Annotated in this window: 52 protein-coding genes and 5 tRNA genes (2 of these 57 cut by a window edge); 24 read left to right on the top strand and 33 right to left on the bottom strand. The window is 71.2% G+C overall.

All coding sequences use genetic code 11. From position 1 onward, the window contains the following. Positions 1-535 carry the end of a CAP domain-containing protein gene (locus ACIHCM_RS21475; protein ID WP_399898132.1) on the top strand. Its footprint begins 638 nt before the window's first position, so 535 of the gene's 1,173 nt are visible here — the last part of the coding sequence; the start codon falls outside the window, past its left edge; it ends in the stop codon at positions 533-535. A 70-nt stretch (positions 536-605) separates the two neighbouring features. Then, positions 606-1,001 (top strand): winged helix-turn-helix transcriptional regulator, encoded by a 396-nt coding sequence (locus ACIHCM_RS21470; protein ID WP_399898130.1) that lies wholly within the window; start codon positions 606-608, stop codon positions 999-1,001. On the opposite strand, the gene mutM is transcribed toward ACIHCM_RS21470, so the two are convergent. The 8 genes from mutM to recG all read right to left on the bottom strand — a co-directional run bounded on the left by mutM (position 974) and on the right by recG (position 8,449). Next, positions 974-1,834 (bottom strand): bifunctional DNA-formamidopyrimidine glycosylase/DNA-(apurinic or apyrimidinic site) lyase, encoded by an 861-nt coding sequence (mutM, locus tag ACIHCM_RS21465; protein ID WP_399898128.1) that lies wholly within the window; start codon positions 1,832-1,834, stop codon positions 974-976. The two genes, ACIHCM_RS21470 and mutM, sit on opposite strands and share 28 nt — an antisense overlap. A 112-nt stretch (positions 1,835-1,946) precedes the next feature. Next, entirely contained in the window at positions 1,947-2,873 is a 927-nt protein-coding gene (gene rnc, locus ACIHCM_RS21460) for a ribonuclease III (protein WP_399898126.1), read from the bottom strand. A gap of 19 nt (positions 2,874-2,892) precedes the next feature. Beyond that, positions 2,893-3,066, bottom strand: coding sequence for a 50S ribosomal protein L32 (gene rpmF / locus ACIHCM_RS21455; RefSeq protein ID WP_003951102.1), 174 nt, complete (start codon positions 3,064-3,066; stop codon positions 2,893-2,895). Between the two features lie 2 nt (positions 3,067-3,068). Beyond that, complete coding sequence (locus tag ACIHCM_RS21450; protein WP_399898124.1) at positions 3,069-3,713, bottom strand: YceD family protein; 645 nt, start codon at positions 3,711-3,713, stop codon at positions 3,069-3,071. 127 nt (positions 3,714-3,840) lie between these two features. Then, positions 3,841-4,887: a cell division initiation protein gene (locus tag ACIHCM_RS21445; protein WP_399898122.1), complete on the bottom strand. Its 1,047-nt coding sequence runs from the start codon at positions 4,885-4,887 to the stop codon at positions 3,841-3,843. A gap of 111 nt (positions 4,888-4,998) precedes the next feature. Then, positions 4,999-5,478 carry a pantetheine-phosphate adenylyltransferase gene (gene coaD, locus ACIHCM_RS21440; RefSeq protein ID WP_393105953.1) on the bottom strand — a complete coding sequence of 160 codons (480 nt, stop codon included), beginning with the start codon at positions 5,476-5,478 and terminating at the stop codon, positions 4,999-5,001. Between the two features lie 26 nt (positions 5,479-5,504). Continuing rightward, positions 5,505-6,092: a 16S rRNA (guanine(966)-N(2))-methyltransferase RsmD gene (gene rsmD, locus ACIHCM_RS21435; protein ID WP_399898120.1), complete on the bottom strand. Its 588-nt coding sequence runs from the start codon at positions 6,090-6,092 to the stop codon at positions 5,505-5,507. A 152-nt stretch (positions 6,093-6,244) separates the two neighbouring features. Then, positions 6,245-8,449, bottom strand: a complete 2,205-nt coding sequence (gene recG, locus ACIHCM_RS21430) for an ATP-dependent DNA helicase RecG (RefSeq protein ID WP_399898118.1) — start codon at positions 8,447-8,449, stop codon at positions 6,245-6,247. Between the two features lie 189 nt (positions 8,450-8,638). Between recG and ACIHCM_RS21425 the strand changes: the two genes are divergently transcribed. Both ACIHCM_RS21425 and ACIHCM_RS21420 read left to right on the top strand, forming a co-directional pair. After that, a complete protein-coding gene (locus ACIHCM_RS21425) occupies positions 8,639-10,486 on the top strand; it encodes an HSP90 family protein (RefSeq protein WP_399898115.1) in 1,848 nt (615 codons plus the stop codon). Then, positions 10,479-13,451 (top strand): tetratricopeptide repeat protein, encoded by a 2,973-nt coding sequence (locus tag ACIHCM_RS21420; protein ID WP_399898114.1) that lies wholly within the window; start codon positions 10,479-10,481, stop codon positions 13,449-13,451. Before ACIHCM_RS21425 ends, ACIHCM_RS21420 begins: the two co-directional genes overlap by 8 nt. Before the next feature lie 13 nt (positions 13,452-13,464). Here ACIHCM_RS21420 and ACIHCM_RS21415 read toward each other — a convergent pair whose 3' ends face one another. Next, positions 13,465-15,144, bottom strand: coding sequence for a DAK2 domain-containing protein (locus ACIHCM_RS21415; RefSeq protein WP_399898112.1), 1,680 nt, complete (start codon positions 15,142-15,144; stop codon positions 13,465-13,467). Between the two features lie 305 nt (positions 15,145-15,449). Here ACIHCM_RS21415 and rpmB point away from each other — a divergent pair, with 305 nt between their 5' ends. Next, positions 15,450-15,635 carry a 50S ribosomal protein L28 gene (rpmB, locus tag ACIHCM_RS21410; protein ID WP_003993230.1) on the top strand — a complete coding sequence of 62 codons (186 nt, stop codon included), beginning with the start codon at positions 15,450-15,452 and terminating at the stop codon, positions 15,633-15,635. A 166-nt stretch (positions 15,636-15,801) separates the two neighbouring features. Here the strand turns inward: rpmB and thiD are convergent, their stop codons facing one another. Together thiD and ACIHCM_RS21400 are read right to left on the bottom strand one after the other, a co-directional pair. Beyond that, positions 15,802-16,593 carry a bifunctional hydroxymethylpyrimidine kinase/phosphomethylpyrimidine kinase gene (thiD, locus tag ACIHCM_RS21405; RefSeq protein WP_399898110.1) on the bottom strand — a complete coding sequence of 264 codons (792 nt, stop codon included), beginning with the start codon at positions 16,591-16,593 and terminating at the stop codon, positions 15,802-15,804. Continuing rightward, positions 16,590-17,555, bottom strand: coding sequence for a thiamine-phosphate kinase (locus ACIHCM_RS21400; RefSeq protein ID WP_399898108.1), 966 nt, complete (start codon positions 17,553-17,555; stop codon positions 16,590-16,592). Before ACIHCM_RS21400 ends, thiD begins: the two co-directional genes overlap by 4 nt. Positions 17,556-17,803: 248 nt before the next feature. Here ACIHCM_RS21400 and ACIHCM_RS21395 point away from each other — a divergent pair, with 248 nt between their 5' ends. Together ACIHCM_RS21395 and ACIHCM_RS21390 are read left to right on the top strand one after the other, a co-directional pair. After that, complete coding sequence (locus ACIHCM_RS21395) at positions 17,804-18,037, top strand: Lrp/AsnC family transcriptional regulator (protein ID WP_003997603.1); 234 nt, start codon at positions 17,804-17,806, stop codon at positions 18,035-18,037. Positions 18,038-18,057: 20 nt separating this feature from the next. Beyond that, positions 18,058-18,555, top strand: coding sequence for a DUF3515 family protein (locus ACIHCM_RS21390; protein WP_399898106.1), 498 nt, complete (start codon positions 18,058-18,060; stop codon positions 18,553-18,555). Between the two features lie 110 nt (positions 18,556-18,665). Here ACIHCM_RS21390 and ACIHCM_RS21385 read toward each other — a convergent pair whose 3' ends face one another. The 3 genes from ACIHCM_RS21385 to ACIHCM_RS21375 are packed head-to-tail and all read right to left on the bottom strand — an operon-like array spanning position 18,666 to position 21,777. Next, positions 18,666-19,823, bottom strand: a complete 1,158-nt coding sequence (locus ACIHCM_RS21385) for a D-alanine--D-alanine ligase family protein (protein ID WP_399898104.1) — start codon at positions 19,821-19,823, stop codon at positions 18,666-18,668. A gap of 59 nt (positions 19,824-19,882) precedes the next feature. Next, positions 19,883-20,893 (bottom strand): NAD(P)H-dependent glycerol-3-phosphate dehydrogenase, encoded by a 1,011-nt coding sequence (locus ACIHCM_RS21380; RefSeq protein WP_399898102.1) that lies wholly within the window; start codon positions 20,891-20,893, stop codon positions 19,883-19,885. Then, positions 20,890-21,777 (bottom strand): lysophospholipid acyltransferase family protein, encoded by an 888-nt coding sequence (locus ACIHCM_RS21375; protein ID WP_399898101.1) that lies wholly within the window; start codon positions 21,775-21,777, stop codon positions 20,890-20,892. The genes ACIHCM_RS21380 and ACIHCM_RS21375 overlap by 4 nt, the downstream gene beginning before the upstream one ends. Before the next feature lie 143 nt (positions 21,778-21,920). On the opposite strand from ACIHCM_RS21375, the gene cofC reads away from it, so the two are divergent. Both cofC and ACIHCM_RS21365 read left to right on the top strand, forming a co-directional pair. Further along, positions 21,921-22,559, top strand: coding sequence for a 2-phospho-L-lactate guanylyltransferase (gene cofC / locus ACIHCM_RS21370; protein WP_399898099.1), 639 nt, complete (start codon positions 21,921-21,923; stop codon positions 22,557-22,559). 9 nt (positions 22,560-22,568) lie between these two features. Then, positions 22,569-22,772, top strand: a complete 204-nt coding sequence (locus tag ACIHCM_RS21365; protein ID WP_399898097.1) for a hypothetical protein — start codon at positions 22,569-22,571, stop codon at positions 22,770-22,772. A 75-nt stretch (positions 22,773-22,847) separates the two neighbouring features. On the opposite strand, the gene ACIHCM_RS21360 is transcribed toward ACIHCM_RS21365, so the two are convergent. The 4 genes from ACIHCM_RS21360 to leuC all read right to left on the bottom strand — a co-directional run bounded on the left by ACIHCM_RS21360 (position 22,848) and on the right by leuC (position 26,153). Continuing rightward, on the bottom strand, positions 22,848-23,489 hold the full coding sequence (locus ACIHCM_RS21360; protein WP_399898095.1) for an HU family DNA-binding protein: 642 nt from the start codon (positions 23,487-23,489) through the stop codon (positions 22,848-22,850). 138 nt (positions 23,490-23,627) lie between these two features. Then, positions 23,628-23,858 carry a hypothetical protein gene (locus ACIHCM_RS21355; RefSeq protein ID WP_399898093.1) on the bottom strand — a complete coding sequence of 77 codons (231 nt, stop codon included), beginning with the start codon at positions 23,856-23,858 and terminating at the stop codon, positions 23,628-23,630. A 265-nt stretch (positions 23,859-24,123) separates the two neighbouring features. Then, on the bottom strand, positions 24,124-24,717 hold the full coding sequence (leuD, locus tag ACIHCM_RS21350) for a 3-isopropylmalate dehydratase small subunit (protein ID WP_399898091.1): 594 nt from the start codon (positions 24,715-24,717) through the stop codon (positions 24,124-24,126). A 5-nt stretch (positions 24,718-24,722) separates the two neighbouring features. Continuing rightward, the gene (gene leuC, locus ACIHCM_RS21345) at positions 24,723-26,153 is read right to left on the bottom strand and encodes a 3-isopropylmalate dehydratase large subunit (RefSeq protein ID WP_399898089.1); all 1,431 of its coding nucleotides are present in this window, start codon (positions 26,151-26,153) and stop codon (positions 24,723-24,725) included. Positions 26,154-26,355: 202 nt separating this feature from the next. On the opposite strand from leuC, the gene ndgR reads away from it, so the two are divergent. Further along, the gene (gene ndgR, locus ACIHCM_RS21340; RefSeq protein ID WP_399898087.1) at positions 26,356-27,072 is read left to right on the top strand and encodes an IclR family transcriptional regulator NdgR; all 717 of its coding nucleotides are present in this window, start codon (positions 26,356-26,358) and stop codon (positions 27,070-27,072) included. Positions 27,073-27,224: 152 nt separating this feature from the next. On the opposite strand, the gene ACIHCM_RS21335 is transcribed toward ndgR, so the two are convergent. Further along, entirely contained in the window at positions 27,225-27,707 is a 483-nt protein-coding gene (locus ACIHCM_RS21335; protein ID WP_399898085.1) for a DUF4188 domain-containing protein, read from the bottom strand. 128 nt (positions 27,708-27,835) lie between these two features. Between ACIHCM_RS21335 and ACIHCM_RS21330 the strand changes: the two genes are divergently transcribed. Continuing rightward, positions 27,836-28,483, top strand: a complete 648-nt coding sequence (locus ACIHCM_RS21330; protein ID WP_399898083.1) for a MerR family transcriptional regulator — start codon at positions 27,836-27,838, stop codon at positions 28,481-28,483. A 46-nt stretch (positions 28,484-28,529) separates the two neighbouring features. Here the strand turns inward: ACIHCM_RS21330 and ACIHCM_RS21325 are convergent. The 9 genes from ACIHCM_RS21325 to ACIHCM_RS21285 form a co-directional block, all read right to left on the bottom strand. Next, positions 28,530-28,602, bottom strand: a tRNA-Glu gene (locus ACIHCM_RS21325). Positions 28,603-28,630: 28 nt separating this feature from the next. Further along, positions 28,631-28,702 (bottom strand) — tRNA-Gln (locus ACIHCM_RS21320). A 20-nt stretch (positions 28,703-28,722) separates the two neighbouring features. Further along, positions 28,723-28,795: transfer RNA gene (locus ACIHCM_RS21315), tRNA-Glu, on the bottom strand. 62 nt (positions 28,796-28,857) lie between these two features. After that, positions 28,858-28,930 (bottom strand) — tRNA-Glu (locus ACIHCM_RS21310). 21 nt (positions 28,931-28,951) lie between these two features. Then, positions 28,952-29,023, bottom strand: a tRNA-Gln gene (locus ACIHCM_RS21305). A gap of 92 nt (positions 29,024-29,115) precedes the next feature. After that, positions 29,116-29,847: an HAD family hydrolase gene (locus tag ACIHCM_RS21300; RefSeq protein WP_399898081.1), complete on the bottom strand. Its 732-nt coding sequence runs from the start codon at positions 29,845-29,847 to the stop codon at positions 29,116-29,118. A gap of 94 nt (positions 29,848-29,941) precedes the next feature. Then, positions 29,942-31,465: a glutamate--tRNA ligase gene (gltX, locus tag ACIHCM_RS21295; protein ID WP_399898079.1), complete on the bottom strand. Its 1,524-nt coding sequence runs from the start codon at positions 31,463-31,465 to the stop codon at positions 29,942-29,944. Further along, positions 31,458-32,234 carry a fumarylacetoacetate hydrolase family protein gene (locus tag ACIHCM_RS21290; protein WP_399898077.1) on the bottom strand — a complete coding sequence of 259 codons (777 nt, stop codon included), beginning with the start codon at positions 32,232-32,234 and terminating at the stop codon, positions 31,458-31,460. The genes gltX and ACIHCM_RS21290 overlap by 8 nt, the downstream gene beginning before the upstream one ends. Positions 32,235-32,348: 114 nt before the next feature. Next, the gene (locus ACIHCM_RS21285; protein WP_399898074.1) at positions 32,349-32,537 is read right to left on the bottom strand and encodes a hypothetical protein; all 189 of its coding nucleotides are present in this window, start codon (positions 32,535-32,537) and stop codon (positions 32,349-32,351) included. A gap of 592 nt (positions 32,538-33,129) precedes the next feature. Between ACIHCM_RS21285 and ACIHCM_RS21280 the strand changes: the two genes are divergently transcribed. The 8 genes from ACIHCM_RS21280 (at position 33,130) to ACIHCM_RS21245 (ending at position 43,710) form a co-directional block, all read left to right on the top strand. Then, entirely contained in the window at positions 33,130-36,939 is a 3,810-nt protein-coding gene (locus tag ACIHCM_RS21280) for a nitrate- and nitrite sensing domain-containing protein (protein WP_399898072.1), read from the top strand. 9 nt (positions 36,940-36,948) lie between these two features. Next, positions 36,949-37,362: a roadblock/LC7 domain-containing protein gene (locus ACIHCM_RS21275; RefSeq protein ID WP_003973453.1), complete on the top strand. Its 414-nt coding sequence runs from the start codon at positions 36,949-36,951 to the stop codon at positions 37,360-37,362. A gap of 111 nt (positions 37,363-37,473) precedes the next feature. Then, complete coding sequence (locus ACIHCM_RS21270) at positions 37,474-37,872, top strand: DUF742 domain-containing protein (RefSeq protein WP_399898070.1); 399 nt, start codon at positions 37,474-37,476, stop codon at positions 37,870-37,872. Continuing rightward, positions 37,853-38,428 carry an ATP/GTP-binding protein gene (locus ACIHCM_RS21265; protein ID WP_218515851.1) on the top strand — a complete coding sequence of 192 codons (576 nt, stop codon included), beginning with the start codon at positions 37,853-37,855 and terminating at the stop codon, positions 38,426-38,428. The genes ACIHCM_RS21270 and ACIHCM_RS21265 overlap by 20 nt, the downstream gene beginning before the upstream one ends. A gap of 389 nt (positions 38,429-38,817) precedes the next feature. Continuing rightward, on the top strand, positions 38,818-42,057 hold the full coding sequence (locus ACIHCM_RS21260; protein WP_399898068.1) for a nitrate- and nitrite sensing domain-containing protein: 3,240 nt from the start codon (positions 38,818-38,820) through the stop codon (positions 42,055-42,057). Between the two features lie 10 nt (positions 42,058-42,067). After that, on the top strand, positions 42,068-42,481 hold the full coding sequence (locus ACIHCM_RS21255; RefSeq protein WP_004983065.1) for a roadblock/LC7 domain-containing protein: 414 nt from the start codon (positions 42,068-42,070) through the stop codon (positions 42,479-42,481). A 94-nt stretch (positions 42,482-42,575) separates the two neighbouring features. After that, positions 42,576-43,148, top strand: coding sequence for a DUF742 domain-containing protein (locus ACIHCM_RS21250; protein WP_399898066.1), 573 nt, complete (start codon positions 42,576-42,578; stop codon positions 43,146-43,148). Next, positions 43,129-43,710: an ATP/GTP-binding protein gene (locus ACIHCM_RS21245; protein WP_030216560.1), complete on the top strand. Its 582-nt coding sequence runs from the start codon at positions 43,129-43,131 to the stop codon at positions 43,708-43,710. The genes ACIHCM_RS21250 and ACIHCM_RS21245 overlap by 20 nt, the downstream gene beginning before the upstream one ends. A gap of 125 nt (positions 43,711-43,835) precedes the next feature. Here the strand turns inward: ACIHCM_RS21245 and ACIHCM_RS21240 are convergent, their stop codons facing one another. Both ACIHCM_RS21240 and ACIHCM_RS21235 read right to left on the bottom strand, forming a co-directional pair. Further along, positions 43,836-44,033: an acyl-CoA carboxylase subunit epsilon gene (locus ACIHCM_RS21240; protein ID WP_399898064.1), complete on the bottom strand. Its 198-nt coding sequence runs from the start codon at positions 44,031-44,033 to the stop codon at positions 43,836-43,838. 57 nt (positions 44,034-44,090) lie between these two features. Further along, positions 44,091-45,698 carry an acyl-CoA carboxylase subunit beta gene (locus ACIHCM_RS21235; protein WP_399898062.1) on the bottom strand — a complete coding sequence of 536 codons (1,608 nt, stop codon included), beginning with the start codon at positions 45,696-45,698 and terminating at the stop codon, positions 44,091-44,093. A gap of 323 nt (positions 45,699-46,021) precedes the next feature. On the opposite strand from ACIHCM_RS21235, the gene ACIHCM_RS21230 reads away from it, so the two are divergent. The 3 genes from ACIHCM_RS21230 (at position 46,022) to ACIHCM_RS21220 (ending at position 48,215) form a co-directional block, all read left to right on the top strand. Beyond that, complete coding sequence (locus ACIHCM_RS21230; protein ID WP_399898060.1) at positions 46,022-46,624, top strand: YceI family protein; 603 nt, start codon at positions 46,022-46,024, stop codon at positions 46,622-46,624. Positions 46,625-46,763: 139 nt separating this feature from the next. Then, positions 46,764-47,261 carry an N-acetyltransferase gene (locus ACIHCM_RS21225; RefSeq protein ID WP_399898058.1) on the top strand — a complete coding sequence of 166 codons (498 nt, stop codon included), beginning with the start codon at positions 46,764-46,766 and terminating at the stop codon, positions 47,259-47,261. A 171-nt stretch (positions 47,262-47,432) separates the two neighbouring features. Continuing rightward, the gene (locus ACIHCM_RS21220) at positions 47,433-48,215 is read left to right on the top strand and encodes a serine protease (RefSeq protein WP_399898056.1); all 783 of its coding nucleotides are present in this window, start codon (positions 47,433-47,435) and stop codon (positions 48,213-48,215) included. Positions 48,216-48,300: 85 nt separating this feature from the next. On the opposite strand, the gene ACIHCM_RS21215 is transcribed toward ACIHCM_RS21220, so the two are convergent. Next, a complete protein-coding gene (locus ACIHCM_RS21215) occupies positions 48,301-49,653 on the bottom strand; it encodes a hypothetical protein (protein ID WP_399898054.1) in 1,353 nt (450 codons plus the stop codon). Positions 49,654-49,745: 92 nt separating this feature from the next. Beyond that, positions 49,746-52,763, bottom strand: coding sequence for a glycoside hydrolase family 3 protein (locus ACIHCM_RS21210; RefSeq protein ID WP_399898052.1), 3,018 nt, complete (start codon positions 52,761-52,763; stop codon positions 49,746-49,748). Positions 52,764-53,014: 251 nt separating this feature from the next. Here ACIHCM_RS21210 and ACIHCM_RS21205 point away from each other — a divergent pair, with 251 nt between their 5' ends. Together ACIHCM_RS21205 and ACIHCM_RS21200 are read left to right on the top strand one after the other, a co-directional pair. Continuing rightward, entirely contained in the window at positions 53,015-54,883 is a 1,869-nt protein-coding gene (locus ACIHCM_RS21205) for a ricin-type beta-trefoil lectin domain protein (RefSeq protein WP_399898050.1), read from the top strand. Between the two features lie 126 nt (positions 54,884-55,009). Next, a complete protein-coding gene (locus ACIHCM_RS21200) occupies positions 55,010-55,642 on the top strand; it encodes a GPP34 family phosphoprotein (protein ID WP_399898048.1) in 633 nt (210 codons plus the stop codon). A gap of 196 nt (positions 55,643-55,838) precedes the next feature. Here the strand turns inward: ACIHCM_RS21200 and cimA are convergent, their stop codons facing one another. Beyond that, positions 55,839-55,928, bottom strand: partial view of a citramalate synthase gene (cimA, locus tag ACIHCM_RS21195; protein ID WP_399898046.1) — the final stretch only. 1,515 nt of this gene lie beyond the right edge of the window; only the last 90 of its 1,605 coding nucleotides appear in the window; its start codon lies off the right edge, out of view; the stop codon is at positions 55,839-55,841.

Here is a 55,928-nt window from a genome sequence, read left to right as displayed (position 1 = left end):
CAAGCCCACCACCAAGGCCCCGGCGGCGCCCGAAACCCCCTCCAGGAAGCCGTCGGCCACCCCGTCGCCGAAGCAGCCGGCGCCGAAGCCGACCCCGTCGCGCACCCCCTCGAAGGTGCCGACGCAGCAGACCACCCCGCCGGTGACGATCTCCCCGGAGGCCGCCGCCGAGGCCGAGGTCCTCAAGCTCGTCAACGACGAGCGCGCCCAGGCCGGCTGCAGCCCGCTCGCCGCGAACAGCGCGCTCGCGGGCCTCGCCGGGGACTACAGCGAGGCCATGGCCGAGCAGGGCTTCTTCGACCACACCGACCCCAGCGGCCGGACACCGTGGGACCGCGCGGAGGCGGCCGGCATAAGCAACCTCGCGGCCGAGAACATAGCCCGGGGCCAGGCGGACGCGGCGGCCGTCATGGAGGCCTGGATGAACAGCCCCGGCCACCGCGCCAACATACTGAACTGCGACTTCAAGACACTCGGCGTCGGTGTGCACTACGGGTCGGGCGGCCCTTGGTGGACACAGAACTTCGGGTACTGAACACGCGACAGCGCTTACCTCCGGTCAGCGCACCCCCTCCGTAAGCGCTGTGCGCGCGTACGCTTCAGGTGTGAGCAGTGAGCGGGCGCCGGAGCGGGATCTTCCCTACGACGTGTTCTCCAGGGCCTGCCCTTCCCGGGGCACGCTGGAGCATGTGACGGGGCGCTGGGGTGCGCTCACCCTCGGCGCGTTGTACGAGGGGTCGCTGCGGTTCAACGCGTTGCGGCGCCGGGTCGACGGGGTGAGCGAGAAGATGCTCTCGCAGACCCTGCACGCGCTGGAGCGCGACGGTTTGGTGCATCGCGAGGCCCAGCCGACGAACCCGCCCCGCGTCGACTACGAGCTGACGCCCCTCGGGCGGGAGGTCGCCGAGCGGCTGCTGGCGCTCATCCGTCACCTGGAGGGACGGATGACCGACGTGCTCAGCGCCCGGGAGCGCTACGACGAGATGCGCGGCGGTCGCTGACACTTCGGGCAGTAGTAGCTGGACCGGTTCATCCACGGGCGCCGGCGCATCGCCGTGCCGCACCTCCGGCACGGCAGCCCCTCGCGTCCGTACGCGTCCAGCGAGCGGTCGAAGTAGCCCGACTCGCCGTTGACATTGACGTAAAGGCTGTCGAAACTCGTGCCGCCCACCGACAGGGCCGCGTTCAGCACGTCCCTGATGTGGCCGAGGAGTTCGGACGTGCGGGGGCGGGTGAAGGTGGAGGTCGGACGGTCGTAGTGGAGGCGGGAGCGCCAAAGGGCCTCGTCCGCGTAGATGTTGCCGACGCCGCTGATCAACGACTGGTCCAGCAGCGCGCGTTTGACGGTGCTGCGCTTGCGGCGCAGCGCCTGGTGGAACGCCTCGTCGTCGAATAGCGGGTCCAGCGGGTCGCGGGCGATGTGCGCGATGACGTCGGGCAGACCGTCGGGGGTGGTGTCGTGCAACGACAGGCCGCCGAAGGTGCGTTGGTCGACGAAGCGCAGTTCGGTGCCGAGGTCGTCGGCGAACCGGACACGGATGCGCAAGTGCTTCTCGTCGGGCGCCGCGTGCGGCTGGACCAGGAGCTGGCCGCTCATGCCGAGGTGCGCCAGGATCGCCTGTTCGGTGTCCTCCAGCGGCAGCCACAGGTACTTGCCGCGCCGGCTCGGGACGCCGACGCGGTGGCCCTTCAGGCGATGGGCGAAATCGTCGGCGCCGGCCAGGTGACGCCGTACGGCACGCGGGTGCAGGACCTCGACCTCGGTGACGGTCCGGTGCGCGACCCACTGCTCCAGGCCGCGCCGGACAACCTCCACCTCGGGCAACTCGGGCATCGCGTCTCTCCCCCGTCCCCTCCGTCGTGACGAGCCGAGCGCCCGCCCCGGGGCTGGGGCGGGCGCTCGGGTGTGCTGTTCGTTTCCGCGGGCGCGGTGTCGCGGCAGCGGGTCAGCCCGACGCCGAGGGGGCGTCCGTGCTGTCGGCGTCCATGGCGGCCGGGGCCTCGGTGGCCCGGCCAGGCGCTGCCGCCCTGGTGGTCTCCACGGCCGTCGCCTCGCCGTGCGAGGCACCGTCGAGCGGGACCGCGTCGACGGCCGGTCCGGCGCCGGCGGCCGCGGCGGCCTTGGCACGCTCGTCCGCCGCCGCGCGGATGGACCGCCAGGCGGATTCGGCGGCCTGCTGCTCCGCCTCCTTCTTGCTGCGGCCGGTGCCGGTGCCGTACGAGACGCCTCCGACGCGGGCGGCAGCAGTGAAGGTCTTCTCGTGGTCGGGGCCGGTCTCCGTGACCAGGTACTCGGGGACACCGAGCCCCTCGGTCGCGGTGAGCTCCTGGAGCGACGTCTTCCAGTCCAGGCCGGCTCCGAGGTTGGAGGACTTCTCGATCAGCGGGTCGAACAGGCGGTGCACCAGCTCCGCCGCCGAGTCCAGGCCCTGGTCGAGGTAGACCGCGCCGATCACCGCTTCGAGGGTGTCGGCGAGGATGGATGCCTTGTCCCGGCCGCCCGTGCCCTCTTCACCGCGGCCGAGCCGGATGAAGGCGCCGAGGTCGAGCGTCCGCCCCACGTCCGCCAGCGCACGCGAGTTCACCACCGCGGCCCGCAGCTTGGCCAGCTGGCCTTCGGGCAGGTCGGGGTGGGTGCGGTACAGCGTGTCGGTGACGACGAGGCCGAGCACGGAGTCCCCGAGGAACTCCAGGCGCTCGTTCGTCGGCAGACCGCCGTTCTCGTACGCGTAGGAACGGTGGGTCAGCGCTCGCACCAGAAGGGCGGACTCGACCTTGTAGCCGAGCCGCCCTTCCAGAAGCGTGTGGGACGAGGCCTGGTTGTCCGGTCCACCCCCGCTCGCGCGGGAAGACTGCTTCTTCGGTGTGGACACAGTGCCTCTCACCAGCCGCTCAGACCTCGAGGACCTGGCGCTTGTTGTAGGTGCCGCAAGACGGGCACGCGATGTGCTGCTGCTTGGGCTCGTGGCAGCGCTCGCACGCAACCAGGGTGGGGACCGCAGCCTTCCACTGCGACCGGCGGTGGCGCGTGTTGCTGCGCGACATCTTCCGCTTCGGAACAGCCACGGCTACTTCTCCTGCTTCTCGTCGACGCCCGCTTCGGCGCCGCTCATCTCGTCCTTCTCGCCGTCTTCGAGTGAACCGGCGAGTCCCTGCAAAGCCGCCCAACGGATGTCGACGGCGTCGTGGTGGTGGTCCGGGTCGTCCGCGAGCCGCGCTCCGCATTCGGAACACAGACCCGGGCAGTCCTCCCGGCACACCGGCTGCATCGGCAGTGCGAGCACCACCGCATCGCGCAGCAGAGGTTCGAGGTCGAACATGCCGTCCTCGAGGAAGAGCCTGTCCTCGTCGTCCTCGGCGTCGTCGCCGGGTTCCGTGATCGCACGGCCCCGGTCGTCGGCGTCAGGGTACGAGAACATCTCCTGGAATTCCGCTTCGAGCTCCTGCCCGACCGGCTCCAGACACCTTACGCACTCCCCCTCGGCCCGTGCACGGGCGGTGCCTGTGACGAGCACACCTTCCATGACGGACTCCAGACGGAGGTCGAGCTCCACCGGCGCGCCTTCCGGCACTCCGATGACGTCCTTCAGACCGAGGTCCTTCGGGGCGTCGACCGTGCGAGTCAGGCGCTGCAGCGCACCAGGACGCCGCCCCAGCTCGTGCGTGTCGAACACGAGAGGGTTGCGGTGGTCGAGGCGGGCGTTCAGAGCCATTCCTGCTTTCGATCTTGTGAGCTCGGGGTCGCCGCCCTTCGGTGTTCCCGGGCAGCGCTGATCGCGGACGTACGCGCGACCGAAGAGCCAGGATACTGGACCTTTCGCCGACGGCCCAATCGGGGCGTCAGCCGTTGCCGCGGCCCTGCTCGTAGGCTCGCAGCTGCTCCGCGCTGATCATGCTCGTGTCGAAGAGGCTGGTCTCGTCGAGCGCCTGGGGCTGCTGCTGATAGCCGTGGTGCCCCTGGGCCTGGTGCGGATCGTAGGCGGGCTGCTGCGGATACGCGGCATACGGATCGGCCTGCTGGTAGCCGTACGGGTCCTGCTGGGCGTACTGCTGCTGGTACCCGTACGGATCCTGCGGCTGCTGCTGCGGCTGCTGCTGATAGGCGTAGGCGTCCTGGGTGGCGTACGGCTGCTGGGACGGGATCGCCGGGGGCTGGACGGGCTCGGCCGGGGCGTCGGACATCGCGGCGAGGTCGGCGAGGTAGTCGGCGTCGCTGCTGTGCTGGACGGTGGTGGTGTCCAGGGAGCCCAGGTCGTCGGTGGCGGTCCGGCCGTGCAGCTTCTGCCGGCCGCGGCCGACCGCCTCCAGGGTCTTGGCGAGCACCGCCTCGAAGGCGCCGAGCTTGACGTCGACGTACTCGTCGGCGGTGCGGCGCAGGGTCTCCGGGTCGTGGCTGCGCTCGGGGGCGTCCTCGTCCTCGTAGCCCTGCTCGTCGAGGCCGGGGCCGGTGCCGAGCAGCTTCTCGCGGCCGCGGCCGACGGAGCCGAGGGTCTTGGTGAGCACGACCTCGAAGTTGGCGAGCTTGGAATCGACGTAGTCGTCGGCCTCGGCGCGGATCTCCTCGGCCTCCTTGCGGGCCTCGGCCAGGATCCGGTCGGCCTCGGCCTGGGAGCGGCGGGCGATCTCGGTGTCGGAGATCAGCGAGCCGCGCTCGGCATGCGCGCCCTGGATGATCCGCTCGGCCTCCTGGCGGGCCTGCTCGACCATCTGCTCCCGGCCCCCGATCAGCTCCTGGGCCTGGGCCAGCGAGTCGGGCAACGCCGCGCGTACCTCTTCCAGCAGGGCGAGCAGGTCGGCGCGGTTGACCACGCACGAGGCCGACATGGGCATGCCCCGGGCGGTGGAGACCGCCGCCACGATCTCGTCGAGCTTCATCTGTACGTCCACCGGTTGCTCGCCACTCTCTACAGCTGTGTTTGGAGACGGACGGGACGACTGTACGGCCATGGGGTGCCCGCGGGACACCGGGTGACGGGGTCTCAGCCGGGGCCCGCGCGGTCAGTCCTTCTTCAGGCGCTCGGTGAGGCGGCCCAGGACCTGCGGGGGCACCAGGTGGGAGACGTCGCCGCCCCAGGCCGCGACCTCTTTGACCAGGGAGGACGACAGAAAGCTGTAGGTGGGGTTGGTGGGCACGAAGAGGGTCTCCACGCCCGAGAGTCCGTTGTTCATCTGGGCCATCTGCAACTCGTAGTCGAAGTCGCTGACCGCGCGCAGCCCCTTGACGATCGCCGGGATGTCCCGCTGCTTGCAGAAGTCCACGAGGAGGCCGTGGAAGGCCTCGACGCGCACGTTGCCGTACTCGGCGGTGACCTCGCGGATCAGCTCGATCCGCTCGTCGATCTCGAAGAGGCCCTTCTTGGACTGGTTGATCATCACCGCGACATAGACCTCGTCGTAGAGACGGGAGGCGCGGGCAATGATGTCCAGGTGTCCGTTGGTGATCGGGTCGAACGACCCGGGACAGACGGCTCGGCGCACTTGAGATCCCTCGCTCTCAGGTCCGGTCATGGTGCGTCTTCGCACGTGGAGGCGGCGCGACCGTACCAAAACGTTCCCTCGCCGTAGCGACGGGTCCGGAGTGCCTCGAAGCCCTCCGGCCACCCGAATTCACCGCCTCTGGTGCTGCGCTCCACGGTGACGAGGGCTTCCTCGGCGAGCCACCCCTCCGTACGGAGTGTGAGCAGAATCTCGCGAAGATCGTGATCCGTGACCGCGTACGGCGGGTCGAGGAACACGAGGTCGTACGGCTCCCCCGCCGGCGGGGTGCGGATGATCTGTTCCGCCTTGCCCGGCCTGACCTCGGCACCGGGCAGACCGAGGTTGTGCACGTTCTCCCGGATGATGCGGGCCGCCCTGGCGTCGGCCTCGACCAGCAGGGTGTGGCCGGCGCCACGTGAGAGGGCCTCCAGGCCGACGGCGCCGGAGCCGGCGTAGAGGTCGAGCACGCGTTCGCCGTCCAGGGGGCCGCCCAGCAGGGACTGCCACGTGGAGAAGAGTCCCTCGCGGGCGCGGTCGGAGGTGGGGCGCGTGCCGGTCCCTGGCGGGACGGCCAGGCGGCGTCCACCGGCTGCGCCGGCGATCACGCGGGTCATCTTGGGTCCTTGGGGTGGGGTCTCGTACGCGTTCAGTCTGGCAGGCGGGAAGGCAGTGCGTTCCCTCATGGGCGTCCGCGGTCCCGTCGGCGCCGCCCGCGCGGTCCCTCCCGCCCCTGGGGTCGCCGCCCGGGCCGGCGACGACACCGCGGTCACCCCTTCTCCAGGTACTGCTCCCTCTCCTCGTCCAGGAGGGCGTCCAGGGCCGTGCGCAGGCCCGGCAGGCCGGTGATGTCGGGGTCCGCGGCGACCAGGGCGGCGGCCTCCTCGCGCGCCTCGGCGATGATCTCCTCGTCCTCGATGACGGCGAGCACCCGCAGGCTGGTGCGGGCGCCGGACTGGGCCTGGCCGAGGACGTCGCCCTCGCGCCGCTGTTCGAGGTCGATGCGGGAGAGCTCGAAGCCGTCGAGCGTGGCCGCCACCGCGTTCAGCCGCTGCCGGGCGGCGCTCGCCTCGGGCATCTCGCTGACCAGCAGGCACAGGCCGGGGGCCGAGCCACGGCCGACGCGGCCGCGCAGCTGATGGAGCTGGGAGACGCCGAAGCGGTCGGCGTCCATGATCACCATCACGGTGGCGTTCGGCACGTTCACCCCGACCTCGATGACGGTGGTGGCGACGAGGACGTCCGTCTCGCCGGCGGCGAAGCGGCGCATCACGGCGTCCTTGTCGTCGGGCTGCATCCTGCCGTGCAGCACCTCGACCCGCAGACCCTTCAGCGGGCCGCCCGCGAGCTGGTCGGCCATGTCGAGGACGGCGAGCGGGGGGCGCTTCTCGGCCTCGTCCTCGGCCGACTTCTTCTTCGCGGCCCTGGGGTCGTCCTCCTCGTCGCCGATGCGCGGGCAGACGACGTAGGCCTGGTGGCCCTGGGAGACCTCCTCGCGCACCCGCTCCCAGGTCCGGGCCAGGAAGTGCGGTTTGTCGGCGGCGGGGACGACATGGCTGGCGATCGGGGAGCGGCCGGCCGGCAACTGGTCCAGGACCGAGGTCTCCAGGTCGCCGAAGACCGTCATGGCGACCGTGCGCGGGATGGGCGTGGCGGTCATGACCAGCAGGTGCGGCGGCTGCTTGCCCTTGCCGCGCAGGGCGTCGCGCTGCTCGACGCCGAAGCGGTGCTGCTCGTCGACGACGACCAGGCCGAGGTCGAGGAACTGCACCCGGTCTTCGATCAGCGCATGCGTGCCGATCACGATCCCGGCTTCCCCGGTGGCCAGGTCGAGCAGTGCCTGGCGGCGGGCGGCGGTACCCATCGAGCCGGTCAGCAGCACCACCTTGGTGGCGTGCTCGGCGCCGCCGAGCATCCCTCCCTCGGCCAGCTCACCCATCATCTCGACGACCGAGCGGTGGTGCTGCTGGGCGAGCACCTCGGTGGGCGCGAGCATGGCGGCCTGCCCGCCCGCGTCGACGACGGCGAGCATGGCGCGCAGGGCCACCATCGTCTTCCCCGATCCGACTTCGCCCTGCAGCAGCCGGTGCATCGGGTGGTCGGTGGCCAGGTCGTCGAAGATCTCCCGGGAGACCTTCTGCTGGCCCTCGGTGAGGGTGAACGGCAACCGGTCGTCGAAGGCGGCGAGGAGGCCGTCGGGGGCGGGCCTGCGGGGCACCGCCGGGAGCTGGGCGTCGGCGTGCCGGCGACGGGCCAGGGCGACCTGGAGGACGAAGGCCTCGTCCCACTTCAGGCGGTCACGGGCGGCGCCGATGTCCGCCTTGGTGTGCGGGCGGTGGATCTTCAGCAGGGCCTCGGGGAGGGAGGCCAGGCCACGGCCCTCGCGGAGGGCGTCCGGGAGGGGGTCGACGGCCTCCTGGGCGCTGGGCAGGACGGTCTGGACGGCCTTGCCGATCTTCCAGGACTCCAGCTTGGCGGTCGCCGGGTAGATCGGGATGAGGGCACCCGCCCAGGTGTCGATCGCCTCCTCGGCGTCCCCTTTCAGCAACTCGTAGGCCGGGTGTGCCAGTTGCAGCCTGCGGTTGAAGACGGAGACCTTCCCGGCGAACATCGCGCGGGTGCCTGGCAGCAGTTCCTTGTGGGGCTTGTGCACCCCGGCGCCGAAGAAGACCAGTTGGAGCCGGCCGCTGCCGTCGGTGATCGTCACTTCCAGGCGCTGGCCCTTGCCGCGGGGCGCCTTGGCGGAGGCGAAGCTGTGCAGGCGGGCGTCGGCGACCTGGGCGACCACCGTGACGTGCTCGTCCATGGGGAGGTCGGCCAGGTGCGTGAGCTGGCCGCGCTCCTCGTATCTGCGCGGATAGTGGTGCAGGAGGTCGCCGACGGTGTGCAGGCCGAGATGCTCGGCCATCACCTTCGCGGTGGCGGGGCCGAGCACCTTCTTCAGTGGTTCGTCCAGTGCGGGCACGAGATCCATTGCACACCACGGCACTGACATCGGCGCGGACGCCCTGGCGGCAGATCCGTATATCTCTTGGGAAACCCCTGGTCAGGCGGCTCGATCCGGCTCTAGGATGACGCGCTCCGGCCATCCTTTTCGCGGTCACCGCCTCACCGGGACCGCCCGACCCCGCGCCGAGGCACTCCCCCCACCGGCGCCGTGACGATGGACTCCCAGACCTCACAGGCATCTCAGGCCTCCCCTTCACCTCATACGTTCCAGGTCGATCTGCGTGGCCTGGTGGACCTGCTCTCCCATCACCTCTACTCCAGCCCCAAGGTCTACCTGCGCGAACTGCTCCAGAACGCGGTCGACGCCATCACCGCCCGCCGGGCCGAAGAGCCCCAGGCACCGGCGCGGGTGCGGCTGTACGCCGACGCGGGCACCCTGCGGGTGGAGGACACCGGCGTGGGGCTCACCGAGTCCGACGTGCACAGCCTGCTGGCGACCATCGGGCGCAGCTCCAAGCGGGCCGACGGCATCCAGGAGGTCCGCGCCGAGTTCCTCGGGCAGTTCGGCATCGGGCTGCTCGCCTGTTTCGTGGTGGCCGAGCGGATCCGGGTCGTCAGCCGCAGCGCCCGTACGCCGGATGCCCGGCCCGTGGAGTGGACGGCGACGGACGACGGCTCGTACACCGTGCGGACGCTGCCGGACAGCGCCCGGCCCGAGCCGGGTACCACCGTGCACCTGGAGGCGCGGGCGGGCGCCGGCGAGTGGCTCACCGGGGAGCGGGTGCTCGCGCTGGCGCGGGACTTCGGCTCGCTGCTGCCGTACGACGTGCGGGTGGGCGACGAGGAGGTCACCGACCTGCCCGCGCCGTGGGACCGGCCCTACCCCTCCCCCGCCACCCGGCGGGTGGCCCTGGCCCGGCACTGCCACGACCTGTTCGGCTTCACCCCGCTGGACTCGATCGAGCTGAACGTGCCGCTGGCGGGGATCCGCGGGGTGGCGTACGTGCTGCCCGCCGCGGTCAGCCCGGCGCAGCGCGCGCGGCACCGGGTGCACCTGAAGGGCATGCTGCTCACCGAACGGGCCGAACAGCTGCTGCCCGACTGGGCGTTCTTCGTGCGCTGCGTGCTCGACACCGACAGTCTGCGGCCCACGGCGTCGCGCGAGTCGCTGTACGAGGACGAGACACTGGCCGCCGTACGGGACGCCCTGGGCGAAAGGATTCGGTCCTGGCTGACCGGCCTCGCCGCCGGTGATCCGGAGCGGCTCGCGGCGTTCCTGTCGGTGCACCACCTGGGGGTGAAGTCCCTGGCACGGCACGACACGGAGATGCTCCGCACGATGCTGCCGTGGCTGCCGTTCGAGACGACGGACGGCCAGTTGTCCCTGGAGGAGTTCGCGCTGCGCCACCCGGTGGTGCACTTCACGCGCACGGTCGAGGAGTACCGGCAGGTCGCCCCGATCGCCTCCGCGCAGGGCGTCGGCGTCGTCAACGGCGGCTACACCTACGACAGCGAACTCGTCCAGGCGCTGCCGTCGGTGCGGCCGGGCACGGTCGTCGCCGAGCTGGACGCGGACACCGTGACCGCCCACCTGGATGCCGTCGATCCGGCCGAGGAACTGGCCCTGTCGGGCTTCCTGGCGGCGGCGCGGGCCAGGCTGGACCCGCTGGGCTGTGACGTGGCCCTGCGGGCCTTCCACCCGCTGTCCGTGCCCGCGCTGCACCTGGACGACCGGGCGGCCCGGCACGAGCAGGCCCGCGCGGCCGCCGAGGAGGAGGCCGACGACCTGTGGGCGGGCATCCTGGGTTCGCTGCGCGGCAGTGCCCCCCGCGCGCGTCTGGTCCTCAACCACCTCAACCCGCTCATCCGGCGGATCAGTTCCGTGCCCGATCCGGAACTCGTCGGCACCGCCACGGAGTCGCTGTACGGCCAGGCCCTGCTGATGGCGCAGCGTCCGCTGCGGCCCGCCGACTCCGCGCTGCTCAACCGGGCGTTCATCGGCCTCCTGGAATGGGCCACCCACAGCGACACCGACTCCCCGGGGGAGGGTCACGATGACTGAGATCACGGACTTCGACGCGCTGCGCCGGGCGATGGCGGAGAACTCCGAGCAGCCCGAGGGGCCCGCCCGCAACGCGCGCGCGGAGCAGCTGCTCGCCCAGGCCGAGAAGCTGAACGTCCCGCTCGCCGTGATCGAGGCGCTCGGGCACCAGCTGAAGGTCTACAACTACAGCTCCGAGAAGGACAAGATGTTCGTCCCCTTCGCGCGTCTGCTGCGCATGTGGGACGAGCACCCCGGGGAGTTCGACGAGTACGAGACCCATTCGCTGCACTGGGTCTTCAAGTGGATGTCGGCCGGGATGCTCGACCAGCCGCACATCCCGCTGGCCGCCGTCGAGAAGTGGCTCGGTGAGATGGAGCACCGCTACCGCCTCGCCGGGCACTCCGAACGGGCGGTGCGCAGCGCCGAGTTCAGCGTGGCCGCGCACATCGGGGACCTGGAGCGAGCGGAGCGGGCGTACGCGGCGTGGCTGGCGGCCGACCGGGACGGCATGGCCGACTGCCACGCGTGCGAGCTGCACGGGCAGGGCTCGTGGCAGGTGGAGCGCGGGCGGGACGCCGAGGCCCTTCGGCTGTGGACGCCCGTTCTGGACGGCGAGTTCGCGTGCGCCCACGAGCCGCACTCGGTCCTGGCGTCGTCCCTGACGCCCCTGCTGCGGCTGGGCCGCCTCGACGAGGCGCGCGCCCACCACCTGCGGGGCTTCCGGCTCGTGCGGGCCATGGAGAGCATGCGCGGCGCCTACGCGGACCACGTCGAGTTCTGCGCGCTCAGCGGCAACGAGGCGCGCGGCCTGGAGCTGCTGGCCGAGCGCCCGGCGTACTTCACGGACACCGGGCATCCGCGCAGCCGGCTGGACTTCATGTGCGTGGTGGCCCTGCTCATGGACCGGCTGACCGAGCTGGGCCTGGGCGAGCGCCAGGTGCCGGGTCCGGCGGGCCGGACATGGACGGCACGCGAACTGGCCGCCCACGCGCGCGAGGAGGCCCTCGCCCTCGCGGCGCGGTTCGACCTGCGCAACGGCACGGCGCATGTCGGCGAGCGGGCACGCGCGCGTATGGACCAGCGTCCGCTGGTGGACCGGCTCGCCCTGGGGGTGCGCTCGGACCGGCTGGGCCGCCCCGCACGCCCCGCCGCCCCGGCGCCGGTGACGCCCACGTCCGCGGCCACCGGGGAGCAGCCGGATCTGGCCGCGCTGCTGGCCGAGGCGCGGCAGCTGTCGGACTCCCTGCGGCCGAACGCCGTGGAGGCCTGGGCGGCCGTCGCGGTGGCCGCCCGGGCCGCCGAACTGGACGCCCGCGACCGGGCGGAGATCGCCGACCACGAGGCGATGGGCCTGGGCCCCGGGGGCGCCGAGCTCTTCGAACGCGCCGCCGAGCTGTACGCCGAGGCGGGCGACCCGGGCGAGGCCCTGGCGGCACGCGCGCGTGCCGCGTACGTCCGTGCGCTCGCCGGTCACCTCGACGAGGCCGTCGAGGCGGTCGCCGGGCCCTACGACGAGATCCTCGCCCTCTACGCCGAGGACGGCACCGGCGTGGGGCAGACCGCGTCCGTCCTGATGGGCCGGGCACGGATCCTGATGCGGCGGGTCCACGAGGCCGACGACAGCGCCGCGGACGGCGCCTCGCGGGCCACCGTGCCGGCGGAGGCCGAGGCGGCGGTACGGGAGGTGCTGGCGCTCGTCGAGGGCCACACCGGGGACGACGTCCGGCTGGCCTCACGGGCGGCCGAGGGCCGGGCCATGCTCGGCGAGCTGGCCGTGCACCACGGGGACGTCGAGAAGGCCGCCGGGCTGTTCGCGCGGGCCGCGTCGGCATACGTGGACGCGGGACTGCCGTGGTTCGCGGTGGAGTACGAGGCCCGGCTGGCCGGCCTCGCCCAGCATCTCGGCGACACCACGGAGGCCGAGCGGGCGCTGAGGGCGGCCCTGGAGCACGGCGGACCCCATCTGGAAGCCACCGGACGGGCCCAGCTGCACCTCCAGCTGGCCGAGGTGCTGGGCGGCCGGGGGGAGTCCGAGGAGGCCGCCGAGCATGCACTGGACGCGGCCCACTGGGCCGACGAGGCGGGTGAGGGGCCGACCTTCGGCGTCTGGGCACGGCATCTGCTCGGCGGGTTCCTGCTACGGCAGGGGCGCTGGGCCGAGGCCGCCGAGGTGCTGGAGTCCGCGCTGCCCGAACTGAGCGCCGAGACACACGGCGACGGCGCGATCGTCCAGACGCAGTGGTGGCTCGGCGACTGTCTCAGCGAGCTCGGCGAGCACCGGGCGTCCGCCGAACGCCGGCTGCAGGCGGCCGAGATCGCCCGGCACTGGCCCGAGCAGCACGACCACGCCACCCTGGCCCACCTCGCCGCCGAGTCCCTGGGGCACGCCGGCATGCCGGCCGAGGCGGACCAGGCCTACGCGCGCGCGGGCGAGCTGTGGCGTTCCCTGGGCAACGTCCACGGCCTCGTCCGCTCCTTGCGCGCCCGTGCGTGGCTCGCGCTGCGCACCGACGACGGCACGGAGGCCGCACGTGAACTGATGGCGGCGGCCGTCCAGGAGTGCGCCGGCGCCCTGAGCACCGCGGCCGACGAGGAGTCGCGGCACCGGCTCACCGCCGAACTCGGGCACACCCACCGCCAGTTCGGCGACCTGCTCGCCCGCTCGTCGGCCGAGGACGCCGAGGACGGCTCGATCCGCGCCGCGTTCGAAGAAGCCCTGACGGAGGTGGAGGAGGCCATCTCCGTGTTCGCCTCGCTCGGCGCCGACGCCCGGCACGCCCGCACCGGCGCGGAACTCGCCGCGGGCTGGCTGGCGGCCGACCTGGGCCGCTGCGCCGAGGCGGCGGCCCGCGCGCGTGCGGTGCTGGAGGCGTACGCCGAGGCCGCCGAGGACGACGAGGGGGCCGGGGAGCGGCAGGCCGAGGCGGAGCAGATGCTGCGGGTCGTGCGGGAGGGAGAGGGAGGGGAGCAGGAGGGTTGCTAGGGGCGGCGCGGGCCTATTCCACGCCGATCAGCAGCAGCGCCCCCTGCCGCCCGCCCCGGTACACCACCGTGTCGACGGCGAGATAGGCCTCCCGCACCCGGGCCTGGAGGTGGTCGGCGACGGACTGCGGGGCCTCGTCCCCGAGCACCAGGGTCACCAGCTCACCGCCGGCCGCGAGCATCCGGTCCAGCACGGTCCCGGCGACGCCCGTCACGTCCGTCCCGATCATGGCCACGTCCCCGTCGATGAGACCGAGGACGTCACCGGCCTGGCAGATGCCGGCCATGGTCCAGGCCTGACGCTCCGCGACGGCGACCTCGCCGTACCGGGTCGCCCCCGCCGCCGAGGTCATGGACACGACGTCCTCGTCGAAGCGGCGCTCCGGCTCGTGCACCGCGAGCGCCGCGATGCCCTGGACCGCGGAGCGGGTGGGGATCATGGAGACGCGGATCCCCTCCCCGCGGACCTGTTCGGCCGCCGCGGCGGCGGTGTGACGCAGTTCGGGATCGTTGGGCAGCAGCACGACCTCGCGCGCGTGCGCCCGCCGCATCGCCTCGGCGAGTTCCCCGCTCGCGGGCGGCTCCCCGGGACGCGCCAGCACGGTCGTGGCGCCCGCCTCGGCGTACAGCCCGGCCAGCCCCTCCCCTGGCACGACGGCCACCACGGCGCGCTGGACGCGCTCCCGGGGGCGCCCTTCGCCTCGTACCGTGTGCACGTCGCCTTCGCCGAAGTGCGTGATCCTGATCCGGTACGGCCGTCCGGCCTCGACGCCCGCCTCCACCGCGGCGCCCGCGTCGTCCACGTGCACGTGGACGTGCCACAGCCCGTCGCCGCCGACCACGACGAGCGAGTCCCCGAGGGCGTCGAGCCGCTCCTTCAGGCGCGCCACGGCGAGATCCCCGGCCTCCAGGAGGTAGATCACCTCGTACGCCGGACCGCCCGGCTCGGCGCACTCCGTCCCGCTCCCGGTGTCCTGGTCGCCGTGCGGCGCCCGCACGCGCGTGTGCCGCGCGCCGGCCGCCACCGCGACCGCACCCGGCGCCTCCCCCGTGAGGGTCTCCACCAGCGCCGCCAGCACCGCGACCAGACCCCGCCCGCCGGCGTCCACCACCCCCGCGCGCTCCAGGACGGCCAGCTGTCCCGGAGTCGCGGCCAGTGCCACTCGCGCCCCTTCGTAGGCGGCCCGGGCGACCGTCCCGCAGTCGCCCTCCGCTCCCCCGGCCGCGTCGGCTGCGGCCGAGGCGACCGACAGGACCGTGCCCTCCACGGGGTGCGCCACCGCCTGTCGGGCGGCGTCGGCCGCCCGACGCAGCGCGAGCCGCAGCCGCTCCCCGTCGGTGTGGGCGTCGTCACTGCCGGCGGCGAGCACCTGCGCCATGCCACGCAGCAGCTGTGCGACGATCGTCCCGGAGTTGCCCCGCGCGCCGATCAGCGCCCCATGGGCCATCGCCTGCGCGGCCTCGGCCAGCGAGGGCCGCCCGGGGTTCGGGGAGTCGACCTCGTGGGCGGCGAAGACCGCCTCGACCGCGCCCACCGCCGACTCGACGGTCAGGTAGAGATTGGTGCCGGTGTCCCCGTCCGCGACCGGGTACACGTTGATCGCGTCGATCTCCTCACGCGCGCGTCCGAGCGCCTCCAGCGCGAGACCGCACCAGGTGCGCACCGCGAGCGCATCGAGGAATGTCTGCGGCACCTGCGCCTCCTAGGACCTGCCCGGCCGATCATGTCGCAGACGCGGAGTCTGACTGCTGGACGTGGGACGCAGCGTAGCCCCGGGGCCCGTGACCACCGGAAGAGGGCGGGGCGGGCCCCTGAGCAGCCATGGTAATTTCGTTGTACGGGCGCAGCCGTTGTATGCTGCTCCGGTTGCCCGATCCTGATCGGGCCATTCCCCCTGGCAGCGCCACTCAGATCTCGGACGGCTCGCGAGAGCCCAAGATTTCGATCCCGGCATGCCGGGATCAACCGTAAGTGCATCTGAAGTCTTTGGAGTGACCCGTGGCTGCCAACTGCGACGTCTGCGGCAAGGGGCCGGGCTTCGGCAACAACATCTCGCACTCGCACCGCCGTACGTCCCGCCGCTGGAACCCGAACATCCAGCGTGTGCGTACCGTGGTGGGCGGGACGCCGAAGCGCGTGAACGCTTGCACCTCGTGCATCAAGGCCGGCAAGGTCTCGCGCTGACGCACAGCTAAGCGCGCGGCCACTGCTGGTTTGCTGCATCAGCCGGTCCACCTCAGGTGGGCCGGCTTTTTGCTGTGCGCCGCCTCTTCGTCCTTGCTGTACCCGCCCTTGCCCGGTGGGCCGGGTGAGCCTGGGCCCCGTTCTCGGGTGGACCCAGGCCCAGGAGTCAGCCCCGCAGGCGCCAGCCGTGGTCCACCGGCCCGATCCCGCCGCCGAGCGCGAATCCGGCCGCGATGGCCCCGGTGACGTACTCCTTCGCCGCCCGTACCGCCTCCGGCACGGCGAGCCCCCGCGCCAGCCCGGAGGCGATCGCGGAGGCCAGCGTGCAGCCCGTGCCGTGCGTGTGCCGGTTGTCGAGGCGGGGGGCGCGCAGCCAGTGCTCCTCGGAGCCGTCGGTGAGCAGGTCGACTGCCTCGCCCTCCAGATGACCGCCCTTGATCACGACCCACCGCGGCCCGTACCCCAGCACGGCCGCCGCCGCCTCGCGCATCTGGTCCTCGGACTCGACCCGCACCCCGGTCAGATGCCTGACCTCGTCGAGGTTCGGCGTGACCACGGTCGCGACCGGCAGCAGATGCGTCCGTACCGACTCCAGCGCGGAGGCCGCCAGCAGCGAGTCACCGTGCTTGGAGACCCCCACCGGGTCGACGACGGCCGGCGCGTCCGTCCCGGCGATCAACTCGGCCACCGCCTCGACCAGTTCCGCCGAGGCCAGCATCCCGGTCTTCACGGCCTGTACGCCGATGTCGTCGACGACACTGCGGTACTGGGCCCGCACGGCCTCCACGGGCAGTTCCCAGACGCCCTGCACACCGAGGCTGTTCTGCGCGGTCACCGCCGTGATCACGCTCATGCCGTGCACTCCGAGCGCGAGCATCGTCTTCAGGTCCGCCTGGACGCCGGCGCCTCCGCCGGAGTCGGAGCCGGCGACGGTGAGCACTCTGGGTGGCGCGCTCATGACTCGATCCCCCCGAAGTGGTCCCAGCCGCCCTGGGAGGTCCACGGGGCCCCGTCGACGGTCACCTGGGGCAGCGCCGAGGGGTTGAGCACCTCGCCGATCACCTTCCAGCGGGCGGGCAGCTTCACGTCCGGCGGGAAGGTCGCCACGATCGCGTGGTCCTCTCCTCCGGACAGCACCCACTGGAGCGGGTCGACACCCACCGCCTGCCCGATGTCGTGCATCTGCGAGGGGATGTCGACCGCGCCGGACCGGACGTCGATGCGGACCTTGCTCGCCTCCGCGATGTGCCCGAGGTCGGCGATCAGCCCGTCGCTGACGTCGCACATCGCCGTCGCGCCCAGCCCGGCCGCCGCCGGACCCGCGTGGTACGGCGGCTCCGGTCGCCGATGCGCCTCGACGAAGGCGCGCGGTGAGCGGAAGCCGCGGGAGAGCACCGCGTATCCGGCCGCCGACCAGCCGAGCCAGCCGGTCACGGCGACGAGGTCGCCGGGCTGCGCGCCGGCCCGTGTGACGGGCTCCTGGTTGCGCAGATCGCCGAGCGCGGTGATCGACACCGTGATGGTGTCCCCGCGGACGACGTCGCCGCCGACCACGGACGCGCCCGCGACCTGGCACTCGTCGCGCAGTCCGTCCATCAGCTCGGTCGGCCAGGTGACCGGGAGTTCGGCCGGCACGACGAGGCCGAGCAGCAGCGCGGTCGGAACGGCGCCCATGGCGGCGATGTCCGCGAGGTTCTGGGCCGCCGCCTTGCGCCCGACGTCGTACGCCGTGGACCAGTCCCGGCGGAAGTGCCGTCCCTCCAGCAGGATGTCGGTGCTGGCCACGACCCGGCGGTCGGGCGCGGCGACCACCGCGGCGTCGTCCCCCGGCCCGACCCGCACCGCCGGGGTGGTGGTGAGGCGGGAGGTGAGCTCCCTGATGAGCCCGAACTCCCCGAGCTCACCAACAGTCCCCTTCATTTCCCTTACGCCCCTTCTGTCCCTCAGTGTGCCCGGTCGCGGGTCATCAGTGTCCTCGATACGGTCGTAGTGACCGCCGCCCGGCCCCCCGTGGCCGGCGGTCCGGCCCTCCCGGCCGTCCCCGTCAGCCGTGCCTGCACCCCGGCACGTGAGCCCCACCCCCCGCAGGTCTCCCCGCGGCGAGCGGCAACGCGATACCGTGGCGTTCCTTTTCCCCACATGATCCTCGTGGCCGCCCTGGAGGTTCCGTGGTACAGGCGTACATCCTGATCCAGACGGAGGTCGGCAAGGCGTCGACCGTCGCCGAGACGATCAGCAAGATCCCTGGGGTGATCCAGGCCGAGGACGTGACAGGACCGTACGACGTCATCGTGCGTGCCCAGGCCGACACCGTCGACGACCTGGGCCGCATGGTGGTCGCCAAGGTCCAGCAAGTGGACGGCATCACCCGCACCCTGACCTGCCCGGTCGTCCATCTGTAGTCCCCGTCTACCCTTGGCCGGTGAAGATTTCCCGTCACCGGCTCATCGGTCTGCCCGCTTCCGCGCTGCTGATCACCGCCGTGGGCTGCTCCTCAGCAGACGACAGCGCCGACGTCGCGGTTCCCAGTACCTCTCCGGCAGTGACGAAGCTGTGCCAGAACCTGGACAGCGAACTGCCGCGCAGGGTGGACGGTCTGAGCCGGAACGACCCCGAGCCCCGGTCCGTGCTCACGGCGGGCTGGGGAAGCCCGGTGATCATACTGCGCTGCGGGGTGGCCCGGCCGTCGAAGATGGTGGACCCGAAGGTGGCCGAGGGCCGGGATCCGGACGCCGTGGCCGGTGGCGTGAACGGCGTCGACTGGTTGCAGCAGAAGCGGGACGGGGGCTACCTGTTCACCAGCGCGAACCGCACGGCGTATGTCGAGGTGCGCGTGCCCGAGGGGCAGGACAGCGCGGGTGTGCTGATCGATCTGGCCCCGGCGGTGAAATCGGCGATTCCTGAGGGGATCGCCGACTAGCCGCCGGGTCCCCGAGCCCTGGTGTGCCGGCTCGGGGCCGCCCGCGGTCGTTCGGGTTCGTTCGGGGTCGTTCGCGCGGTTGCCCGCGCCCCCGGAGGCATCGGAGGCGTCTACCTGAGGCCCGTCGAGCGGTTCAGGGCTGCCTGGATCAGGCGGTCCACCAGCTCCGCGTAGGTCACGCCGCTCGCCTGCCACATCTGCGGGTACATCGAGATCGGCGTGAAGCCGGGCATCGTGTTGATCTCGTTGATCACGAACTCGCCCGCCTCGGTGAGGAAGAAGTCCGCGCGGACCAGGCCCTCGCAGGACGCGGCCTCGAAGGCCTCCACGGCGAGGCGCTGCACCTCGGCGGTCTGCTCGTCCGTGAGGGGGGCGGGGACGATGCCGGGGGTCGAGTCGATGTACTTCGCCTCGAAGTCGTAGTACGCGTGCGCGTCCGGCGGCGGGATCTCCGCGGGGACGGATGCCCGGGGACCGTCCTCGAACTCCAGGACGCCGCACTCGATCTCGCGACCGCGCAGCGCGGCCTCCACAATGATCTTCGGGTCGTGGCGCTGGGCCTCGGCGATCGCCTCGTCGAGGCCCTCGAAGGACTCGACCTTGGTGATGCCGATCGACGAGCCCGCGCGCGCGGGCTTCACGAACAGCGGCCAGCCGTGCTCACCCGCGAACTCCGCGATCCGCCGCCGCGCCCCGGACTGGTCCCGCTGCCACTCGCGCGGCCGGACGACCAGGTACGGGCCCACCGCCAGCCCGAACGAGGTGAACACCCGCTTCATGTACTCCTTGTCCTGGCCGACGGCCGAGGCGAGCACACCGGCGCCCACGTACGGAACGCCGGAGAGTTCCAGCAGGCCCTGGAGGGTGCCGTCCTCGCCGTAGGGGCCGTGCAGCACCGGGAAGACGACATCGACCTCGCCGAGCGCCTTCGGCACGGAACCCGGCTCGCTGTACACGACTTCGCGGCTGCCCGGGTCGACGGAGAGCACGACACCGCCCTCGCCCGAGTCGGCGAGGTCGTCGACGGTGGGCGTACGGCGATCGGCGATCGCCATCCGCTCCGGCTCGTCGGCGGTGAGCGCCCACCGGCCGTCCTGGGTGATGCCGATCGGCAGGACCTCGTACTTGGTCCGGTCGACGGCACGCAGTACGGCGCCGGCGGTGACCACGGAGATCCCGTGTTCGGAGCTGCGCCCACCGAACACGACGGCCACACGCGGCTTGCGAGACGGCTGCTCGGGGCTCTGGGGGAGGTTCTCGGTGCTCATATCGCGATGAGAGTACCCGGTGGTAGGGGCCGGAGACAGCGTCCGTGGGGCCGCGTCGCTCAGCGTCGCTCAGCCTTCGCGCTGCGCGACATCAGCTCCTTCAGGGCGACCACCGGAGGCTTGCCCTCGTGCACGATGCCGACCACCGTCTCGGTGATGGGCATGTCGACGCCGTGCCGTCGCGCCAGATCCAGCACCGACTCGCAGGACTTGACGCCCTCGGCGGTCTGCCGGGTGACCGCGATGGTCTCCTCCAGGGTCATGCCCTTGCCGAGGTTGGTGCCGAAGGTGTGGTTGCGCGAGAGCGGGGAGGAACAGGTGGCCACGAGGTCACCGAGGCCCGCGAGTCCGGAGAAGGTCAGCGGGTCCGCGCCCATCGCCAGGCCCAGCCGGGTCGTCTCCGCGAGACCGCGGGTGATGAGCGAGCCCTTGGCGTTGTCGCCGAGCCCCATCCCGTCCGCGATGCCGACGGCGAGCCCGATGACGTTCTTGACCGCGCCACCGAGTTCACAGCCGGCGACGTCGGTGTTGGTGTACGGGCGGAAGTACGGCGTGTGGCAGGCGGCCTGGAGCCGCTGGGCGACCGCCTCGTCGGTGCAGGCCACCACGGAGGCGGCCGGCATCCGGGCGGCGATCTCGCGCGCGAGGTTCGGCCCCGTGACGACCGCGACCCGCTGCGCGGGGACCTTGGCGACGTCCGTGATCACCTCGCTCATCCGCATGGCGGAGCCCAGTTCGACGCCCTTCATCAGCGAGACCAGGACCGTGTCGGGGGCGAGCAGTGGCGCCCAGGCGGCGAGGTTGCCGCGCAGCGTCTGCGAGGGGACGGACAGCACCGTGAAGTCGGCTCCGGCGGCCGCCTCGGCGGCGTCGGTGGTGGCACGCAGGTTCGCGGGGAGTTCGAAGCCCGGGAGGTAGTCGGGGTTGGTCCGGCCGGAGTTGATGGCCTCGGCCACCTCCGCCCGCCGCGCCCAGAGGGTGACCTCGCACCCCGCGTCGGCGAGCACCATGGCGAAGGCGGTGCCCCACGAACCGGCGGCGAAGACCGCCGCCTTGACCGGCTTGCTCACTTGCCCTGCCCCTCTTCGCCGCCGGCCTGCCCGGCTGCTTCCCGACCCGCATGACCAGCCGCTTCCCGATCGGCTACGCCGGCAGCCCCGCGGATCGGCTGCCGGCCCTCGTCGCCGCCCGCCGCGGTGGCGGCCGCCCGGCCGAACTTCTGGGCCTGCGTCCGGCGCCGCTGCTCGTCGCGTTCGCGCTTCGGGTCGTACGGGGACTCGGGTGCCCGCTCGCCGCGAATCTCCTCCAGCTGGCCGGTGATCGCGGCCATGATGACCTCGGTGGCCTCCTTGAGGACGTCCGCGGTCATGTCCTTGCCGTAGAAGCGGGAGAGGTCCACCGGGGGGCCGACCAGCACGTGGTGGGTCTTGCGCGGGAGGAGGTCGGGCTTCTTGGCGTACGGCGGCAGCAGCTCGTTGGCGCCCCACTGGGCGACCGGGATGACCGGGCACTTGGTCTTCAGCGCGACGCGCGCGGCACCGGTCTTGCCGGTCATGGGCCAGCCGGCCGGGTCGCGGGTGATGGTGCCCTCGGGGTAGAAGGCGACGCATTCGCCGCGCTCCACGGCGTTGATCGCGGCCCGGAAGGCGCTGAGCGCGTCCGTGCTCTCCCGGTAGACGGGGATCTGGCCGGTGCCACGCATCATGGCGCCGACGAATCCCTTCTTGAAAAGCCCGCTCTTCGCCAGGAATCGCGGAACACGTCCGGTGTTGTACTGAAAGTGCGCGTACGCGAAGGGGTCGACGTGCGAATTGTGGTTCACCACGGTGATAAAGCCACCCTCGGCCGGAATGTGCTCCATTCCGCGCCAGTCCCGCTTGAGCAGAACCACCAGCGGCGGTTTACAGATCACCGCGGCGAAGCGGTACCAGAAGCCGATTCTGCGGCGGGGCACACGGACACCTTCCTTCTGAGGCCTGGGGGCCGCACAAGTGTCGCCCCAGGCCGTCGGTCTGTCGAGAACACCGTACGCCCCGAGTCCGCACCCGCCGGGTGGGCCGGGTGACAATGACCGCGACAAGAGAGGGACGAACGCGCGTGCTGTGGACCCTGGTGGTACCTGTGAAGCCCCTGGCGCGGGCCAAGAGCAGGCTCTCGGACGCCGCCGCCGACGCCCTGCGCCCGGGTCTCGCCCTCGCCTTCGCCCAGGACACGGTGGCCGCGGCGCTGGCCAGCCCGGCGGTGCGGGATGTGGCAGTCGTCACGGACGACGAGCTGGCCGGCCGGGAGCTGGCGGCGCTGGGCGCGCGGATCGTCCCGGACGAGCCGGGCGGCGGTCTGAACGCGGCGCTGGCGCACGGGGCGGCGGCCGTACGGGCCCGGCGTCCGAAAAGCCCGGTCGCGGCCCTGAACGCCGATCTCCCGGCGTTGCGGCCGGCGGAATTGGCACAGGTCCTGGACGCGGCCGCGGAATTCCCCCGCGCATTTCTCCCGGATGCGGCGGCGATCGGTACGACCTTGCTGGCGGCGGCACCGGGCCGGGAATTGCTCCCGGCATTCGGCACGGATTCGCGGGCCCGCCATCGCGGCGGCGGAGCGGTGGAACTCTCTCTCGCGGGCGTGGATTCCGTACGCCAGGACGTCGACACCGCCGGCGACCTGCGCACGGCGCTGGCGCTGGGGGTGGGGCCGCGGACGGCTGCGGCGGCCGCGCGGCTGCTGATTTCCGGGCAGTAGGCTGCCGTCATGCACGCCACCGCCTACACGTACGACGCCGAGACGCGCAGCGGGCAGGTCCTGCTCGACGACGGTACTCCGGTGCCCTTCGACGCTGCCGCGTTCGACGCGGGCGGTCTGCGGTTGCTGCGCCCCGGGCAGCGGGTGCGGATCGAGGTGACGGGCCCCAAGGAGCGCCCGAAGATCACGCTGGTGACGCTGCAGACCCTCTGACCTGCCCCTGAACACGCCGCGGGCCGGGCTCCTCGACGGAGTCCGGCCCGGCGCGTGAGTACCCGGCGCCCTCGTCTACTTGCGGGCGGTGGCCTTCTTGGCGGTGGTCTTGCGTGCCGAGGTCTTCTTGGCGGGGGCCTTCTTGGCCGTCGCCTTCTTCGCCGGGGCCTTCTTGGCCGTCGCCTTCTTGGCGGTGGTCTTCTTCGCGGCGGCGGTCTTGGCGGTCGCCGTGGTCTTCTTGGCGGTCGTCTTCTTCGCCGTGGTCTTCTTCGCGGCGGCCGTGGTCTTCTTGGCCGTCGTCTTCTTGGCCGTGATGGCCTTCTTCGCGGCCGCCTTGGTGGTCTTCTTGGCCGCGGCCTTCTTGACCGTGGCCGCGGCACCGCCGGTCAGGCTGCCCTTGGGCGCCTTCTTGACCGACACCTCACCACCGCGCGGGAGCTTCTTCGAGCCGCTCACCAGGTCCTTGAAGCCCTGACCGGCGCGGAACCGCGGTACGGAGGTCTTCTTGACCCGAACCCGCTCGCCCGTCTGGGGGTTGCGGGCGTAGCGAGCCGGACGGTCGACCTTCTCGAACGAGCCGAAGCCGGTGACCGACACCCGCTCACCTGCGACGACGGCGCGGACGATGGCGTCCAGTACATGGTCGACAGCATCGGCGGCCTGCTGACGGCCGCCCATCTTGTCGGCAATCGCTTCTACGAGCTGCGCCTTGTTCACGTCTTCCCCTTCGGAGACATCGCCAGAACGAAAGTGTTCAAGCTTTTTCGCACGTTAGGCAGATATATACCGCAAATCAAACACGAAACGGGCTAATCACCCTTGTGCCGCAACCGACTCGGCTGCCCCTGACGTGATTCAGCCTTCCTCTTCGGGGAATCGCCCCGCGTCGAGGTCGGCGATGAACCGCTCCAGACGCTTTGTCGCATCGGCGAGGTCGTGCTTGGCCGCGGCCGTGATGACCAGCAGCTTCCGGGTCAGCGCCATCCGTACGCCCTCCGGGACTTGCAGTGCGCGCACCCTTGCGTGCGCTTCCTTGAGTTGGTCCGCGACCGCCGTATAGAGCTCGAGTTGGCCGTCGTGTTCCATGCACAGATTGTGCCATCTGGGGCGAGTTGTCGCCTGCCCGGGGGGCAACTGGCGCCGCCAACGGCCCCTCGGCACGCGGCCGGAGCCGCTTTGTCAAGGCTCGCGTACCCCAACAACAACCGTCATAACGTGGGAAGTTGAAGGAACGGACGGTGCCGGGTGCGGCCATCCGGGTGCGAAAAAAGGCCGCACCCCCGATCGGGCCGATCGGGGGTACAGCCAGGTGTGGGGTGGCCGAAAGTCGACCGCCGCGAGGGCCGAAGGTTCAGACCTTCAGGGTGCGCGGCTTGTAGGCGGGCCGCCCCGCCTCGTACGTGGCGATGTCGTCCTCGTTCTGCAGCGTGAGGGAGATGTCGTCCAGCCCGTTCAGCAGCCGCCAGCGGGAGTTCTCGTCCAGCTCGAAGGAGGCGGTGACGCCCTCCGCCCGCACCTCGCGCGCGACCAGGTCGACGGTCACCTCGGCCTGCGGCTCGCGCTCGGTGAGCTCCCACAGCGCGTCCACGACCTTCTGCTCCAGCACCACCGTGAGCAGGCCGTTCTTCAGTGAGTTGCCGCGGAAGATGTCGGCGAAGCGGGAGGAGATCACGGCCCTGAAGCCGTAGTTCTGCAGCGCCCAGACGGCGTGCTCACGGGAGGAGCCGGTGCCGAAGTCGGGGCCGGCGACCAGCACGGTCGCGCCCTGCCGCTCGGGCCGGTTGAGCACGAACTCGGGGTCCTTTCGCCAGGCCTCGAAGAGCCCGTCCTCGAACCCGTCCCGGGTCACCTTCTTGAGCCAGTGGGCGGGGATGATCTGGTCGGTGTCGACGTTGCTGCGGCGCAGCGGGACGGCCCGGCCGGTGTGCGTGGTGAATGCTTCCATGATCCTCAGACTCCAGCGGGCGTACGGGTCTCGGCGTGGGCCAGGTCGGCCGGGGAGGCGAGGTGCCCCAGGACCGCCGTCGCGGCGGCGACCTGCGGCGACACCAGATGCGTACGGCCGCCCTTGCCCTGCCTGCCCTCGAAGTTGCGGTTGGAGGTGGACGCGGAGCGCTCACCGGGAGCCAGTTGGTCCGGGTTCATGCCCAGGCACATGGAGCAGCCCGCGTGCCGCCATTCGGCGCCGGCCTCCTTGAAGACGACGTCCAGGCCCTCGGAGACGGCCTGCAGGCCCACCCGCGCGGAGCCCGGCACGACCAGCATCCGTACCCCGTCGGCGACTTTGCGGCCCCGCAGCAGGTCCGCCGCGGCGCGCAGGTCCTCGATGCGGCCGTTGGTGCAGGAGCCTACGAAGACGGTGTCCACCTTGATGGACCGCAGCGGCTGCCCGGCCTCCAACCCCATGTACTCCAGGGCCTTTTCGGCGGCGAAGCGCTCCGAAGCGTCTTCGTACGAAGCAGGGTCGGGGACGGACGCCGAAAGCGGCGCGCCCTGGCCCGGGTTGGTGCCCCAGGTGACGAACGGCGACAGCGCGGCGGCATCGATGACGACCTCGGCGTCGAACTCGGCGTCGTCGTCGGTCCTCAGCGTCTTCCAGTACGCGACAGCGGCGTCCCAGTCGGCGCCCTCGGGGGCGTGCGGACGGCCCTGGAGATAGGCGAACGTGGTCTCGTCGGGGGCGATCATGCCTGCCCGGGCCCCGGCCTCGATCGACATGTTGCAGATGGTCATCCGGGCCTCCATCGAGAGCTTCTCGATGGCCGAGCCGCGGTACTCCAGGACGTAGCCCTGGCCGCCGCCGGTGCCGATCCGGGCGATGATCGCCAGGATCAGGTCCTTGGCGGTGACGCCCTCGGGCAGCTCACCGTCGACCGTGATCGCCATGGTCTTCGGGCGGGCCATGGGCAGCGTCTGGGTGGCCAGCACGTGCTCGACCTGCGAGGTGCCGATGCCGAACGCCAGCGCGCCGAAGGCGCCGTGCGTGGAGGTGTGCGAGTCGCCGCAGACGACGGTGGTGCCGGGCTGGGTCAGGCCCAGCTGCGGGCCCACGACGTGGACGACGCCCTGCTCGACGTCGCCCAGCGGGTGCAGGCGCACGCCGAAGTCGGCGCAGTTCTTGCGCAGCGTCTCCAGCTGGGCGCGGGAGACCGGGTCGGCGATGGGCTTGTCGATGTCGAGAGTGGGGGTGTTGTGGTCCTCGGTCGCGATGGTCAGGTCGAGGCGGCGCACCGTACGGCCGCTCTTGCGAAGGCCGTCGAAGGCCTGCGGGCTGGTCACCTCGTGCAGCAGGTGCAGATCGATGTAGAGGAGGTCGGGCTCGCCCTCGGCGCGCCGGACGACATGGTCGTCCCAGACCTTCTCCGCGAGTGTCCTACCCATCGCTTTCCCTCCGGCCTGCACATAAGGTGTGCCGACCCAACTAGAGATCTTGAGGCGCGGCATTCGGCGCACCGGATTTCCGGGCGTCCGCCGCCAGGCCCTTTTCGTCCACCGGGCCGCCGTGACTTCGTGACATCAAGGGTGGCGCGTTCCACCGAAAATTGAACTTGCGTTTCACAGAGTGAGACGCAAGTATCGTTGCATGGACAACAGTAGCGGCGTCGGCGTTCTGGACAAGGCGGCACTCGTCCTGAGCGCTCTGGAGTCCGGTCCGGCCACCCTCGCGGGTCTGGTCGCGGCCACCGGACTGGCACGACCCACGGCCCACCGCCTGGCCGTGGCTTTGGAACACCACCGCATGGTGGCGCGGGACATGCAGGGCCGGTTCATTCTCGGCCCGCGTCTGGCCGAGCTGGCCGCTGCCGCCGGCGAGGACCGCCTCCTGGCCACCGCCGGGCCGGTGCTCACCCACCTCCGTGACGTCACGGGCGAGAGCGCGCAGCTCTACCGCCGCCAGGGCGACATGCGCATCTGCGTCGCCGCCGCGGAACGCCTGTCCGGACTGCGGGACACCGTCCCGGTCGGCTCGACGCTCACGATGAAGGCGGGCTCCTCCGCCCAGATCCTCATGGCCTGGGAGGAGCCGGAGCGCCTGCACCGGGGCCTGCAGGGAGCCCGCTTCACCGCGACGGCACTGTCCGGCGTACGGCGCCGGGGCTGGGCCCAGTCCATCGGCGAGCGGGAGCCGGGCGTCGCGTCCGTCTCCGCGCCCGTGCGCGGCCCGTCGAACCGCGTGGTGGCCGCCGTCTCGGTCTCCGGCCCGATCGAGCGCCTGAGCCGCCACCCCGGCCGGATGCACGCCCAGGCGGTCATCGACGCCGCTTCCCGCCTCTCCGAGGCACTGCGCCGCACCGGCTGACCCCCGGCGCCACGAGGCTCACAGGGCCGCGTGGCGCACCCGAGCGCACGAAAACGCCCCGGGGGCCGGCCTCGACGCCGCGGCCGGCCCCCGGGGCGCACGGTGCATCCGCGCCTCCGCGCTGTTCTTCCGCTCAGACCGCCCCGGGCCGCTCAGACCGCGCGGAGCCGCTCCGCCGCCCGCTCACCGCGTCGCCCGACCGGCACCACGCCGGTGGCCCGCCCGAGCCCGAAGGCGGGCATGTTCACGTACACCGACTCGTAGCCGCCGGCCGGCACGACGTACGTCTCGTGCCAGAAGCCGACCTTGTCCTTCCCCTCACGGATCCGCCGGTTGAACGCCGCCCACGCGGGCCTGTGCTCCTTGTCGGCGTCCGAGGCGTACGCGAAGAGCTTCTCGGTCGACTCCCAGTACTGCACCACGTACAGCACCCGTGGCCCCAGCAGTGTCTGCGCGCCGAGCATCCCCCGCTCCCGCTCCCGCGACAGCTCCCGCAGCATGCGCGGCATGGCCCGCATCACCGGCAGCCAACTGCGCACCGCCAGCAGGCTGTTGAAGCGCATGCCGATCAAGAACACCACGACGTCCCCGTGCGCGTCCGCGGTCATACGCCCCGCGATCGGTTTGTCACCCATGACGAAACCCACCTTCCCCCTGAGACAGACCTTGAGGACAGCGATTGGATAGTGCCGCTATCCATGTTTGGATAGTGACACTCTCCATTGCGGGACGCAAGAGGCACGAGCAAGGGGGTCGCACGGCCATGAGGCTGTCGGAACTGAGCAGACAGAGCGGCGTCGCCATCGCCACCGTGAAGTTCTATCTGCGCGAGGGACTGCTGCCGCCCGGCCGCCGGGTCACCGCCACCCAGGCCGAGTACGGCGAGGAGCACCTGCGCCGGCTGCGTCTGGTGCGGGCACTGATCCAGGTCGGCGGCGTCTCCGTGGCCTCCGCCCGTGAGGTCCTCGCCGCACTGGACAACGACCTGCTGGATCACAACGAGCGCCTGGGAACCGCCGTCTGGGCCCTCCCCCACGGCAAGCCCGCCGACGCCGGCGACCCGGCGACCGGGACGGCCCGGCAGCGCGCCGACCGCCTGCTCGAACTGCTCGGCTGGGGCTACGGTCCCGTCGACGAGGTGAGACCCCCCGCGTACGGGATGCTGGTCAACGCCATCGCCACGCTGGAGCGGCTCGGATATCCCTGCGGCGCCCAGGACTTGGAGCCGTACGCCCATGCCATGGCACAGCTCGCCGTCAACGATCTGGATCTGGTGGAGCGGTACGGCGGGACGGCGGACGAGCAGGTGGAGGCGGCGGTGGCGCTCACCGTGCTGTACGAACCGGTGCTGCTCGCGCTGCGCAGGCTGGCGGAGGCGGAGGAGTCCCGCCGCAGGTTCGGCACGCGCTGATCACACGACGATGGGCCCCCACCGAAGTGGAGGCCCATCGATCACGTACCCCCGACCGGATTCGAACCGGCGCTACCGCCTTGAGAGGGCGGCGTGCTAGGCCGCTACACAACGGGGGCGTGGACACTGCGTTTCCGCAGGTCCGAGCTGGTCTACCTGGACTCGAACCAAGACTAACTGAACCAGAATCAGTCGTGCTGCCAATTACACCATAGACCAATGTGGTTTAGACCAGTCAGTACCCCCGACCGGATTCGAACCGGCGCTACCGCCTTGAGAGGGCGGCGTGCTAGGCCGCTACACAACGGGGGCCCTAGCGATCCTGCATCAAGGTCGGTGGGAGCTACCCGAGCCGTCCTCGCGGGAAGGATCTGTACCCCCGACCGGATTCGAACCGGCGCTACCGCCTTGAGAGGGCGGCGTGCTAGGCCGCTACACAACGGGGGCTTTGCAGATGAGCTCTGCGAGCTGGCCTACCTGGACTCGAACCAAGACTAACTGAACCAGAATCAGTCGTGCTGCCAATTACACCATAGGCCACTGGAACGCAAGCCCCTGAGGGGGATCTTGTTCTAGTACGCTCCCCCGGATTCCGGCCTTTCGGCCCGCTCCCCGGCGGCGCAGGAAGAACATTACCTGAAGGTGGACGGGGCTCCAAAACGAGTATCAGCGCCGAGGATCGCGGGGAGTTCGGCGAGCGAGGCGATCCGGTGCGGGCCGGCGGGAGCGTCGTCCCAGGTGTACACACCGTTGCGATCGATCCACACGGACACGAGTCCCGCGTCGGCGGCGCCGCGCCAGTCGATCTCCGGGTGGTCGCCGACGTACGCGACGAGGTGCGGCGGCAGGTCCAGTGCCTCGCACACCGCGAGGAAGGCGCCGGCCTCCGGCTTGGAGACGCCGATCTCGGCGGCGCACAGGATGACCTCGAAGCGGTCGTGCACGCCGAGCACGCGCAGCTTGCGGTCCTGGACGTGCAGGCTGGAGTTGGACAGCACCGCGTGCCGGTGGCTGGCGGCGAGGCTGTCCAGGACGGGCAGTACGTCCGGGAAGAGCGCCCAGGCGGCCTCGTAGTGGCCGAGATACCGCTCGAACCAGGCCTCCGCCTCGGCGTCGGTCAGCTCCCGGCCGAGGAACACGCGCACCCGGTCCCGCCGCTGCTCCTCGAAGGAGACCTCACCGGCCGCGAACCGCGCCCACTGGCTGTCGGTGACCGCCCGCCACTGCGCGAGGGCCCGCTCGGCGCTCTCGTACGCCTCCAGCAGGCCCTCGGCCGCCAGATGCGCGTGCATGCCCGCGCGATCCGCAGTCGTGTAGTCGAACAGCGTGTCGTCGACGTCCCAGACCACGGCCCGAATGCTCATGGTCCGACGGTAACCCGGCGGCCACGGGTTCCGGGCACATACGGCGAAAGGGCGGCATCCACCATCGGATGCCGCCCTCCGCGTGTGTCGCGCGCTACGCCGCCATTCTCGCCAGTGCCGCGTCGATGCGGGCCAGGGTCTTGTCCTTGCCCAGGATCTCCAGGGACTCGAAGAGGGGCAGGCCGACCGTGCGGCCGGTGACGGCGACACGGACCGGGGCCTGGGCCTTGCCGAGCTTGAGCCCATGGGCCTCGCCCGCCTCCAGGACGGCCGTCTTCAGCGACTCGGGGCTGTTCCAGTCGGCCGCCTCGAGCTTCTCGCGGGCGGTGCGCAGCAGGGCGTCGGAGCCCTCCTTCATGGCCTTGGCCCAGCTGGCCTCGTCGAAGACCGGCTCCGCCAGGAACAGGAAGTCGACGTTGTCGGTGATCTCGGACAGGACCTTCAGACGGGTCTGCGCGTGCGGCGCGACCGCCTGCCACTTGACCTCGTCGAAGGCCTCCGGTGCCCAGGGGGCGAACGGGGCCTGCAGCCAGGGGCGGCAGCGCTCCGTGAAGTCCTTCAGGTCCAGCAGGCGGATGTGGTCGCCGTTGATCGCCTCGCACTTCTTGAGGTCGAAGCGGGCCGGGTTGGGGTTCACGTCCGCCACGTCGAAGGCCGCGACCATCTCGTCCATCGTGAAGATGTCCTGGTCGGCCGAGAGCGACCAGCCCAGGAGGGAGAGGTAGTTGAGCAGGCCCTCCGGGAGGAAGCCGCGCTCGCGGTAGAGGTTGAGCGACGACTGCGGGTCACGCTTGGAGAGCTTCTTGTTGCCCTCGCCCATCACGTACGGCAGGTGGCCGAACTGCGGGGTCCGCTGGGCGAGGCCCAGCTCGGTCAGCGCCTTGTACAGGGCGATCTGGCGGGGGGTGGAGGAGAGCAGGTCCTCGCCGCGCAGGACGTGGGTGATCTCCATCAGAGCGTCGTCGACCGGGTTGACCAGCGTGTAGAGGGGGGCGCCGTTGGCACGGACGATGCCGTAGTCGGGGACGTTCTCCGGGGTGAACGTCAGCTCGCCGCGGACCAGGTCCGTGAAGGTGATCGTCTCGTCGGGCATGCGGAAGCGGACGATCGGCGCACGGCCCTGGGCCTTGTACTCCTCGACCTGCGCCGCGGTCAGCTCGCGGCAGTGGCCGTCGTAGCCGGACGGCCGGCCGGCGGCGCGGGCGGCCTCGCGGCGGGTGTCCAGCTCCTCCTGGGAGCAGTAGCAGCGGTAGGCGTGGCCCGCGTCGAGCAGCTTGGCGGCGACGTCCTTGTACAGGTCCATGCGCTGCGACTGGCGGTACGGCGCGTGCGGGCCGCCGATCTCCGGGCCCTCGTCCCAGTCGAAGCCGAGCCAGCGCATCGCGTCGAGCAGCTGCTCGTAGGACTCCTCGGAGTCGCGGGCCGCGTCGGTGTCCTCGATACGGAAGACCAGGGTGCCCTGGTGGTGCCGGGCGAACGCCCAGTTGAACAGGGCCGTGCGGACCAGGCCCACGTGCGGGTTACCGGTGGGCGAGGGGCAGAAACGGACGCGTGGGGGTACCCCCTGTCCGAGCGGAGCCGAGGACTTGGGGGAGGGGGAGCCGGGTGCGCTAGCCACGCTTGACAACCTTGTTGGTGAGAGTGCCGATGCCTTCGATGCTGACGGAGACCTCGTCGCCGACAGCGAGGGGGCCGACCCCCGCGGGGGTGCCCGTGAGGATCACGTCGCCGGGGAGCAGCGTCATGGCCTCGGAGATGTTGACGATCAGATCCTCGATCGGGTGGATCATCTCGCTGGTGCGGCCGAGCTGGCGTTGCTGTCCGTTGACGGTCAGCTGGATGGTCAGGTCGGCGGGGTCCAGGTCGGTCTCCACCCAGGGGCCGAGGGGGCAGGCCGTGTCGAAGCCCTTGGCCCGGGCCCACTGCTTCTCACGCCGCTGGACGTCACGGGCGGTGATGTCGTTGGCGCAGGTGTAGCCGAGGATGACGTCCTTGACGCGCTCGCGCGGGACTTCGCGGCACAGGCGGCCGATGACGACGGCCAGCTCCGCCTCGTGGTGGAGTTCCTCGGAGAAGGAGGGGTACTGGATCTCGTCGCCGGAGCCGATCACCGAGGTGGACGGCTTGAAGAAGGCGAACGGCGCGTCGGGCACCTCGTTGCCCAGCTCACGCGCGTGCTCCGCGTAGTTGCGGCCGAAGGCCACGACCTTGTTGGGCAGGACCGGCGGCAGCAGCCGTACCTTGCTCAGCGGCACCTTGGTGCCGCTGAGCTCGAAGTCCGCGAACGGGATGCCCTTGATGATGTCGAGGACGAGCTCGTCCGGCTTGCCGCCCTCGACCGCGCCGAAGGCGACGTTCCCGTCGATGGAGAACCTGGCGATGCGCACGGGATCCTTGCGCCCCTTACCTGAAGTGGCTGGAGTCTGACGCTCCAGGCTAACGCGGCAAAGGTCAGGCGCCCCGCGCAACGACGTGCGGGGCGCCTGATGGCGTCGGCGGGACTACTCGCCGGCGACGGCCGCGACGGGTGCGACCATCAGGACCGTGCGCCGGGGGTTCGCGGTCCGGGCCGGGAGGTCGACGGAGTGCTCCGGGAGGTCCAGGGGCGCCAGGTCGTCGGCGTCCTCGAGGTGCGCCAGGGTGGTGCGCCGCGGGTTGGCTGTCATACGGAACATCGTCGTCGTCTTCACGGTTGTACTGAACCCTGTCGTGTACGGGGCGCCGGAGGCGCCGGTTGGCAGAACGTTGCCTCTTGTAAAGCGTCAGGCTAAACATCCGATTCCCCGCCGACGGCGGGAAGCCCCTCTGAGCTCCGTGTGAGTTTCCTCACGAACGCGGGCTCAATTCGGTCAATTCCGGCTGGCAACTCATGCCAACGAAACGGACATTGGGCCCCTGAAGCGCGCATTCCGCTCCTGATCATGGCGACTGGGACACCCGGCGCACTCCGGCGACTCGTTCGGGTATGTCCGCTATAAGGCGGAGCCCCTTCTACATGTCGTGACGTCACCCTCACGTGGTGTCACGGAGGTCACAGCCTGACCAACTGGCCTTGTTGGAGATCCTGCACTGTGCTGGAATTCCACGGACCGCCGCAGGATCGAGCCGGCGCACAGGGGGGCGCGAATCTGCGTCGCTCCTGACGAGTGAGCGGCGAGACAGGGGGAGTCCAGCGCCGGTCACTCACGACCACCCGGGTGCGTATTCAGGGCGCTCCCGACGACGCCGACACCGTCCTTCCGTTCACGCGGAGGGGCGCCTGGTCCAGAGGTTGCGACGCTAGTGCAGGGACGTTTCAAGAGGGATGGCAGTGCTTCGGCGGAGCCGGAGCCGCACGGCGGGACCGACCGCGGTTCCTCGCCCCAGCACGCCCAGGGCCCGGCCCCGTCCGGTGACGGCGGTGCGCGCTCCGGGCGACCCGGCGCGTCCACGGCCTCCGGGCGCCCCGGCGCCCCGGCGTCCACGGGCTCCGCGGCCTCCGCTCCGGCGGTGAGGCCGCCGCAGGGCCCGACAGGTCCAGGGCCGCGAATAGCGCTGCGCAACTGGCGCATCTCGACCCGCCTGGTGGCTCTGCTCACGCTCCCGGTGGTCGCGGCCACCTCGCTCGGGGCGCTGCGCATCAGCCAGTCCATGGACGACATCGAGCAGCTCGACAACATGAAGCTGCTCACCGAGATGACCAAGCAGGCCACCGAGCTGGCCGCCGCGCTCCAGGAGGAGCGCGACCAGTCCGCCGGCCCGCTGGCCCACGGCTCGACCGCCAGCGCGATCACGGTCAAGGGCTTCCAGGACAAGACGGACCGGGCGCTGGACAACTTCCTCGCCGCGTCCGAGGAGGTCGACTCCGCAAGCAAGGAGGGCAACCTCCAGGGCGTACGCGACAGCCTCGTCGGTCTGGCCCGCGACCTGAACAGCCTCAACGAGATCCGCAACAACGCCTACGAGGCCGAGGACAACTCCACGCAGACCGTGGAGGCCTACCACCGCCTCATCACGCACCTGCTGGACCTCTCGCAGGACATGGCCGAGGCGACCAGCAACCCGGACATGATCCAGCGCACCCGCGCACTGTCCGCGTTCTCCTCCGCCAAGGAGTACGCGTCGATCCAGCGCGCGGTCCTGGCGGCGGCCCTGCCCGCCAGCAACAAGACCTTCGGTGACCTCTCCGAGAACGACCGGCTGTACGCCGAGTCGGCGCTGGAGAGCCAGGTCTCCGAGCTGCGCAGCTTCTCCAGCATCTACGGCGACGGTGCCGAGGAGCTGCTCAAGCCCATCGACCAGGGCAACGCGACCATCGAGGCCACCGACAAGTACGCCAGCCGCGCGCTGAGCCGGGAGAACGGTCTGGCCGGCCTGGAGAAGCGGTCGTACCGGGACTGGCTGGACGACAGCTCCACCAAGATCCAGCAGATGAAGAACATCGAGCGCACGCTGCTGGAGGACATGGAGCAGAAGGCGCGCGAGCTGCGCAGCGAGTCGGAGCGCGAAGCGATCATCTCCGGTGTGCTGGTCCTGATCGTGCTCGGCGTCTCGCTGGTCGGCGCTTTCGTGGTGGCCCGCTCCATGATCCGCTCGCTGCGGCGCCTGGAGGACACCGCGACCAAGGTCGCCCAGGAGCGGCTGCCCGAGCTGGTCAAGCAGCTGTCCGAGGCCGACCCGCAGGACGTCGACACGTCCGTGGAGTCGGTCGGTGTGCACTCCCGCGACGAGATCGGCCGGGTGGCCACCGCCTTCGACGACGTGCACCGCGAGGCGGTCCGCCTCGCCGCCGAGCAGGCCCTGCTGCGGGGCAACGTCAACGCGATGTTCACCAACCTCTCGCGCCGCTCGCAGGGTCTGATCCAGCGCCAGCTGTCGCTGATCTCCGAGCTGGAGTCCCGCGAGGCCGACCCGGACCAGCTGGCCTCGCTGTTCAAGCTGGACCACCTCGCCACGCGTATGCGCCGGAACGGCGAGAACCTCCTCGTCCTCGCGGGTGAGGAACCCGGCCGCCGCTGGACCCGTCCGGTCCCGCTGGTCGACGTGCTCCGCGCCGCCGCGTCCGAGGTGGAGCAGTACGAGCGCATCGAGCTGGCCTCGGTGCCGACCACCGAAGTGGCCGGCCGCGTCGTCAACGACCTCGTGCACCTGCTCGCCGAGCTGCTGGAGAACGCGACCTCGTTCTCCTCGCCGCAGACCAAGGTCAAGGTCACCGGTCACGCGCTGCCCGACGGCCGGGTGCTGATCGAGATCCACGACACCGGCATCGGCCTCTCCCCCGAGGACCTCGCCCAGATCAACGAGCGGCTCGCCTCGCCGCCCACCGTGGACGTCTCCGTCTCCCGCCGCATGGGTCTGTTCGTGGTCGGCCGCCTCTCGCAGCGCCACGGCATCCGCATCCAGCTGCGCCCGTCCGACTCGGGTGGTACGACCGCGCTGGTCATGCTGCCGGTCGACGTGGCCCAGGGCGGCCGCAAGCCGCAGGGCAAGCCCGGTCAGGGCGGCCCCGGTGGCGCGGGCGGTCCGGCAGCGGCGCAGGCCGCCGCCGGTGTGGCCGCGGCCCGGCGTGGCAACGGCTCCTCGCTCGGCGCGGGTGCGCCGGGCGGCGGTGCTCTCGGCGCCGGTGCCCCCGGTGGTGGCCGGCTCGGCGCCGGTCAGGGACCGCGGGCCGCACTGCCGGGCGGTGCGCCGGGCGGGGCACGTGGACAGCAGACTCCCCCGGCCCCGCAGCAGGGCCGGCCGGGCGCCGGTGCAAGCAACGCCCAGGCTCCGGTTCCCCCGCAGGGCCAGGAGGCCCGCGGCTCCGTGGCGCCGCAGCGCGGCAACGGGAACGCCGGTGGCGAGCGCGGCCGGCGTGGCCGTCAGCCGCAGCTCCCGCCGCGTGGCGGAGCCCGGGCCGAACTGCCGGGCGGTGACGAGCAGCAGCGCCCGAGCTGGAGCGACGAGAACGCCCAGCCGCCGGTGCCGCGTGCCGCGCTGGACACCCCGCGCGGCCACGACGAGCAGCGGGACCCGTCCCAGACGGCCCCGATGCCGAGGATCGACGACCGGAACGGTCCGGGCGCGACCGCGGAGATCCCGGCGGTTCCCCGCAGGGACGACCGGCAGAACCCGGCCGGCCCGGCCGACTTCCCGCGCCCCGGCATGAACGCCCCGCAGGGCGGCGGCCAGTTCGTCCGCCAGGACGTCTTCGGCGCCCCGGGCAACCAGGGCAACCCGAACAACCCGTCCGGCACGGGCCAGTTCGCCGTACCGCAGGCGTACGACAACGGTTCCACGGGCCAGTACCCCGCGCCTCACCAGCGGCAGGACAACGGCGCGAACGGCCAGTACGCCACGCCGCAGGGCTACGACAACGCTTCCACGGGCCAGTTCCCGGCAGCGTCGGGCTACGACAACGGGGCTACCGGCCAGTACGGGTACGACGGCTCGTCCACCGGGCAGCACGCGCTGCCCGGCCACCAGAACCCCTCGGGCACCGGCCAGTTCGAGCGTCCGCAGGGTGACGCCGGAGGCCGGCGGTCGCCCGCCCCGCAGCATCCGCAGCGGCCCGCCCGCCAGGAGCCGGAGGCGCTGCCGCCGGCCTCGGGTCCCGGTGACGGACGTACGCCGCTGTACGACACGCTGGAGACGAACTGGTTCCGCGGCCAGGCAGGCCAGCCGGGCCAGCCGGCTCAGCAGGGTCAGGCGGGCCCGCAGGGCCGGCCCGGTCAGCAGTCCCAGCCGGGCCCGGCCCAGCGTCCGCAGGGCAGCGGCCCGGCGTCGGCCCCCCAGGCCCCCCAGGCACCGCAGGGCCCCTCGGCCCCTCAGCGTCCCGCCGCCGCATGGCGCAGCTCGCCGAACGACGACCTCGTCCGGCAGGCAGAGCGTGTGCGGCAGCCGGCCGCGGGCGGTGTCACCACCTCCGGCCTGCCGCGCCGGGTGCCCCGGGCGAACCTCGTCCCGGGCACGGCACAGCAGCAGCCGCACCAGAGCGGTCCGCAGGTCTCGCGCGCCCCACAGGACGTGCGTGGCCGGCTTACCAACCTCCGTCGGGGTATCGCACAGGGCCGTCAGGCCGGGTCCGGCCAGACGGGCAGTTTCCCGAGCCCCACTCACCAGCAGGAGCGTTAGTTGAGTCCGATGAGCCAGGCGGCACAGAACCTGAACTGGTTGATCACCAACTTCGTGGACAACACCCCCGGGGTGTCCCACACCGTCGTCGTGTCCGCCGACGGTCTCCTCCTGGCCATGTCGGAGGGTTTTCCGCGCGACCGCGCCGACCAGCTCGCGGCGGTCGCGTCGGGACTCACCTCGCTGACGGCCGGGGCGTCGCGGATCTTCGAGGGCGGCAACGTCGCGCAGACCGTCGTGGAGATGGAACGGGGATTTCTCTTCCTCATGTCCGTCTCGGACGGCTCGTCCCTCGCCGTTCTCGCGCACCCCGAGTGCGACATCGGCCTCGTCGGCTACGAGATGGCGCTGCTGGTGGACCGTGCGGGAGCAGTGCTCACGCCGGACCTCCGCGCCGAACTGCAAGGAAGTCTGCTCCACTAACGCACGCGGATCCACCCGTCTCACCAAATCACCGTCCGGCCGACACAATCCCCCCACCGGCCCCCGTCAGACGGCACGACTGACCAACTTGCTGTCCCGCCCGGAGGATTCATGACCCCGCCCACCGCCTCTCATGATCCGTACACAGATCCGTACGGGGACGAGGGCGACCAGCCGCTGGTCCGTCCGTACGCGATGACCGGCGGCCGGACCCGGCCGCGCTATCAGCTCGCCCTCGAGGCGCTGATCAGCACCACGGCCGACCCGGCAGTGCTCATGGGGCTGCTCCCGGAGCACCAGCGCATCTGCCACCTGTGCCGTGAGGTGAAGTCGGTCGCCGAGGTCTCGGCGCTGCTCGCCATGCCGCTCGGGGTGGCCCGGATCCTCGTCGCGGACCTCGCCGAGGCCGGACTCGTCGCCGTGCACCAGCCCGGCGGCGACGAGAGCAACGGCGGTGCGCCCGACGTGACACTGCTCGAAAGGGTGCTCAGTGGCCTTCGCAAGCTCTGAACCGAGAGGTGCCACCACCTCTGCCAAGATCGTGGTGGCGGGCGGCTTCGGCGTGGGCAAGACCACGTTCGTCGGCGCCGTCTCGGAGATCAACCCGCTGCGCACGGAGGCCGTCATGACGTCCGCGAGCGCGGGCATCGACGACCTCACGCACACCGGGGACAAGACCACCACCACGGTGGCGATGGACTTCGGCCGCATCACGCTGGACCAGGACCTGATCCTGTACCTGTTCGGTACGCCCGGCCAGGACCGCTTCTGGTTCATGTGGGACGACCTGGTACGCGGCGCCATCGGCGCGGTGGTGCTGGTGGACACCCGCCGGCTGGCGGACTGCTTCCCGGCGGTGGACTACTTCGAGAACAGCGGTCTGCCCTTCGTCGTCGCCCTCAACGGCTTCGACGGACAGCAGCCCTACGCGCCGGAAGAGGTCCGCGAGGCGCTCCAGATCGGCCCGGACACCCCGATCATCACCACCGACGCCCGGCACCGGGCCGACGCCAAGTCCGCGCTGATCACGCTGGTGGAGCACGCGTTGATGGCGCGGCTGAAGTAGCACTCAAGTGATCGTCGCCGTACGGCAGTTGCCGTAGGCATCGTCATCGTGGCGGCGGAGCCGGCTGTGGCCTTTGACACGGTCGGCTCCGGTGTTCATAACGTTTCGGCAGAGGAATCCAGGAGCACCGCCACGCGTCGCGGTCATCCGGTGTCGCTGCGCGCACAAAAGCCCCGTCATTTGGCGGGGCTCGCTCTTTATGACCGTTTTATCTGGGCCATACCTGCACGGGAATCCGCCCTTTCCCATGTTTGGAAGAGCGCAGGTCGACGTGCTGGAATGCCTGAACTGCCCAAAGGTCAAAGACGTACTCAGTGGTCGATGGCGAACTGGGCTCTGAGACACTGCGGCACGACGAAGGTGCCCGCCGCCGAGAGGTTGTTGGTCGAGTGAGGCGAAGCAACAAAGGTCCCGAGCCGCCCGCCCGGGGCAACTTCACCCCGCCGCCGCGCGGAGCGGCGCCCGCCCCCGTCGTGCCCGGTTCGGAGCAGGTGGCGACGCCCACTCCGAGCGGCGGCCGTTTCTCCCCGCGCAACTGGCGTGTGGCGACCCGGCTGAACGCGATCCTGCTCATCCCCGTACTGGTCGGCCTGGTCATGGGCGGCTTCCAGGTGAAGAGCTCGATCGACACCTGGCAGGAGGCCGAGGACGCGGAGAGCACCGCGCGTCTGGTCCGGGCCTCCCTGACCTACGCGGACGCCCTCTCCAACGAGCGTGACGTCACCGCGGCCCCGCTGCTGCTCGGCCGCGACCAGGCCACGGTCACGCAGGCCCGCAAGAAGACGGACGCCGCGGCGGACGCCTTCGACGAGGCCGCCCAGAGCATGCCGCAGAAGCCGGGCCTGGAGCGCCGGCTGAGCCTGTTCCGTGAGGCGGAGCCCAAGCTCCAGGCGCTGCGCCAGGTCGCCTACACCTCGAAGCTCGACGGTGTGAAGACCGAGGAGGGCTACGTCGAGGTCACCCACCCGCTGATGGAGTTCGCCAACGAGCTCGGCCTGGGCACCGGAAACATCACCAGCTACGGCCGGACGGTCTACGCGATCTCGCTGACCAAGGCCGCGCTGTCGCTGGAGCGGTCCATCGGCACGCACCTGCTGGTCAAGCCGGGTCCGAAGGACTCCGACCTGGCCAAGCAGCGCGTGGCGCTCTCCTCGTACGCCTACCTCGAGGGCATCGCCGTCGAGGAGTACATCGGCGGTGGTACCGAGGCCGACGCGCAGAAGCTCGAGGACGCCAAGAAGCAGATCCAGGCGGACGGCCAGCAGCAGGCCAAGGAAGCCCTGGCCAAGGACCCGGACTACAAGGCGCCGCCGTCCGACCCGACCGTGATGATCGGGGCCATGGCGGGTCTGACCACGACCGACGCCTCCGCGCGTGAGGCGCTCGCGCAGCAGGGCATCACCGCCGAGAACTGGTGGGCGGTCAACACCCTCAAGTACAACGCGTACCGGACGATCGAGTCGGACCTGGCCGACACCGCGGTGAACGAGGCCGCGAGCATCGCCGACGACGCCAGGCAGGACGCCTTCATCACCGGCGCGATCGTCGTGATCGCCCTGCTCGCCGCGTTCATCCTGGCCGGCATGGTGGCCCGCCAGATGAGCCGCTCCATGCGCCAGCTGCGCAACGCCGCCTTCGGCATCGCCGAACAGCGGCTGCCGATGCTGGTCGACCAGCTCTCGCGCACCGACCCCGGCCGCGTCGACACCCGGGTCTCGCCCATCCCGATCTCCTCCACGGACGAGATCGGCGAGGTCGCCCGGGCCTTCGACCAGGTCCACCGCGAGGCCGTCCGGCTCGCCGCCGAGCAGGCCCTGCTGCGGGGCAACATCAACGCGATCTTCACCAACCTCTCGCGCCGCAACCAGTCGCTGATCGAGGGCCAGCTGACCCTGATCACCGACCTGGAGAACAACGAGGCCGACCCGGACCAGCTGGAGAACCTCTTCCGGCTGGACCACCTGGCCACCCGTATGCGCCGCAACGGCGAGAACCTCCTGGTCCTCGCGGGCGAGGAGCCCGGCCGCCGCTGGGACCAGCCGGTCCCGCTGGTCGACGTGGTGCGCGCCGCCTCCTCCGAGGTGGAGCAGTACGAGCGCATCGAGATATCCGGCGTGCCCGAGGCCGAGATCCACGGCCGTGCCGTGACCGACCTCGTGCACCTGCTGGCCGAGCTGCTGGAGAACGCGACCACGTTCTCCTCCCCGCAGACCAAGGTCCGCGTCACCGCGACCCGGCTGCCCGACGGCCGCGTGATGATCGAGATCCACGACAAGGGCATCGGCCTGACCGCCGAGGACTTCGCGGACATCAACCACAAGCTGGCCAACCCGCCGACCGTGGACGCCGCGATCTCCCAGCGCATGGGCCTGTTCGTGGTCGGCCGGCTGTCCGACCGGCACGGCATCCGCGTCCAGCTGCGCCCCTCCGGCGAGCAGGCCGGCACCACCTCGCTGGTCATGCTCCCCGACGCCATCACCCACGGCGGTGGCGGCGAGCAGGCCCCGGAGCGCGAGGAGTTCACCGTCTCGCAGATCATCCCGGAGCAGCAGTTCCCGGGTGAGAGCTTCAGCCAGCCCATGCGCACGGCGGCCGAGCTCGGCTTCGACGACAGCCGCTACACCGAGGTCCCGGACGACCTCCGTGACCTGGACCCGGTGGGCCGCTCCCTGATGCGTGGGGGGCGCCGTGCGGCCCTGGAGGCCCAGACCCACGGCCAGCCCGGCCAGGAGCACGCCGAGACCCAGGCGTATGGTGACGGCGGCTTCGACGGCGGCCAGGGCCAGGACTACGACAACGGCGGCCGGCCCTACGACAACGGCCAGAACGCCTACCCCGACCAGGCCCCGGCCTACGGTCAGCAGTCGGCGTACCAGGAGCAGACGTCGTACGAGGACCAGCAGCAGCAGTCGTACGAGGAGCAGTACTACGCGCCGAACGGGATGCCGCAGAGCGATGGTTTCCCGACCAACGGCGGCTATCCGGAACCGGGTTATGCGGAGCCGGTCCAGGAGAAGCACACGCCGGCCGGGTCCGGTCCCTCGGAGACCTTCTCGGCATTCGAAGAGCCGTCCTACCAGGGCGACTGGCAGCAGCGCGACGGCTACCAGAACGGCTACGGCGACCAGTACGCTCCCGAAGCGGAATCCGCGCAGGCCACTGACGCGGGTGAGCGGGACCGCGTAGGCTTCGACCGTCAGGGGCCGGGCGGCACCGCTGCGCACGCGCTGACCGACGCCGGCCTTCCCCGCCGGGGGTCCACCGGTGGCGGCCAGGCGGCCGGCGGGCCCGTGAACCGGGAGGCGGCCGCCCCTTCGGCGGACGGCGACGCCGACGACAACTGGCGCTCGGCGAACGACGAGCGCTGGCAGCAGGCCTCGCAGCTGCGCAAGCCCAAGGCGGGCGGGGTCACGTCCTCCGGCCTGCCGCGGCGGGTGCCCAAGGCCAATCTGGTCGAAGGCACCGCGGAGTCGACCCCGCAGGGCGGCCCCCAGGTCTCCCGCGCTCCCGAGGACGTCCGGGGCAGGCTGAGCAACCTGCGCCGGGGAGTGCAGCGGGGACGCACCGCAGGAAGTGAAACGAACGGCCAGGGCTTCGGTCCTGACAGCACCTACAACCAGGAGCGTTAGTGTGAGCCCGATGAGCCAGGCGGCGCAGAACCTGAACTGGTTGATCACCAACTTCGTGGACAACACCCCCGGGGTGTCCCACACGGTGGTGGTCTCCGCCGACGGACTCCTTCTGGCGATGTCCGAAGGCTTCCCCCGCGACCGCGCCGACCAGCTCGCGGCCGTCGCCTCAGGTCTGACCTCACTGACCGCCGGTGCCTCGCGCATCTTCGAGGGCGGCAGCGTGAATCAGACGGTTGTGGAGATGGAGCGAGGATTCCTGTTCATCATGTCCATTTCCGACGGGTCGTCGCTCGCGGTTCTCGCGCACCCCGAAGCGGACATCGGCCTCATTGGGTACGAGATGGCGCTTCTGGTCGACCGTGCGGGCACGGTGCTGACTCCGGATCTTCGTGCGGAGCTCCAAGGAAGCCTTCTCAACTAAGAGACAGACGGTGCGATTTCGCGTCCCGTGGCCGTAAGGTTTCGGGACGCGGCTCCACAGCGATGGGTGCCCGGCACAGTCGGAGGAGGAGAAAGTGGCAACACCCCCAAGCGGTTCATCTTCGGGCAACTGGTCGTACGGCCCTGGCCAGGGGCAGAACGACGGTTCCCAGAACCGGTACAACTTCCCCTCCTCACCGAGCCACCGGCAGCCGTACGCGCCACAGGGCCCTGGCCCCTCGCCGTACGACCAGCCGAACGCGCCGCGCATCCAGCCCGTGCAGCCGCAGCGCCGCACCCCTGAGCCGGCGCCCGCCGGGGCGTCGAACAACCCCCTGGTGCGCCCGTACGCCATGACCGGCGGCCGGACGCGCCCGCGCTACCAGCTCGCCATCGAGGCACTGGTGCACACCACCGCGCAGCCGCATCAGATGCAGGGCCAACTGCCCGAGCATCAGCGGATCTGCAACCTCTGCCGCGAGATCAAGTCGGTGGCGGAAATCTCCGCCCTCCTGACGATCCCTCTCGGCGTGGCCAGGATCCTCGTCGCCGACTTGGCGGAGGCGGGCCTGGTCGCCATCCATCAGCCCGGCGGCGACGAGAACGCCGGTGGCCAGCCAGACGTGACACTGCTCGAAAGGGTGCTCAGTGGACTTCGCAAGCTCTAGCGGCGGTCCTTCCCGCTCCACCACCTCGGCGAAGATCGTGGTGGCGGGTGGCTTCGGCGTGGGCAAGACCACGTTCGTCGGGGCCGTCTCGGAGATCAACCCGCTGCGTACCGAGGCCGTCATGACGTCAGCTTCGGCCGGCATCGACGACCTCACCCACACCGGGGACAAGACGACCACCACGGTCGCCATGGACTTCGGCCGCATCACGCTGGACCAGGACCTGATCCTGTACCTGTTCGGCACCCCCGGCCAGGACCGCTTCTGGTTCATGTGGGACGACCTGGTGCGCGGCGCCATCGGCGCGATCGTCCTCGTGGACACCCGCCGGCTGGCCGACTGCTTCCCCGCGGTCGACTACTTCGAGAACTCGGGTCTGCCGTTCGTCATCGCCCTCAACGGCTTCGACGGCCAGCAGCCGTACCAGCCCGACGAGGTGCGTGAGGCGCTCCAGATCGGCCCGGACACCCCGATCATCACCACGGACGCCCGCCACCGCGCGGACGCGAAGTCGGCGCTGATCACGCTGGTCGAGCACGCGCTCATGGCGCGCCTGCGGTAGGCAGCCGTACGACCCCCGAAGGGCCCCCTCCGCGTCGGAGGGGGCCCTTCGCCCGTTCAGGGTTGCCGACGGACGACGCAAGAGGGGCCCCTCCGACGCGGAGGGGCCCCTCTTGCGTGGATGTCCTAGCCGTGCCAGCTGTGCGGGGCGCGGAAGCCGGGCTCGCGTTCCAGGCGGCGCCAGCCGGCCTTCGCGCGGCCGCCGTGCGCCGGGGCCGCCGTGGACGTGTGGGCCGCCGCGCGGGCCAGCAGGATGGCCGTGAGGGCGGCCACTTCCTCGGGCTCGGCGTGGCCCTTCTCGACGCGGATGTCAGGAGTGCTCATGGCAGTCAGTCTCCGTGGATGAGGTTTCCGCGAGGGTGCCGCGGAAGGTCCGCTGGGTTACTGCGGGGGGTTGCCGTGCTTGCGCGACGGCAGGTCGGCGTGCTTGGTGTGCAGCATCGCCAGGGAGCGGACGAGGACCTCGCGGGTCTCGGCCGGGTCGATGACGTCGTCCACAAGTCCGCGCTCGGCCGCGTAGTACGGGTGCATGAGCTCGGACTTGTACTCCTTGACCATCTTCTGCCGCATGGCCTCGGGGTCCTCGGCGTCGGCGATCTGGCGGCGGAAGATGACGTTGGCGGCGCCCTCCGCGCCCATCACCGCGATCTCGTTCGTCGGCCAGGCGTAGGTGAGGTCGGCGCCGATGGACTGGCTGTCCATGACGATGTAGGCGCCCCCGTAGGCCTTGCGCAGGATCAGGGAGATGCGCGGGACGGTCGCGTTGCAGTACGCGTACAGCAGCTTCGCGCCGTGGCGGATGATTCCGCCGTGCTCCTGGTCGACACCGGGCAGGAACCCGGGGACGTCCAGGAAGGTGACGATCGGGATGTTGAAGGCGTCGCACATCTGGACGAAGCGCGCGGCCTTCTCGCTGGCCTCGATGTCCAGGACACCCGCCAGCACCTGCGGCTGGTTGGCGATGATGCCGACGACCTGGCCGTCCAGCCGGGCCAGGGCGCAGATGATGTTGCGCGCCCAGCGCTCGTGGACCTCCAGGTACTCGCCGTCGTCGACGATCTCCTCGATGACCTTGGCCATGTCGTAGGGCCGGTTGCCGTCCGCCGGGACGAGGTCCAGCAGGACGTCGGAGCGCCGGTCGGGGGCGTCGGAGGAGTCCACCCGGGGCGGGTTCTCCCGGTTGTTCTGCGGCAGCAGCGACAGGAGGTAGCGCACCTCGGCGATGCACGTCTCCTCGTCGTCGTACGCGAAGTGGCAGACACCCGAGGTCTCGGCGTGCACGTCGGCGCCGCCGAGGCCGTTCTGGGTGATCTCCTCGCCGGTCACGGCCTTGACCACGTCCGGGCCCGTGATGAACATCTGCGAGGTCTCGCGGACCATGAAGACGAAGTCGGTGAGGGCGGGCGAGTAGGCCGCGCCACCGGCGCACGGGCCGAGCATCACGCTGATCTGCGGGATGACGCCGGACGCCTTGGTGTTGCGCTGGAAGATGCCGCCGTAACCGGCGAGGGCGCTGACGCCCTCCTGGATGCGGGCGCCGGCGCCGTCGTTGAGCGACACCAGCGGGGCACCGGCCGCGATGGCCATGTCCATGATCTTGTGGATCTTCGTGGCGTGCGCCTCGCCGAGCGCGCCGCCGAAGACACGGAAGTCGTGGGCGTAGACGAAGACCGTGCGGCCCTCCACCGTGCCCCAGCCGGTGATGACACCGTCGGTGTACGGCTTCTTGGTCTCGAGGCCGAAGCCCGTCGCCCGGTGCCGGCGCAGCTGCTCGACCTCTCGGAAGGAGTCCGGGTCGAGGAGCAGCTCGATGCGCTCGCGGGCGGTCAGCTTGCCCTTGGCGTGCTGCGCCTCGGTCGCCCTCTCGCTGGGGCCGGCCACCGCCTGCGCGCGGATCTCGTGCAGTTCGGCCACGCGCCCGCGCGCGTCCGTCGGCTCACCCATGGGCTCGCTCGTCGACTCACCCGTCGCCTCATCCAAAACGGTCATGTAGCGACCTTACGAAGAGGAGCAAGGAATGCGAGCCGTCGACTCCGTACAGTCTCCGGGGCGTTTTCCTGGTACCCCTGAACAGAACCGGTGCGGGATGCAGGCGTTCCGACTGCTCAGAGGGCTTCGGCGTTGTAGGGGTCGCACAAAGTCGTCAGCTGCGGGCCACGCAGGATTCATGTCGCGCCGATGCCATCGGTGGAGTGACACGTGAGGTTATCCGACCCTCCACCGAAGAGGTTGAAAGTTGAATGGAATACGTCTACGGTCTCCTCCGTTGGCATCGTTGAATATTCAACAGACCCGTCCCCAAGGAGAGCATCATGGGTATCTTCGGCAGCAGGAACTCCGCCACCAAGACCAGGACCAGCGCCGTGAACCCCGAGCTGGCCGCCCTGACCGGCGACTACACGATCGACCCCGCGCACACCTCCATCGGCTTCGTCGCCCGGCACGCCATGGTGACGAACGTGAAGGGCAAGTTCCTCGACTTCACCGGCACGCTGAGCCTGGACGGCGCCGACCCGTCGCGGTCCACCGCTGCCCTCGACGTCACGATGGACAGCATCAGCACGGGCAACGAGGACCGGGACGGTCACCTGAAGAGCGCGGACTTCTTCACCACCGAGCAGTTCCCGACGATGACCTTCCGGTCCACCCGGGCCGAGGCACTCGGCGGCGGCGACTACCGGATCACCGGTGACCTGTCGATCCTCGGCGTCACCAAGCCGATCACGATCGACCTGGAGTTCCACGGCGCCGCGAAGGACCCGTTCGGCAACGACCGGGTCGGCTTCGAGGGCAAGGCCGAGCTCCTTCGCTCCGAGTGGGGCCTGACCTGGAACGCCGCGCTGGAGACGGGCGGTGTCCTGGTCTCCGACAAGATCAAGCTCAACTTCGACATCTCGGCGATCAAGAACGTCTGACGGCGGTGGTACCGCCCCGCTGACGCATTCCGAGCGCGCCCGCCCTCCACTTCCTCCGGGAGAGGGCGGGCGCTCGTCGTCCCGGGCCCCTTCCAGCCGGGGCGGGCACATGACAACCGTCCTGTGGGATGCTGCGCCGATGACCTGGTTGCCGCGTGACTTCGTCCATCCGCTGAGCGTCGCGATCCCCGACGGGGACGGGCATCGCCTGCGGCCGATCAGCGGCGCCGACGCGCCGCTGGACTACCCGGCGGTGATGGGCTCGCGGGAGCGGTTGTGGTCGATCTACGGCAAGGCCTGGGGATGGCCGCCGGCCACGATGACGTACGAGGCAAATCAAGCCGACCTGGAGCGGCACGCCGCCGAGATCGACGCGCACGAGTCGTTCAACTACACCGTGGAGAACGCGGACGGCACCGCGCTGCGTGGATGCGTCTACATCGACCCGCCGGAGAAGGCCGGAGCGGACGCCGAGATCTCCTGGTGGGTCGTGGACGGCGAGGTCGGCGGGCCACTTGAGCGGGCGCTGGACGTTTTCGTGCCGCGGTGGATCGCCGAGGAGTGGCCGTTCGAGCGGCCCCGGTTCGTGGGACGCGACCTGACCTGGGACGAATGGCTGGCGCTGCCCGAGCGTTGAGCGCGCCGGGCTGACGGCCGGCCTGCGTGGAGGGGCGCGCGTCCGCGGGAGCGGGTTGGCCGGATTGTGGTGCTTGTGTGGAGGGTCACACCGTTCCCATAATCCAGCACACGGGAATTGACATGCGCCTGACATTCCCCCACCCCCAGACCCCCCACGGAAGGCGTCAAGGTGAAGACTTTCCTCAAGGCCCTCAAGAGATGCGCGGTCGCCGGTGCGGCCGCGCTCGCGGTCCTCAGCCTTCAGCCCGTCTCGGCCGCGCAGGCGGCCCCCTCCCCCGTGGTCGGCGGCACCCGTGCCGCGCAGGGCGAGTTCCCGTTCATGGTCCGGCTGTCCATGGGCTGCGGTGGCGCTCTGTACACCCAGCAGATCGTGCTGACCGCCGCGCACTGTGTCGGCGCCACCGGCAACAACACCGGCATCACCGCGACCGCCGGTGTGGTGGACCTGCAGTCCACCAGCGGCCGCGTCCAGGTCCGCTCCACCAAGGTCTACCGGGCCCCCGGCTACAACGGCAACGGCAAGGACTGGGCGCTGATCAAGCTCGCCCAGCCGATCAACCTGCCGACCCTGAAGCTCGCCACCACCACGCAGTACAACACCGGCACCTTCACCGTCGCCGGCTGGGGCGCGGCCCGTGAGGGCGGCGCCCAGCAGCGCTACCTGCTGAAGGCGAACGTGCCGTTCGTCAGTGACGCCACCTGCCGCTCGTACAGCGGCTACAGCGGGCTGATCGCGGGCGAGGAGATCTGCGCCGGGTACACGGCGGGCGGCGTGGACACCTGCCAGGGCGACTCCGGCGGCCCCATGTTCCGCCGTGACGCGGCCGGCGCCTGGGTCCAGGTCGGCATCACGAGCTGGGGCATAGGCTGCGCCCGCCCGAACGCCCCCGGCGTCTACACGGAGGTCTCCACCTTCGCCTCCGCGATCGCCTCGGCGGCGGCCACGCTCTAGGCCTCACGGACTGTTTCGCGCCCCACAGATGAACGGGCCCGGTGCCGCGTCGGCGCCGGGCCCTTCCCGTGTCCGCGTTCGTGCCTCAGAAGCCGCCTCCGAAGTCCCCGCCCCCGCCGAAGTCGCCGCCCCCGAAGCCGCCGAAGCCGCCGCTGAAGTCGTCCGGGTTGAAGTCCGCGCCGGAGACGTCACCGCCCTGGTACCCACCGGCGCCGAAGTCGCCGTAGCCCGAGCCGTAGTCGGCGGCGTAGGAGGGGGTGGCCATGGCGCTGCCGAGCAGGGTGCCGACGAGCAGGCCGGGGAGGATGCCGCCGCCGAAGTAGCCGCCGGCCCAGGGGCCGTAGGCCGGGCCCGCGTCCCAGTACGGGCGGCGGCCGGAGACCGTGTCGACCTCGCGGATCATCGGGTCCCGGCCGTCGGACAGGCGGGCCTGGTCGGCCGCGCAGACCGGCACCTCGCGCGTCGCGCCGTCCACCGGTGTCCAGGTGACGTCGGCGACCGAGGGACCGTGGCGGGGGTCGAAGAAGCACGGCGGGCGGCGCTCCGGGAGCGGGTGTCCCTCACGGCGGGCGGCGAGCGTCGCCAGCGAGAAGCGGCCGTCCTCCAGGGACTGGGTGACCGCCCGGACGTCCTCGGGCCGCCGGGCCGCCGCCATGTGTGCCTTGGCCTTCTCGTAGGCGTCCAGCGCCTTCTCGTAGTCCGCGCGCATGGCGTCGTCGGCGCCGGGCTCGGCGGGGTGGAAGTCCAGGCGGTCCAGTTCCTCGCCGAAGGCGGTGATGTCCTCGTCGACCACCACCCGCAGCTTCTCCAGCGCCGCCCGCCGTTCCTCCTCCTGGCGACGGCGGTTGCGGCGGACGAGCGCGTAGGCGCCCGTGCCGCCGGCGGCGAGCACCGCGCCGAGGGTGATCAGGCCGGTGGAGGAGACGCCGTCGCCGGTGCCCTCGCCCCAACTGCTGGGCGCGGTACCGCCGACGTTGCGCAGCGCGCCGTCGACGAAGTCGTTCAGCTGCGCCTTGACGTCGCCCGCGCTCCGCACGGACGTCACCAGGTTGGACACGGCCGCGCGGCCCAGCACCGCGCTGTCGGCGCGGGCGTCGAACCGGTCGCCGAGCCGGATGCCGTACACGCCGGTGACGCCGGTCTCGGTGCGCAGGTTCTGGAAGAGGTTCTGGGTGGGGTAGCCGGCCGGAAGGACGGCGACGAACACGGGTTTGTCCGCGTCCCTGATCTTGTCGGCGAGCGCCTCGGCGTCCGACTCGGGCAGCAGGCCTGACGCGGCCGGGTCCACGTAGACCGGGCTCTCGCGCAGGGCCGCGGCGACCTTGGACAGGTCGGTGGCCGCGTGTGCGCCCGGCGCACCGGCCACCAGTACCGCCAGTACGGCGGCGACAGGCACGATCAGCAGGCGTACGAGCCTTTGTACGAGCGCGGCCTTCATATGTTCGAAGCTACCTGAACGGGTACAGAAACGGACATCGGCCCCAGGAGAGAAATTCCCTCCCAGGGACCGACGCCCGCTCTGGTGCTGCCCTACGCCGCCTTGTACGCGACGGTCAGCTTCTCCACGGCCGCCCCGTAGCGGCCGGTCAGCAGCAGATGGTCGGCCTCGGCGAACGGCTTCGCCACCGATGCCGTCACGTCCTGGCCGATCCGCTGCTGCACCAGCAGGCGCGCCTTGGTGACGAGTGCGCGGCCCGCCTCGGCCGCGCCGGCCCGCTCCGCCGCCCTCGCCGCGAGGCCGAGCGCCTTCAGGGTGAGGGTGCCGCCCTCCGGAACCCTGGTCAGGGTCGTCAGACCCCAGCCGTACGGGTATTGCGGATCGTACGAGGCGTCACCCACGTTGATCGGCAGCTGTTCCTGCGACTTGGGCCAGGTCACCGGCAGCTGCCCCGAGAAGGGCCGCCGCCCGTACAGCACGTCCGCCACGCCGGCGCCCTCCGTGCCCGGGAGCCAGGAGGCGACCAGGGCGTCGATCCCGCCGAGCCGGTCGCCGACGAGTTGCGGGCGCCCGGAGACGATCAGCACCGCGCACCTCATCGCCGCGCAGACCTTGTCGACCGCCGCCTGGTCGGCGGGGCTCAGCTCCAGGTCGTGGCCGTTGCCGATGTCGCCGACGCCCTCGGCGTACGGGGTCTCGCCGACCACGACGACCCCCACGTCGTGACCGGCCCTCGGGGCCGAGGCGTCCTTGGACCAGGTGACCTCGCCGCCGGCCTCGCGGATGCCCTCCAGCACGGTCGTGCCGGGGGTGATGTCGCCGGAGCCGCCCTGCCAGGTGATGGTCCAGCCGCCGGACTGGTTGCCGATGTCGTCGGCGTTGGAGCCGGCGACGTACACCTTCTGCGAGCGTTTCAGGGGCAGCAGGCCCCCGCTGTTCTTCAGCAGCACCTGCGACTCGGCCGCCGCCTTGCGCGCGACCGCCCGGTGTGCGGCGGAGCCGATCTTCGAGGCGCCGCCGGTGTCGGCGTAGGGCTGCTCGAACAGGCCCAGCCGGAACTTCTGCGTGAGGATGCGGGATACGGCGTCGTCGATCCGCCGCTCGCTGATCCGGCCCGCCCGCACCTCGTCGAGGAGGGTGGTGCGGAAGTCCCGGTAGGCGTACGGGACCATGATCATGTCCAGGCCCGCGTTCACGGACGTGCGGACGTCGGAGGCGTAGTCGCCGGGGAGCTGGTCGATGGCCGCCCAGTCACTGATGACGAAGCCCTCGAAGTCCAAGCGCCCCTTCAGCACTCCGGTGATCATGTCCGCGTCGGCGTGCATCTTGACCGGGCCCTTGTCGTCGCCGATCAGGTCGAGGGACGAGTAGGACGGCATGACCGTGCCGACTCCCCGGTCGACGGCCGTCCGGTACGGGGCCAGGTGCACCGCTTCCAGTTCCGCACGGGTGACCTTGGTGATGCCCTGGTCGATCGTGTAACTGCCGTTGCTGGAGGAGCCGTACTCGGTGCCGCCGTCGGCGACGAAGTGCTTGGCGGTGGCCAGGACCTTGTCGCCGCGGTCCAGGTCACGTCCGTCGGCACGGCCCTGGAGGCCCTGGATGACCGTCTCCATCGCGTCGACCAGCGCCGGGTCCTCGCCGAAGGACTCGTAGGAGCGGCCCCAGCGTTCGTCGCGGGTGACACAGAGGCAGGGGGCGAAGTCCCAGGGGATACCGGTGGCCCGGACCTCGGCGGCGGTCACCGCGCCCGTCTCGTAGGCGATACCGGGGTCTCTGGTCGCTCCGATGCCGATGTTGTGCGGCATGATCGTCGCGCCGACGACGTTGTTGTGGCCGTGCACGGCGTCGACGCCGTAGATCAGCGGGATCTGGAATCGGGTCGCCCGGGCGCGCAGCTGGAAGCCGTCGATCATCTTCGCCCAGGCCCCGGGGGTGTTGGGCGTCGGAGTCGAGCCGCCGCCGGAGAGCAGCGAGCCGAGGTCGTACGCGGCGATGTCCCCGGCGTCGGTGAGCGCGCCGCGCTCCGCCTGGGTCATCTGGCCGGCCTTCTCCTCCAGGGACATCCGGGCCAGCAGGTCGGCGACCCGCCTCTTCTCCGGCAGCCTGCTGTCGAGGTACGGCAGGCCGTGCGCGTCGATCACGACCTGCGGGGTCTCGGTGGGGGCCTTGGCTCCGGTGACCGTGAGCTTCAGGGGGATCGTCTCGGCGGATTCCGCCGACCGGTCCTTGCGGGTGGGCACCTCAAGGGTGTGGGTGGTGCCGGACGCGGTGCCCGCCGGGAAGGTGTACTCGCCCTTGACTGCCGTGTAGTCGGCGCCGGACGCGGTGCCTCCGGCCGTCTCGTACGCCACGGTGACCGGCTCGCCGAGCGGGGCGGAGCCGGTGGTGTCGACGACGAGCCCGACCGATGCCGTGCCGCCCTCGCGCACCGGGTACACCGCGGCGCCGGTGCGGACGGACGCCCGCTGCGACTGGTCCGCACCGCCGTACAGTTCGACGGCGTCCATCGCGAAGTCGCCCTCGGCGCCGGCCGGGAGGGTGACGGCGTACCCCCACACCTCGGCCAGGCCGAGGACCTGGTCGATGCCGCCGACCGGCTGGTAGTCGGTTCGGTAGGTGAAGTCGGTGAAGGGGATCTCGATCTGCTTCCAGCCGGTGAAGTCGTCGGTGAAGGACGTCGTCCACAGCTCGGAGGCCTCGCCGTTGGCGCCGCCGTCCTTGAGCTCGAAGGCGATCTTCCTGCCGTTGTTCCGGCCTTCCCACCACAGGCGGATGCCTTCGTGGGCGGACCAGTCGTGGGCGGGCTCGGCGAAGGCGAAGTCGTGGGTGAAGCCGCCGTAGCCGCTGATGTCGTAGGTGCCGGTGAGGACCTTCTCGCCCTCGGGTGCGTCGTCGCGGGCGGTCAGGGCGAGGGTGGGCGGGTCGTCGGTGTCGCCGCCCCAGGTGAAGATGCCTCCGGCGGGCGGATTCGCGAAGGGAACCTCACCCTCGAAGCGGTCGACGGGCACGGTGGCGGGGTCGCCGGCGCCGGACGCGGTGGTGGCGGTGGCGAGCGGGAGCAGTCCGGTGAGCAGTGCGGCACAGGCGAGCAGGGCGGTTCTTCGCATGGAACGTCCCTCTGACTCATGGTCCACGGACAACTTACGACTTAGATCACGCCGTGAGTTAACTGGCGCCCCGCTCAGCCGTCAAGACTTCACGTCAGAACCGGTACAGGGGCAACAGCACCGCGGACAGGGGCCGTTGTCCGTTCGGGAACTGAATGCGCAACCCCTTGACGCCGGTACGAAGCCGTCATTTACTCACCGCTCGCACGCCCCGCCTCCCCCACTCACCCCCCTCAGAAGGGCGGCGCACCATGAAAAGACCCCTGCAGACGCTCGGGCTGCTGCTGGCCGGCGCACTGACCACGGCCGGGCTGAACGCCCTGGGCACGGCTCCCGCACACGCGGCCGGGGAGCAGGTCACGGCCTGGCTGACCACGACCGACGACTCCGGTGGACGCCATGTGGTCCGCGGGCTCCAGCCGCAGACCCCGTTCGCCTTCCAGCCCGGTGCGGGCGGCGGTGGGGAGAACATCACCGTCGACGAGAACACCCGCTACCAGACCTTCACCGGCGGCGGCGCCTCCTTCACCGACACCGCCGCCTGGCTGATGGACGGCAGCGGCGCGCTGTCGCAGGCCACCCGCGACGAGACCATGCGCAAGCTGTTCTCGCCGACCGACGGCATCGGCCTGTCCTTCCTGCGCAATCCGATGGGCGGGTCCGACCTGGCTCGCTTCGGCTACACCTACGACGACATGCCGGCCGGGCAGACCGACCCGGACCTCTCCGAGTTCACCATCGCACACGACCTCCAGGACGTGGTGCCGCTCACCAGGCAGGCCCGCCGGCTCAACCCGGCGCTCACGGTGATGGCGTCGCCGTGGACCGCCCCGGCCTGGATGAAGGACAGCGGGCAGCTCAACGGGGGCTGGCTGAAGGCGGAGCACTACGGGGCGTACGCGTCGTACTTCGTGAAGTACGTGCAGGCCTACCAGGCCCAGGGCATCCCGATCGCGTACGTCACCGCGCAGAACGAGCCGACCTGCTGCGCGGGCTACCCGTCGATGAGCTGGAACGCCTCCGGGCTCGCGTACTTCACCAAGAACGAGCTGCTGCCCAAGCTCCAGGCGGCGGGGCTGTCCACCAAGGTGCTGGCGCACGACTGGAACTGGGACACCTACGACGCCTACGCCGCCCAGACGGTGGACGACGCGGCGATCCGCTCGCACCCGAACTTCGGCGGCATCGCCTGGCACGGGTACGGCGGCGACGTGGCCAAGCAGACGGCGGTCCACAACCGGTATCCCCAGCTGGACGCCTTCGGCACCGAGCACTCGGGCGGCACCTGGATCGCCCACCAGCAGCGCGAGGACATGATGAACATCATCGACTACACCAGGAACTGGGCGAAGTCGGTGACCAAATGGTCCCTCGCGCTGGACCAGAACCGAGGCCCCCACAACGGCGGCTGCGGCACCTGCGACGGACTGGTCACCGTGCACAACGGCGGCGCGCGGCACGGGCAGGTGGACTACACCGTCGAGTACTACACGATGGGCCACCTGACGAAGTTCGTCCGGCCGGGCGCCCACCGGATCGCCTCCACCGCGTCGTCCTCCGTGCCGAACGTGGCCTGGCGCAACACGGACGGCTCCAAGGCGCTGATCGCCTACAACGACGCCGCGACGGCGAAGACGGTGACCATCAACTGGGGCGGTCAGCACGCGACGTACAGCCTGCCGGGCAGGACGTCGGCGACCTTCACCTGGACCGGCACCCAAAGTGACGGCGGCGACCGGTCGGGGGTCCTCGCCGGGCTCGCCGGCAAGTGCCTGGACGTGGCAGGGGGTTCGTCTGCCAACGGTACGGCCGTGCAGCTCTACGACTGCAACGGCAGCGCCGCCCAGCAGTGGTCCGTGCGGGCCGACGGGTCGGTCCGGGCCCTGGGCAAGTGCCTGGACGTGACGTCCGGCTCGACGGCGGACGGCGCGAAGGTGCAGCTGTACGACTGCAACGGAACGGGGGCACAGCAGTGGTCGTACAGCTCCTCGACGGGTGACGTCGTCAATCTCGCCGCGGACAAGTGCCTCGACGTCACCGGCAACTCGTCGGCGAACGGGACGCGGGCGCAGATCTGGAGCTGCACCGGAGCCGCCAATCAGAAGTGGCGGTTGCAGTAGGGCGTGGCACGGCACCCGGCTCCCCCTTCGCGTACCCGCGCGGAACGGGGGCGGCCGCCGTGCTGCGGATAGGCTTCCCGCGCCCCATCGTGGAGATACGGGAAGCCGCCCGACCTGGAGCTCGAGATGACCACACCGCAGGATCTGCTGATCGTCGCCCTGAACTTCCCCTCCGGTCGTGACGTGGGGCAGGGCGATCTGTCGCTCGCCCTGGCCGGAGCGGAACTGCTCGACCTCGTGGACGCCGGGGCGCTCACCCTGGACGACGATCGCCTCGTGCCCGGCCCCGGGCGCACCACCGGGGACCACCTGCTGGACGAGGCCGGGGCGGGGCTGATCCGGCAGCCGCCGTACGAGACGGCCGAGGAATGGCTGTGGCGCCGTGGGCGGGGCCTGGCCGAGGCCTACGTCGCCGTTCTGGAGGCGGAGGCACCGGCGGCGGAGGGGGGACGCCGGCACTGGCTGCGGCGGCGGAGCGAGGCTGCTCCGGCGGTGGACTCGCCTTCCCGGCGACACGCGAACGAGCGGTGGGCCGACCGGGAACCCGTCCTGGTGGCCCTGGCGGGCGCGCTCGGCATCGGTCAGCCGTCGGAGACCGGCGCCGAGGACACCGCCGGCGTGCCCGTCGCCGACACCGGCGACGGACCCGTGGTGACGATCCTGGCCGCCGTCAACGACGCCCTGACGGAACTGGAGGCGGTCCGGCAGCGCCGGCGCATCGAGGAGGACGCCTTCGACAACGTCTGGCGGGCCCCCTGACCGGCCCGTCCCGGCCCGAGCGGGTTCGTGCCGCACGGCGGGCCGGCCCCGACGGCGGCACCCGCACCCCCGCTCCACAGGGACCGAGCGCCGCGCGTCCCGGAGCCACCGGTGGCCGCGGCGGGGCCGGACGGGTCCTGAGGTGCACCGCGTGGGGCGGCACCGGACTGCGCCGCCCCGTTCGCACGTGCGCCGGTTACGACGCCGGTTCCACGCCCGCGCGCAGGAGCCCGTACGTGTACGCGTCCTCCAGGGCCTGCCAGGAGGCGGCGATGACGTTCTCCGC

Source organism: Streptomyces sp. NPDC052023 (assembly GCF_044548465.1).
Taxonomy (GTDB): Bacteria; Actinomycetota; Actinomycetes; order Streptomycetales; family Streptomycetaceae; genus Streptomyces.
The sequence above is the reverse complement of the archived record's forward strand: the minus strand, read 5'-3'. Positions and strand labels throughout refer to the sequence as shown.

Excerpts from the sequence above, each read along its gene's own strand:
- ACIHCM_RS21425 (WP_399898115.1), top strand. The coding sequence starts at position 8,639 with ATGGACTCCCAGACCTCACAGGCATCTCAGGCCTCCCCTTCACCTCAT.
- rsmD (WP_399898120.1), bottom strand. The coding sequence starts at position 6,092 with ATGACCCGCGTGATCGCCGGCGCAGCCGGTGGACGCCGCCTGGCCGTC.
- ACIHCM_RS21215 (WP_399898054.1), bottom strand. The coding sequence starts at position 49,653 with ATGAAGGCCGCGCTCGTACAAAGGCTCGTACGCCTGCTGATCGTGCCT.
- ndgR (WP_399898087.1), top strand. The coding sequence starts at position 26,356 with ATGGACAACAGTAGCGGCGTCGGCGTTCTGGACAAGGCGGCACTCGTC.
- mutM (WP_399898128.1), bottom strand. The coding sequence starts at position 1,834 with ATGCCCGAGTTGCCCGAGGTGGAGGTTGTCCGGCGCGGCCTGGAGCAG.
- ACIHCM_RS21210 (WP_399898052.1), bottom strand. The coding sequence starts at position 52,763 with ATGCGAAGAACCGCCCTGCTCGCCTGTGCCGCACTGCTCACCGGACTG.
- ACIHCM_RS21270 (WP_399898070.1), top strand. The coding sequence starts at position 37,474 with ATGACCCCGCCCACCGCCTCTCATGATCCGTACACAGATCCGTACGGG.
- ACIHCM_RS21365 (WP_399898097.1), top strand. The coding sequence starts at position 22,569 with ATGCACGCCACCGCCTACACGTACGACGCCGAGACGCGCAGCGGGCAG.
- ACIHCM_RS21240 (WP_399898064.1), bottom strand. The coding sequence starts at position 44,033 with ATGAGCACTCCTGACATCCGCGTCGAGAAGGGCCACGCCGAGCCCGAG.
- leuC (WP_399898089.1), bottom strand. The coding sequence starts at position 26,153 with ATGGGTAGGACACTCGCGGAGAAGGTCTGGGACGACCATGTCGTCCGG.
- ACIHCM_RS21235 (WP_399898062.1), bottom strand. The coding sequence starts at position 45,698 with ATGACCGTTTTGGATGAGGCGACGGGTGAGTCGACGAGCGAGCCCATG.
- thiD (WP_399898110.1), bottom strand. The coding sequence starts at position 16,593 with ATGAGCGCGCCACCCAGAGTGCTCACCGTCGCCGGCTCCGACTCCGGC.
- recG (WP_399898118.1), bottom strand. The coding sequence starts at position 8,449 with ATGGATCTCGTGCCCGCACTGGACGAACCACTGAAGAAGGTGCTCGGC.
- ACIHCM_RS21300 (WP_399898081.1), bottom strand. The coding sequence starts at position 29,847 with ATGAGCATTCGGGCCGTGGTCTGGGACGTCGACGACACGCTGTTCGAC.
- ACIHCM_RS21200 (WP_399898048.1), top strand. The coding sequence starts at position 55,010 with ATGACCACACCGCAGGATCTGCTGATCGTCGCCCTGAACTTCCCCTCC.
- ACIHCM_RS21225 (WP_399898058.1), top strand. The coding sequence starts at position 46,764 with ATGACCTGGTTGCCGCGTGACTTCGTCCATCCGCTGAGCGTCGCGATC.
- ACIHCM_RS21335 (WP_399898085.1), bottom strand. The coding sequence starts at position 27,707 with ATGGGTGACAAACCGATCGCGGGGCGTATGACCGCGGACGCGCACGGG.
- ACIHCM_RS21400 (WP_399898108.1), bottom strand. The coding sequence starts at position 17,555 with ATGAAGGGGACTGTTGGTGAGCTCGGGGAGTTCGGGCTCATCAGGGAG.
- ACIHCM_RS21330 (WP_399898083.1), top strand. The coding sequence starts at position 27,836 with ATGAGGCTGTCGGAACTGAGCAGACAGAGCGGCGTCGCCATCGCCACC.
- ACIHCM_RS21355 (WP_399898093.1), bottom strand. The coding sequence starts at position 23,858 with ATGGAACACGACGGCCAACTCGAGCTCTATACGGCGGTCGCGGACCAA.
- ACIHCM_RS21205 (WP_399898050.1), top strand. The coding sequence starts at position 53,015 with ATGAAAAGACCCCTGCAGACGCTCGGGCTGCTGCTGGCCGGCGCACTG.
- ACIHCM_RS21450 (WP_399898124.1), bottom strand. The coding sequence starts at position 3,713 with ATGGCTCTGAACGCCCGCCTCGACCACCGCAACCCTCTCGTGTTCGAC.
- ACIHCM_RS21385 (WP_399898104.1), bottom strand. The coding sequence starts at position 19,823 with ATGAGCACCGAGAACCTCCCCCAGAGCCCCGAGCAGCCGTCTCGCAAG.
- ACIHCM_RS21275 (WP_003973453.1), top strand. The coding sequence starts at position 36,949 with ATGAGCCAGGCGGCACAGAACCTGAACTGGTTGATCACCAACTTCGTG.
- ACIHCM_RS21230 (WP_399898060.1), top strand. The coding sequence starts at position 46,022 with ATGGGTATCTTCGGCAGCAGGAACTCCGCCACCAAGACCAGGACCAGC.
- ACIHCM_RS21420 (WP_399898114.1), top strand. The coding sequence starts at position 10,479 with ATGACTGAGATCACGGACTTCGACGCGCTGCGCCGGGCGATGGCGGAG.
- ACIHCM_RS21255 (WP_004983065.1), top strand. The coding sequence starts at position 42,068 with ATGAGCCAGGCGGCGCAGAACCTGAACTGGTTGATCACCAACTTCGTG.
- leuD (WP_399898091.1), bottom strand. The coding sequence starts at position 24,717 with ATGGAAGCATTCACCACGCACACCGGCCGGGCCGTCCCGCTGCGCCGC.